A 55,017-nucleotide genomic window follows, 5' to 3' on the forward strand; every position below is an offset into this window, starting at 1 on the left:
GGCGCGCGACATGCACGGCGGCAACGGGATCTCCGAGGAGTTCCAGGTCATCCGCCACATGCTGAACCTGGAGACCGTGAACACCTACGAGGGCACCCACGACGTGCACGCCCTCATCCTCGGCCGAGCCCAGACCGGCCTGCAGGCGTTCTTCTGATCCGGCCCCGGGCCGGAGCCGGGCGGGCCACCTTGGCGGTGGCCCGTTTCGTTTGACGGTTCCGCCCCAAGCTGGCACAAATACCGCCAAGAATTCCGCGCCAATCGGGGGCCAACCCAAGAAACGGGCGAGCAGTGAGATGAGTTCCAGCGGGCCTTGCCGGCCAGGGGCGGTGCGATGCGCATAACCGCCGTGACCTGTGTGAAGAACGAGGGCCCCTTCCTGCTGGAATGGATCGCCTTCAACCGCATGATCGGGGTGAGCGATCACCTGTTCTATTCCAACGACTGCACGGACGGCACCGACGCGTTGCTGGATGCGCTGGCCGCGCGCGGGCTGGTCACGCATCTGCCCAACCCGGCGCAGGGGCGCAACTACCAGATGGAGGCGCTGAAGGACGCCGGCCGCCAGCCGCTGGTGCGCGAGTCCGACTGGGTCTGGATCGCCGATGTGGACGAGTTCCTGAACATCCGTGTGGGACAGGGCACCATCCCCGAGCTTATCGCGGCCTGCGGCAACCCGCAGGCGATTTCCGTGACCTTCCAGTTCTTCGCCAATGGCGGGGTCGAGGACTACGCCGACCGCCCGGTGATCGGACAGTTCACCCGCAGCCACAATCCCGACCTGTGGACCGACCAGACCGCGCAGGAGGTCAAGACCCTGACCCGCCGCGATTTCCCGCTGCACTATTACGGCGCGCACCGCCCCTTCTTCCGCGAGAGCCTGCCGCCCGAGCGGCAACCGGCCTGGACCGACGGGTCGGGCCGCGAGGTTCCGCCGAAGTTCAGGACCGCCGCCAACAAGCGCCGCCTGCGCAAGTTCCCGGCCGCCGGGGCGCGCCGGTTCGCGACGCTGAACCACTACGCGCTGCGCTCGCTCGACAGCTATCTCGTCAAGAACGACCGCGGCGACGTGAACCGCGAGAACCGCAGTTTCGACGACAGCTATTGGCGCGAGCGCAATGACGGCGCGTGGGAGGACCTCTCGATCCAGCGCCACCTGCCGGGGCTGGAGGCGGCGCTGGCCGCGCTGAAATCCGACCCCGAGATCGCGGCGCTGCACGCGGCCAGCGTCGCTGCCCACCGCGCCACCCTGGCGCGGTTGATGCAGGACCCCGACTACCGCGCCCTGCGCGACCGGCTGCGCGCCGCGCCGACGCTGCCCCCGCAGGAACTGAAGCTGCTGGAGATGATCGGGGGCGCGCATGGCTGAACTGAAGGTCGTCAATCTAGGCCTGCCGAAATCGGGCACCACGACCCTGGGCGAGGCGCTGCGCCGCGCCGGCCTGCGCGTGGCCGACTGGCGCATCCGGGCGGGCCAGAGCGCGGATAACCGCCTCAACCGCGCCTTCGTGGGCAAGCTGATGTATCAGGGCTATTTCGAAACCGGCGATCCGCTGTCCCTGATGCCCGAATTCGACGCCTTCACCGAGATCGACATCGTCCGCCAGGGCCTCAACCTCTGGCCGCAGACCGACTGGGGGCTGATCGCAGCGATCCGCGCGCATCACCCCGGGGCGCGCTTCATCCTCACCCACCGCGACCCGGCGAAGCTGAGCGACAGCATGGGGCGTTGGTCCAACCTCGGCAAGACGCGCCTGCCCGGCAACGCCATCCCCGGCCTGCCGCAAGGCTATGGCGCGACCGATGCCGAGCGCATCCGCTGGATCGAGGGGCATTACGCCTTCTGCCGCAGGGTGTTCGAGGGGGCCGCGGATTTCCTCGAATACGATGTCGCGGACGCGGAGGCGCCGGCGCGCATCGGCGATTTCCTCGGGATCGCCCTGCCGTGGTGGGGCGTGGCCAATGCCAACGCCAACCGCCCGGCCGAAGGGGGCGATTGCTGATGGAACTGATCGTGCATATCGGCCTGCCCTATTGCGGCGCGGAACGCCTCCAACAGGTGCTGGACGACAAGCGTGACCAGCTGGCGGGCAAGGGCGTGCTCTATCCCCGCGCGCCGGGGCGCCGGAACCACACCCGCCTCTACATGGCCGCGACCGACCCCGATCACGTCGATCCGCTGCGGCTGAACCGCGGCTTTGGCGATCCCGCGGATCAGGCCCGCCTGCGCGAGGACCTGATCCGCGATCTGCGGCGCGAGATCGACGGCGCGCAGCCGGAAAAGATCCTCCTGTCGGCCCATCAGCTCGCCACCGGCCTGCACCGCAGCTCCGAGCTGGAGCGGCTGAAGGCGATGCTCGACCCGCTGGCCGGCAAGATCACCCTCCTCGCCCATATCGACGAGCAGGCCCGGATGCTGGCCGCCCATTACACCGAGCAGGTCTGGTCCGGGCGCGGCCGCTCGCTGGAACATGAGCTGGCGCTGGCGGAGGAAGAGGACTGGTGGGGCAGCGCGCTGGAGGAATGGGACGAAATCGACCCCGCGCGCAACCGGATGCCCGAGGTTCAGGCGCCCCCCTTCTGGCTGGACTACGCGGCGCTGCAACGGCATTGGGAGGGGGTGTTCGGCGCGGGCAGCCTCACCTTCCGCCCCTATGACAAGGCGCTGTTCGACAGCGAGGCGCTGACCGCGGAACTCTCCGACGCCTTCGGCCTGCCGCGCAATATCGGCAAGGCGGCGGCGGCGCGGAAAACCCGCCCCATGCCGGCCGCCTGGCTGACCCGCGGGCGGCTGCTGAACGCGGATCTGGTCAAGCTTCTGGACACCGGGCGCGTCATCCCGCGCAAGCTGTGGCGGCAGCTGATCGCGGATGTGGCCGTGGACGGCCCGCCGCTGGAACCGGGTCGCCTCCACGCCATCTCGGAGCGTTTCGCAGCCGGGAACGCGCGCCTGATCAAGGCCCACCCGGCGCTGAGCGCGCGGGCCCTCGCCCCCGACGCGCCGCAAGACGACTGGGCCGAGGCCGACCCAAAATTCGGCTTCCGCGCGTCGCAATACCTCGCCGCCTTCCTGCCCCGGATCGAGCGGGCCACGCGCGAGGCGCAGGAGGCGGGCCGGGCCGATGCGCCCGCGGCCGACACCTCCGCGGGCCTCTCGCCGGTTGCCGAGAACCTGCTGCCGCCGCTGGCCAAGGCCAATTTCGCCCGGCTGCGCAGCAGCCCCTTCGCGCCGCATAACCGCCTCGGCGCGGCGGACGAGGAGACCCCCGCCCCGCCCTACACCCACGCGCCCGCCCGCGCCCTGCCCGCCGGCAGCAGCGGCAACGTCATCGTCGGCTGCATGAAGAACGAGGGCCCCTATATCCTCGAATGGGTCGCCTATCACCGCGCCGTGGGCATCGACAATTTCCTGATCTACACCAATGGCTGCGAGGACGGCACGGCCGAGCTCCTCGACCGGCTGCAGGAGATGGGCGTCCTCCAGCACCGCAACAACGACGACTGGAAGGGCAACTCGCCCCAGCAACACGCGCTGAACCGCGCGCTGAAGGAGGACGTGATCCGCAACGCCGAATGGATCGCCCATATCGACGTGGACGAGTTCATCAATGTGCGCTGCGGCAACGGCACGCTTTACGATTTCTTCGACCGGGTGCCGCAGGCCACCAACGTGGCGATGACCTGGCGGCTGTTCGGCCATAACGGCGTGCGCGAGATCAGCGACGATCTGGTGATCGAACAGTTCGACAGCTGCGCCCCGAAATTCTGCCCCAAGCCGCACACCGTCTGGGGCTTCAAGACCATGTTCCGCAACATCGGGGCCTACGGCAAGATGAGTTGCCACCGGCCGAACAAGCTGGACGAGGCCCTGCGCGACCGGGTGCAGTGGGTGAACGGCTCGGGACAACCGATGGGCGAGGAGGTGAAGGAAAACGGCTGGCGCAACTCGCAGCGCTCGATCGGCTACGACCTGATCCAGCTCAACCATTACGCGCTGCGCTCGGCCGAGAGCTTTCTCATCAAGCGCCAGCGCGGGCGGGCGCTGCATGTCGACCGCTCGATCGGGCTGAATTACTGGATCCGCATGGATTGGGGCGACCACAGGGACATCACGATCCAGCGCAACGTGCCGCGCACGCGCGCCGGGATGACGCGGCTGCTGGCCGACGACAGGCTGCGCGCGCTGCACGAAGGCGCGCTGTGCTGGCACCGCGACAAGGCCGCCAGCCTGCGCGCCAATCCCGAATTCCGCGATCTCTACGAACAGGCGCTGGCAGCCCGGCTGACCAGCACGGAACGGGTGGCCTACGCGCTGGCGCTGGACATGGAGAACTGAGCGATGAATACCCCGCAAGGCACGGATAACACGCCGAAATTCATCCGCTCCCGCGGGCTGAAATTCCCCTACGATCCGCGCGTGATCGACCGCAAGCGGCGCAAGCTGCTGCATGACGACGCCTATGAAAAGAAGGAATCCGAGGCCGTGCTGCGTCAGATCAGGCCGCAGGACACGGTGCTCGAACTGGGCGCGGGCATGGGCTACATGTCCACCCTGATGGCCAGGAAGCTGGGCGTGAGACATGTCCATGCCTTCGAGGCCAACCCGGCGATGATCCCCTATATCCGCGCGGTCCACGCCGCCAACGGGGTGGAGGACGTGACCGTGCACAACGCCCTGCTGGGGGCGGAGGAAGGCGAGGTCACCTTCTATGTGCGCGGCGATTTCGTGGCCTCCTCGATGGAGGACAACCTGGGCGAGAAACACGGCGGCGTCATCGCGCGCGAAACCGTGCCGGTGCGCCCCGTCGCGCAGGTGATGGACGAGATCAAGCCCACCGCGCTGGTCTGCGACATCGAGGGGGCGGAGGCCGACTTGCTGCCGCTGATGGACCTCGGCGCCATCCGCGTGGCGATCATCGAACTGCACCCGCAGGTCTTCGGCCAGGCCGGCACGGCGAAGGTCTTTGCCGCGATGGCGGCGGCGGGGCTGACCTATTTCCCGCGCGCCTCCAACGCCAAGGTCGTGACCTTCCGGCGGGACTGGTAGACATGCGCGCGCTGGCCGTCCTGACCGTCCGCAACGAGGGCGCCTTCCTGCTGGAATGGCTGGCCCATCACCGGGCCGTGGGATTCACCGATTTCCTCGTCTTTTCCAACGATTGCGACGACGGCACCGACGCCATCCTCGACCGCCTGCAACAGCTCGGCCAGCTGACCCATGTGCGCAACGACGGCCCGCATGAGGGCGGCGTGCAATGGGCGGCGCTGAAACGCGCCGACGGGCACGATCTGGTGCGGCAGGCCGACTGGATACTGCCGCTGGACGTGGACGAATTCGTCAATATCCATGTTGGCGACCATAGCCTTTCGGCGCTTTTCGACGCCCTGCCCGGGGCCACGGCGGTCACGCTGACATGGCGGCTGTTCGGCAATGGCGGCATCGTCCATTTCGAGGACCGCCCCATCTGCGACCAGTTCCTCCGCGCGGCGCCGGCGATCCTCTACTGGCCGTGGCGGGCGGCGATGTTCAAAACGCTCTACCGCAACGATGGGACCTACCGGAAACTCGGCGTGCACCGCCCGCGCAGCCCGGTGCCCGAGAGGCTGGAACAGGCGCGCTGGTTCGACGGCTCGGGCCGCGAACTGCCCGAGACGTTCCGCAAGACCCGGCTGTTCTCGAATTACGGGCAGGACAATTACCAGCTGGTGCAACTCAACCATTACCCGCTGGGCGCGATGGAGAGCTACATCCTCAAGGCAGACCGGGGCCGCGCCGTGCATGACGGGCATGATCTGGGCATGGATTACTGGGTCGAGCGGAACTACATTACCGACGAAGACCGCAGCATCGCGGCGCTGAAACCGGCGCGCGACGCGATCCTGGCGGAGTTGCGGAGCGACCCCGAACTCGACGCGCTGCACCGCCGCGCGGCGGGCTGGCGCAAGACCCGCTTCGCCGATTTGATGGAGCAGGAGCCGTTGCGCGCGCTCTTCGGCCGGCTGCTGGTCACACCGCCCTCGCGGCCCGTGCCCCTGAACGCGGCGCGGTTCCTGGCGGGGTTCGCCAACCGGGCGCGCAGGAATTCCGACTAGGAATTCCATCAAATTGCCCCCGGGCCCGTCCAATTTCCGCCGCAATGGGGCGGCAAGACTGTCGCGAAACACCCTGCGCGACGGGGCAAGGAAGGGGCAAGAACACGATGCACACCGGCAGTGGCACAGAGCACAGCGAAGAACACTCCGCATGGTATGCCCGGATGGCCGCCGTCGGCGACGAGCAGGGCCGCTTCGAACGTCTCGGCCCCGATCACGCGGCGCTGTTCATCGAGCAGGCGCCGACCCTGCTCGTCACTTTCGAAAGCGCTGACACGATCCGAAACACCCGGATGGACCAGATGCCGCTGGCCGCCACCCTGGTGGACGAGGCCGGCTGGTCGCAACTGACCCTCATGGCCGAGGGCGAGACTTGGTTCCGCGATCCGGCCGTCTATGCCTTCTTCGACCGGCTGGTCGACGAGGCGTTTTTCGAGGATTTCGACCGCGTGGTGTTCTACGGCGCGGATATGGGCGGCTATGCGGCGGCGGCCTTCTCGGTGGCGGCACCCGGCGCCACGGTGATCGCGCTGGCCCCGCAGGCCACGCTGGACCCGCGGGTGTGCGAATGGGACGATCGCTTCTTCGCCTATCGCCGGCTGAATTTCTCGGACCGCTACGGCTACGCCCCCGACATGATCGATGCGGCCGAGCGCGCCTATATCCTCTACGATCCGCAGAACCCGCTCGACGCGATGCACGCGGCGCTGTTCACCCGCGCCAACGCGGTCAAGCTGCGCTGCCGCCATTTCGGCGCGACGCTGGAGACCGACCTGCTGAACATGGGCGTTCTGACCGAGCTGATCGACGCCGCCTGCGAGGGCCAGATGTCGCCGCGGGTCTTCCACCAGCTTCTGCGCGCGCGCCGCGACTACCTGCCTTACCTGCGCCACCTGCTGGTGCATCTGGAGCGCTCGGAGCGGCCCTACCTCGCCGCCCTGCTGTGCCGCAGCGCGATCAAGCGCACCTCGCGCCCGCGCTTCCGCAAGCGGCTCGAAGAGCTGAAGGCGATGCTGGCCGAAGAGGGCCACGCCCTGCCGCCCGAACCGGCGCCAGAGCCGGCGGAAGTGGAGTAAGCCTCAGAGCCCGCCTTCGGCGATCAGGAAGGCGACGATCTCGTCCACGCCCTGCCCCGATTTCAGCGCCGCCATCACCACCGGCCGCGCCCCGCGCGCCGCGCGCGCGTCACGTTCCAGCAACGCGCGATCCACGCCCACATAGGGCGCGAGATCGGTCTTGTTGACCACCAGCAGGTCGCTGCGCGTCACCCCCGGCCCCTTCTTGCGCGGGATATCCTGCCCGGCCGCCGTGTCGATGACGTAGAGCGTCAGATCGGCCAGTTCCGGGCTGAAGGTGGCGGCCAGGTTGTCGCCGCCGGATTCGATGAAGATCACGTCGAGATCGGGGATGCGTTCGCGGAACGCCGCCACCTCGGCGAGGTTGATCGAGGCATCCTCGCGGATCGCGGTATGCGGGCAGCCGCCCGTTTCCACCCCCTTGATCCGTTCCAGCGGCAGCACCTGCGCGCGCATCAGGTATTCGGCATCCTCCGACGTGTAGATGTCGTTGGTGATGACCGCGATGGAATAGCGATCCGCCATCGCGCGGCACAGCTGTTCGGTCAGCGTGGTCTTGCCGGCGCCCACCGGGCCGCCGATGCCCACCCGCAGGGGGCCGTTCGGGCTGCTCATGTCCTGAAGATCCTCACGTCCAGGGTTTCGTGGCGCATCGCGGCGAGATCGGCGCCGAATGCGGCGCTGCCGATCTGGTCGAGCGGCGTGTCCACCGCCCGCGCGGCCACCGTTTCGATCACCTTGTGCAGGCGCGAAAGCACCTGCTGGCCCTCGTTCTGGCCCAGCGGCACGAAACGCACCGCGGCCGAGACGAGGTTGGAGGCGAAACCATGCAGGTAAAGCGCCGCCACCTGCCCGGGCGGCAGGCTCAGCCGCCGCGCGGCCACGCCCACCGCCACCGGCAGGGGCATCGGCGGCAGCGCCTCGCCGTAGAGCGCGTTCACCGTGGCGACGAAGGCCGCGCCCTGTTTGTCGGTCTCTTCCAGCCGCTCACGCGAGACGGCGAGCGCGCGGGCGGTGTCGGCGACCTCATCGCCCGCCAGCGCCCGGCACAGCAGCACCGCGTCCACCGCGCCGCTGCCCTGCTCCAGCACCAGCCGCAGCCAGCGCTCCAGCGTGGCCGCGTCGCGCACGTCGCCGTCGCAGATCGCCTGCTCCAGCCCGTGCGAATAGGCGAAGGCCCCCACCGGGAAGGCCGGCGAGAGCCATTGCGTCAGGGTCAGAAGGTCGGCCGCGCTCATGCCTCGTCGATCACGGACGGACCGCGCGGTTCTTCCTCGCCCTCGTCTTCGATATGCTTGTGGTCGGCGTGGTGATGCACATGGCCATGCACATGGCCGTGCTCGTGGCCCAGGGTGCGGCCGTGGCCATAGGCGCCGCCCTCTGGCGCGAAGGGGGCAGAGACCTCGGCCACGCCCGCGCCAAGCTGGCGCAGCATCTCGGCCATCACCGGGTCGCGCTGGATCAGCAGCCGGTCGTCCTCGATCTGGCAGGGGGCGTGGCGGTTGCCGATATGCCAGGCGAAGCGCACCAGGTCGCGCCCCGTGATCTCCAGCAGGTCGTCCTCGCCCGCCTCGACCTCGATCAGCCGGCCATCCTCCAGCTCCAAAGCCTCGCCACCCTTCAGCGAGACGGTCTCGGGCAGATCGGCGAGAAAGCTGTCGCCGCCCGCCGTTTTCAGGCGCTTGCGGCGCAGGAGCCGCTCGTCATAACTCAGGACGACGCGGTCGTGGGGCCTGCCGCCCCCGGTCGAGGGCAAAAGGCGCAGGGCTTTTCCAAGGTCGGCGGGCATGTCGGTTCTCTCCGCTCGGGGCACATGCTGCAAGCATAGCCGCGCCGTGCCCCGGGCGAAAGGGAATCACATGCCGTAGAGGTCTTTGAAGACGTGGTGCACGATATCTTCGCGCGCGATGCCCAGCTTGGCGAGCTGCTCATCGTTCATGGCCTGCAGGCGCTGGACGCGCTGAAGGCGGCTGTTGTTCTCCATCAGATACACCAGGAACCGGCCAATGGCGCGGAAAGGTGCGGAGAGACGGATCCCGAGGCTTGCTGCGGGGATATGAGTCGTTACGGCCATTTTGGAAACTCCTTTTGCTGGCGCAAAGCGTTTCCTCCCTGACACCGAAGATAGGTCAGCAATCCCGCCCTTTCCATTGCGTTTTTCGCAACCCCGCCCTGCGTTATCGCCGCGGCGCGGCATGACGGGCGGGGGTTGCGTCAGAACAGAAAATAGCGTTGCGCCATCGGCAGTTCGCTGGCCGGCGCGCAGGTCAGCAATTCGCCGTTGGCGCGCACCTCGTAGGTTTCGGGGTTCACCTCGATATGCGGCGTGGCGGCGTTCATCACCATGTCGGCCTTGCCGATGGCGCGGGTGTTCTCAACCGCCACCGTCCGCTTGGCCAGCCCCAGCGCGGCGCCCACTCCCCCGGCCTGGGCCGCGGCCGAGACGAACAGCACGGCCGAATTCTCCACCGCCCGGCCGAAGGCGCCGAACATGGGGCGCGAATAGACCGGCTGCGGCGTGGGAATCGAGGCGTTGGGGTCGCCCATCTGCGCCATGACGATCATGCCGCCGATCAGCACCATCTCGGGCTTCACCCCGAAAAACGCCGGGCGCCACAGCACCAGATCGGCGCGCTTGCCCGCCTCGACCGATCCGATCTCGCGGCTCATGCCGTGGGCGATGGCCGGGTTGATGGTGTATTTGGCGATGTAGCGCTTGACCCGGACGTTGTCGTTGTCGCCGGTCTCCTCGGCCAGGCGGCCGCGCTGCTGCTTCATCTTGTGGGCGGTCTGCCAGGTGCGGATCAGCACCTCGCCCACCCGGCCCATGGCCTGGCTGTCGCTGGCGATGATGGAAAACGCGCCCATGTCGTGCAGGATGTCCTCGGCCGCGATGGTCTCGCGCCGGATGCGGCTCTCGGCGAAGGCCACGTCCTCGGGGATCGCCTTGTCGAGGTGATGGCAGACCATGAGCATGTCCAGATGCTCCTCGATCGTGTTCACCGTGTAGGGCCGCGTCGGGTTGGTGGAACTGGGCAGGACGTGGGATTCGCCCACCACCTTGATGATGTCGGGGGCATGCCCGCCGCCCGCGCCCTCGGTGTGGAAGGCATGGATGGTGCGGCCCTTCATGGCGGCCACGGTGTTCTCGACGAAGCCGGATTCGTTCAGCGTGTCGGTGTGGATCATCACCTGCACATCCATGTCGTCGGCCACGCCCAGGCAGCAGTCGATCGCGCCGGGCGTGGTGCCCCAATCCTCATGCAGCTTCAGCGCGCAGGCCCCGGCCCGGACCTGCTCCTCCAGCGCGGCGGGGCGCGAGGCGTTGCCCTTGCCCGCGAAGGCGAGGTTCATCGGGAGGGCATCGGCCGCCTGCAGCATCCGCCCGATATGCCAAGGCCCCGGCGTGCAGGTGGTGGCGAGCGTGCCATGCGCGGGTCCGGTGCCGCCGCCCAGCATGGTGGTCACGCCGGAATGCAGCGCATCCTCGATCTGCTGCGGGCAGATGTAATGGATGTGGCTGTCGAAGCCGCCGGCGGTCAGGATGCGGCCTTCGCCCGCGATGACCTCGGTGCCGGGGCCGATGACGATATCGACGCCCGGCTGGGTGTCGGGGTTGCCCGCCTTGCCGATCCGCGCGATCCGCCCGTCGCGCAGCGCCACATCGGCCTTTACGATGCCGGTGACGTCGAGGATCAGCGCGTTGGTGATCACCGTGTCGGCGGCGCCGTCCGCCCGTGTCGCCTGGCTCTGCCCCATGCCGTCGCGTATCACCTTGCCACCGCCGAATTTTACCTCTTCCCCGTAACTTGTGAGGTCTTCTTCAACCTCTATGACAAGATCGGTATCGGCCAGGCGCACACGGTCCCCGGTGGTCGGGCCATACATGTCGGCATAGGTCGCGCGGGAGATGCGGGCGGGCATGGGTGATCAGTCCTCGGTCCTGAAAGGCTGGGCCGGTCTGGCCTGGGCGCGCCGGCGGCGCGGGGCGGGTTTGGCGGCACGCGCCGCGCCGGGCCTGGCCGCGGCTTTCGGGGCGGCATGCGGCGCCGAAAGCGCCTCGGTGTCCACCGCCGGCAGGAACGGGTTGAGCCGCAGAGCAGCGCCGAACCAGGCCGTGGCCATGGCCATCTGCATCTCGAACAGACGCGCCCAAACCTGAATCGGCATGGCGCCGGAGACGTCGCAAGGCGGGTGCTTCAGAGGGGTCGACATTTCGAATTTCCCTTTCATGATAATAACCTAAAGTTCACCCATAACCTTCTGGTTGAAGCCGTATATCCGCCGCATACCGGCAACGGGCACCAGGTCCACGTCCCGGCTCTGTCCGGGTTCGAACCGCACCGCGGTGCCTGCGGCGATGTCCAGCCGCATCCCGCGCGCGGCCTCGCGATCGAAATCGAGCGCCGCGTTGGTCTCGGCGAAATGATAATGGCTGCCGACCTGCACCGGCCGGTCGCCGGTGTTGGCGACGCGCAGCGTGATCGCCTCGCGGCCTGCGTTCAGCGTGATCTCGCCGGGACGGGGGAAGATTTCGCCGGGTATCATCGCTCTCTCCTCAGCGGATGGGGTGGTGCACGGTCACCAGCTTGGTGCCGTCGGGAAAGGTCGCCTCGACCTGCACCTCGTGGATCATCTCGGGTATGCCGGGCATGCATTGCGCGGCGCCGACCACATGGGCGGCGTCCTCCATCAGCGCGGCGACAGAGCGGCCGTCGCGCGCGCCCTCGACCACATAATCGGTGATCAGGGCGATCGCCTCGGGGTGGTTCAGCTTCACCCCCCGAGCCAGCCGGCCCCGCGCCACCATCGCGGCGAGGCTGACCAGCAGCTTGTCCTTTTCACGCGGCGTCAGGTTCATCGTCTCTCCTCAGATCTGCCAGACACGGGGCAAGGCCGCGCCCCTGAGCGCGGTCAGCGCGCGCGCCACGGCGCGTTTCAGCGGCAGCGCGTCGGCGGCGGCGAAACGCGCCACGCAGCGCCCGTCCCAGGCGGAGGCCGCCGAGACCACGCTCTCGCCGCCCAGCGCGCCGCGCAGGGGGCCCAGCGCGTCCTCCGCGCCCGGCGCCACCAGCGCCAGCGTGGCCAGCGCCCGCGCGCCGCCCAGCCCGGCCGGGTTGCCGGCCTGCGCCAGCGCCTCGGCGCTCAGGCGCAGCGGTTCGATCAGCACGGGGCACCCGTCGCGGCTGACCTCGCGCGTATCGTGCAGGCTGGCGCGGCTCAGCACCTCGCCCATCGCGGCCCGCCCCAGCACCACCATCTCCACCAGCAGGCAGGCGGCATCGCCCGCCAGCGTGAAGCGGCTGCGCCGCAACAGCGCCGAACCCTCGAACAGGATCGTCTCCTGCGGCAGCCAGTCCAGCCGCGCGCCGGGCGCGAGGTCGAAGCTGACCTCCACCTCGGCCACGCCCGAGGCGGCCGCGTAGGCGCGCTCGGCCGTCTGGGTGGTAGCCACGGCGCGTGCGCCCGCGTCCAGCGTCACGGCATAGCTCAGCCGGTCTCCCCCGGTCAGCCCGCCCGCGGTGTTCAGGAACACCACCTCCGGGCAGGCCCCGTGCACCCGCGGCAGGAAGGCCTTGGCCGAGCCCTGCTGGCGCAGCCGGACCAGCCGCGCGCCGCCCGGCGCCGCGGACAGCGCGACCCCCGCGTGGCCGCGCACGCGCTGCATTCCGGTCTGGGTCTCGGCTGCACTTGACATGGGCGCATCATGGCGGGCATCGCGCGCCAGGGGCAGCCCCGCGCGCGACGGGCGACGGACCGCCCCCGGTTTTCCGGCCGGATGCCCGAAAACCGGGCGGCATTGCCCAAATTCCGGGCACGGTCCGGCTGCGCTGCCCCGCCCTTCGCGCGACCGTGGCTACGCGCTTTGCCCACTGGAAACCGCGCGCGCAATTGTGTAACGGCTGAGCCATGACACAGAGCCTCACCCTCCGCCGCCCCGACGACTGGCACCTGCACCTGCGCGACGGCGCCATGCTGCAGGGCGTGCTGCCCGAAAGCGCCCGCCATTTCGCCCGCGCCATCATCATGCCCAACCTGGTGCCGCCGGTGGTCACCGCCGCCGACGCCGCCGCCTATCGCGACCGGATTCTCGCCGCCCTGCCCGAGGGCGCCGGTTTCACCCCGCTGATGACCCTCTACCTGACCGAGGAGACCGATCCCGAGGATCTCGCCGCGGCCCATGCCAGCGGACTGATCACCGCGGTCAAGCTCTACCCGGCGGGCGCCACCACCAACTCGGCCTCGGGGGTGCGCGATTTCGACAAGGTGCGCGGCGTGCTCGAGAAGATGGCCGAGATCGGTTGCCCGCTCTGCGTGCACGGCGAGGTGACCGACCCCGAGATCGACATCTTCGACCGCGAGGCGGTGTTCATCGACCGCGTGCTCGACCCGGTGCGCCGCGCCACCCCCGGCCTGCGCGTGGTGATGGAGCACCTGACCACCGCCGACGGCGTCGCCTATGTGCAGGCCCACGACCGGGATCTGGCGGCCACGATCACCACCCATCACCTGATCATCAACCGCAACCACATCCTGGTCGGCGGCATCAAGCCGCATTACTACTGCCTGCCGGTGGCCAAGCGCGAAAACCACCGCCTAGCGCTGGTCGGGGCCGCCACCGGCGGAGACGCGCGGTTCTTCCTCGGCACCGACAGCGCGCCGCACACGGACGCCAACAAGCAAAGCGCCTGCGGCTGCGCGGGCTGCTTCACCGCCACCAACACGATGAGCTGCCTGGCCGAGGTGTTCGAGCGCGAGGGCGCGCTGGACAGGCTGGAGGGCTTCGCCTCGCTCCACGGCCCGGCCTTCTACCGGCTGCCGCCAAACGAGGAACGGATCACGCTCGTCAAGGGCGCACCCGTCCACTACCCGGCCAAGATCCTGACCGGCGCGGGCCCCGTGACCCTGTTCGACCCCGGCTTTCCGCTGCATTGGCGGGTCGCCGAATGACGCCCCTTCTTCTTGGCGGAAATACTCCCGCCGGAGGCATGAAAGTTTCGGCCCCGCCGCGCGGGGCCGATGCCTCCGGCGGGGATATTTATTGCCAGAAGAAAACAGACGAAGGTTCCTGACATGATCCCCTCCTCCTTTCCCGACAAGGCCGAGATCGCCCGCCTGACCGCGCGCATGCTGCTGGAGATCAAAGCCGTGCATTTCAACGCGGCCGAGCCCTTCACCCTGGCCTCGGGCCTGCCCTCGCCGACCTATATCGACTGCCGCAAACTCATCAGCTTCCCGCGCATCCGCTCAACGCTCATGGATTTCATGGCCGTGACCGTGATGCGCGAGGCCGGCTTCGAGGCCTTCGACAACATCGCCGGCGGCGAGACCGCGGGCATCCCCTTCGCCGCCCTGGTGGCCGAGCGTCTGGGCCTGCCCATGACCTATGTGCGCAAGAAGCCCAAGGGCTACGGCCGCAATGCCCGCATCGAGGGCGCGATGCGCGAGGGCGAGCGCGTGCTGCTGGTCGAGGACCTGACCACCGACGGCGGTTCCAAGCTGAGCTTCGTCGACGCGATCCGCGAGACCGGGGCGAGCTGCGCGCACACCGCGGTGATTTTCTACTACGGCATCTTCCCGGAGACCGAGAAGACGCTGGGCGATCACGGCGTGGCGCTGCATTACCTATGCACCTGGTGGGACGTGCTGGAGGAGGCCCGCGCCTCGGGCGCGTTCGACGCCGGGACGCTGGCGGAGGTCGAATCGTTCCTCAACGCCCCGCGCGCCTGGCAAGAGGCCCGGACCGGGGGCTGAACCGCGCGGTTCGAAAAATCTGTATCGGAGGGTCAGCCCTGTTGCCGCAATTTGTGGCGACAGGCGCCCCCCATTCCGCTAGAATTTGCGGCGAGGCGGGTGTCCACAGGTTATCCACAGAAACATACCGTTTGAACTGTGGCGCCTGAAACCTGTAAGCCATCAGGCCAAAGACAGGGGCAGTCCATGAACGAAATCGCGGCCATCCGGCAGGGCCAGGAAAGCGGTGACAGCGGGACCCTCCCGCACAGTATCGAGGCCGAGCAGCAGCTTCTCGGCGCGATCCTGACCAACAACGATGTCTATGACAGGGTCGCCGCGGTCCTGCAGCCGCACCATTTCTACGAGCCGGTGCACGCGCGCATCTACGAGGTGGCGGCGCGGCGCATCCAGAAGAACGCGCTGGCCAGCCCCGTGACGCTGAAAGCCTTCCTCGAGGAGGACGAGGGGCTGAAGGAGCTGGGCGGGCCGGCCTATCTCGCACGCCTTGCGGGCGCCGCGATCTCGTCCTTCGCGGCGCGCGACTATGCCCAGATGATCTACGACTTCGCGATCCGGCGCGAGCTGATCGAGCTGGGCCACGACATCTCGGCCAAGGCCGCGCGCGTCGATGTGGACAGCGAGCCCAAGGAGCAGATCGTCGAGGCCGAGCAGAAGCTCTACAAGCTGGGCGAACAGGGGCAGAGCGAGACCGGCTTCCAGTCCTTCCTGCGGGCGGTGACGGATGCGGTCAACGTGGCCAACGCCGCCTATCAGCGCGGCGGCGGGATGGCGGGGATCTCAACCGGGCTGATCGACCTCGACAAGAAGCTCGGCGGCCTGCACCCCTCGGACCTGCTGATCCTCGCCGGGCGGCCCTCGATGGGCAAGACCTCGCTGGCGACCAACATCGCCTTCAATGTCGCCAAGGCCTACAAGCGCGGGCTCCGGCACGACGGGGTCGAGGGCGCGGTCGATGGCGGCGTGGTCGGCTTCTTCAGCCTCGAGATGAGCGCCGAGCAGCTGGCGGGCCGGATCCTGGCCGAAGCCTCGGAGATCTCGTCGCACAAGATCCGTCAGGGCGACATGACCGAGGGCGAGTTCCGCCGCTTCGTCGAGGCCGCCAAGCAGCTGGAATCCTGCCCGCTGTTCATCGACGACACCCCCGCCCTGCCGATCGCGCAGCTTGCCGCCCGCGCGCGGCGGCTGAAGCGCACGCACGGGCTGGACCTGCTGATCATCGACTACCTGCAGCTCTGCCGCGGCACCGGCAAGGGCGACAACCGGGTGAACGAGATCGCCGAAATCTCGATGGGGATGAAGGCCATCGCCAAGGAACTGAACATCCCCGTGATCGCGCTGTCGCAGCTCTCGCGCCAGGTCGAAAGCCGCGAGGACAAGCGCCCGCAGCTCAGCGACCTGCGGGAATCGGGCTCGATCGAACAGGACGCCGACGTGGTGCTCTTCGTCTATCGCGGCGAATATTACAAAGAGCGCGAGAAGCCCGGCGAGGACGATCTGGCCTCGATGGAGAAGTGGATGGCCGACATGGAGCGGCTGCACGGCAAGGCCGAGGTCATCATCGGCAAGCAGCGCCACGGCCCGATCGGCACGGTCGAGCTGAGCTTCGAGAGCCAGTTCACCCGCTTCGGTAACCTCGTCAAACCCTACCAGCAGGGCGCCGAGGAGTTCTGAGCCGGCGCCGCCCACGAGAGGTCTTAAGGATTGTCCACGCCTGTGCTATGATGTCGCAGGTGGAAAGGCCGGAGCAGCCGCGAGAAATGCCCGGCCGCCGCCGTCCGGAATCGGAGGCATCCCTATCGAGCGTCACGTTTCAGATAGGGGACAATCATGAAAGACTGGGCAATTCAGGGCGAGGAACTCGCCAACTGCAACTGCAATTTCGGCTGCCCGTGCCAGTTCGGCGTGTCGCCGACCGACGGCAGCTGCGAGGCCGCAGTCGTCTATGACATCCACAAGGGCCACCACGGCGACGTGAAGCTCGACGGGCTGCGCGCGGGGGCGACCTACAAATGGCCGGGCCCCATCCATGAGGGCAACGGCGAGATGCAGCTGGTCATTGACGCGCGCGCCGACGCCGCGCAGCGCGCCGCCCTAGAGGCCATCATGACCGGCGAGGACACCGAGGACATGGCGACGATGTGGTTCGTGTTTTCGGCCATGTCGCCCAACCGGCACCCGACGCTTTCGGCGCCGATCGAGCTGGCGATCGACCGCGAAGGGCGCTCCGGCCGCGCCAAGGTGGGCGGCATCTTCGAGATCAGCGCGGCGCCGATCCCGCACCCGGTGACGGGCGCGCCGCACCGCGTCGGCCTCAACCTGCCGAATGGGTTCGAGTTCACCGCCGCGGAGCTGGCCTCCGGCAGCACGAGAACCTCGGGCGGCGCGATCGCGCTGGCGAAGAACCGCGACAGCCACGCGCATTTCGCGGCCCTGCACCTGACCGGCGCAGGCGTCGTGCGCGCCTGAGCGGCCATGGCGCGGCAAATCGTAGCGGACGGTCCGGGCCGACTGGAGCGGCTCGTCCGCCGCGACCGGGCGATCGTCCTCCTGTCGGTCGCCGTGATCGTGCTGATCGCCGGGTGGTACACCGTTTCCGGGCAGGGCATGTCCATGTCCGCCCTGGACATGACCCGCATGGCGCGCCCGATCGGCGAGCCGATGACCATGGGCATGGCGCCCGCGTGGTCGCCGGGCCATGCCGTCCTGGTCTTCCTGATGTGGTGGATCATGATGATCGCCATGATGGCCCCCAGCGCGGCCCCGACCCTGCTGCTGTTCACGGCGCTGAAACGGCAGACCCTCGACGCGGACCGGGCGCCGGTCTACGGGCTGAGCTTCCTGGCGGGCTACCTGGCCTGCTGGGCCGGGTTCAGCCTGTGCGCCGCGGCGCTGCAATGGGGGCTGCAACCGCTGGGTCTGATCTCGGCCGCGATGATGACGGTCAGTTCGCGGGGGCTCGCCGCCGCTCTGCTGGTCGCGGCGGGGCTCTACCAGCTGACCCCGCTCAAGGCCGCCTGTCTGCGGCATTGCCGTTCCCCCGCGCATTTCCTGGCCGAACACCGCCGCCCCGGGCTGGCGGGCGCCTTCCGCATGGGGGCGCGGCACGGCGCCTATTGCCTGGGCTGCTGCTGGGCGCTGATGGCGCTGCTGTTCGTGGGCGGGATCATGAACCTGTGGTGGATCGCGGGGATCGCGGCTTTCGTCGCGCTGGAGAAGCTCGCCCCGCGGGGCGAGCGTTTCGCCAGGGTCAGCGGATTCGCGCTGACCGGCTCCGGCCTTCTGGTGGCGCTTTCCCTGCTCTGACAGCGCGGATGCGCGGCCCCGCCCGATAGCGCCGAGTGACGCCGCAGCTTTCCACTTGACCCCGCGCCCGCACATGTCAAAACCGCTTCATGGCTACTGGTTCTCTGACGATCGATCTCGACGCGCTGGTGCGCAACTGGAAGGCGCTGGACGCCAGATCCGACAGCGGCGTGGAAACCGCCGCGGTGGTGAAGGCCGACGGCTACGGGCTGGGCGCGGGGCGCGTGGCGCGGGCGCTGGCGCGCGCCGGCGCGCGGCGCTTTTTCGTGGCCGCCGCCGAGGAAGGCGCGGCGCTGCGCGAGGCGCTGGGGCGCGGCCCCGAGATCTGCGTCTTTTCCGGGCACATGGCCGGCGACACCGACATGATCGGCGATCTCGACCTGGTGCCGATGCTCAACTCGGTCGAGCAGCTGACCCGCCATTTCGAGGCGCTGCCGGGCCGTCCCTTCGGCATTCAGCTCGACACCGGCATGAACCGGCTGGGCATGGAGATGGCGGAATGGGCCGCGGTGGCCGAGATCGCGCTGGCCGCAGGCCCGACCCTGCTGATGAGCCACCTCGCCTGCGCCGATGAACGCGACCATCCCCAGAACGCCCAGCAGCTGGAGGCGTTCCGCGCCATGACCGACGGCACCGGCGTGCCGCGCTCGCTGTCGGCGACGGGCGGCGTGCTGCTGGGGCCGGAGTATCATTTCGAACTGACCCGCCCCGGCGTCGGCCTCTACGGCGGGCTGCCCTTCGACGAGGCCGCCCCGGTGGCGCATCTGGCGCTGCCGGTGATCCAGACCCGCGAGCTGGAGGCGGGCGAAAGCGTCGGCTACGGCGCGACATGGGTCGCCGAGGAGCCCTGCCGCATCGCCACCGTCGCCGGCGGCTACGCCGATGGTCTGATCCGCGCGATGGGCAACCGGGGCTACCTGTTCCACGACGGCGAGCCCTGCGCAATCGTCGGGCGCGTGTCGATGGACCTGATCACCGTGGACATCACGCATCTTTCCGAGACCCCCAAGGCGCTGGAGATCCTCGGCCAGGATCAAAGCGTCGACGACCTCGCCGATGCGGCGGGCACGATCGGCTACGAGGTCCTCACCTCGCTCGGCGGACGCTATGCGCGGCACTACAGCGGGGGGGCGGGCTGATGCTGCTCTCGCCGGTGGCCGGGCTCGGCCGCTCGACGCTGGCCCTTCTGGCGATGATCGGGCGGATGGGGCTGTTCTTCGCGCAGACGCTGGCCGCGGTGCTGCGCCCGCCCTTCTACCTGCGCGAATTCGGCCAGGCGCTGTGGGCGATCGGCTACAACAGCCTGCCGGTGGTGGGGATGACGGCGCTGTTCACCGGCGGCGCGCTGGCGCTGCAGATCTATGCCGGCGGCTCGCGCTTCAACGCCGAAGAGGTCGTGCCCTCGATCGTCGCCATCGGCATGGCGCGCGAGCTGGGCCCGGTGCTCGGCGGTCTGATGGTGGCCGCGCGGGTGGCCTCCTCGATCGCGGCCGAGATCGGCACCATGAAGGTGACCGAGCAGATCGACGCGCTGGTGACGCTCTCCACAGACCCGATGAAATACCTCACCGTGCCCCGCGTTCTGGCCGCCACGATCTCGGTGCCAGTGCTGGTCGCGGTGGGCGATTCCATCGGCATTTTCGGCGGCTATGTCGTCGGCACGGGGCGGCTGGGCTTCAACCCGGCGGCCTATCTCAAGAACACTGCCGATTTCCTCGAAATGTGGGACGTCACCTCGGGCCTGATCAAGGGCGCGGTCTTCGGCTTCCTGATCGCGCTGGTGGGCTGCTATTTCGGAATGAACTCGGGCCGCGGCGCGCAGGGCGTGGGCCGGGCCACCAAATCGGCGGTGGTCACCGCATCGGTGCTGATCTTCGCCGCCAACTACCTGCTGACGGAGCTGTTTTTCGCCGCATGATCGAACTGAGGGATGTTCACAAGGCGTTCGGCGCCAAGAAGGTGCTGCAGGGCGTCGACCTGACGGTGCCCACCGGCGAGAGCATGGTGATCATCGGCGGTTCGGGCACGGGCAAGTCGGTGCTGCTGAAATGCATCCTCGGGCTGGTCCGGCCCGACGCGGGCACCATCCTGCTGGACGGCAAGGACGTCACCACCGAGGAGCGCGACGACTTCCTCTCCCATTTCGGCATGCTGTTCCAGGGCGCGGCGCTGTTCGACAGCCTGACCGTCTGGCAGAACGTGGCCTTCCGCCTGCTGCGCGGCTCGCTGAAGCGGCCCAAGGACGAGGCGCGCGAAATCGCCATCGAGAAACTGCGCCGCGTGGGGCTGGGGCCGGACGTGGCCGACCTCTTCCCGGCCGAGCTGTCGGGCGGCATGCAGAAACGCGTCGGGCTGGCCCGCGCCATCGCCGCCGAGCCGCAGATCATCTTTTTCGACGAGCCCACCACCGGCCTCGACCCGATCATGGCGGGCGTGATCAACGAGCTGATCCGCGAGATCGTGGTGGAGATGGGCGCGACGGCTATGACCATCACCCACGACATGACCTCGGTCCGCGCCATCGCCGACGACGTGGCCATGCTGCATGACGGGGTGATCAAGTGGTCGGGACCGGTCGGCGAGATGGACAATTCGGGCGATCCCTATCTCGACCAGTTCATCAACGGCCGCGCCGAGGGACCGATCGAGGCGGTGCGGTGATGGCCGACTTCGACTTCACACCTTTGGGTGTTGCGGAGAAAGGGAACAGCTTTCTTGAAGTCGCGAAACGAACCTTCCGAGAGAACCGAAAGTCCGCTTTTCCGCACATAGTTGACTTGGGGGTTGAATCTGGCCCACTGACTTTCCTCGTCGACCACGCAACTGAGCTTTTTCTAAAGGCGATACTTCAAGCCAGCGGCAGATCAGAACGACGCCTGCGTCAATTCCGAGGGTTCGCCTACCTGGAGCCAGAACCCGAAAAGCCATCGAGACGCCCCAGGAGTTCTGGCCGGGCACACAACCTTGAATTCCTTTTCCGCCTATCAAGACGGGCAATCGGTGGCGAGGCATTCGACAGCGCTCTTGATGAAAGACTTGGGTCGCATCGCTATTTCCGGGAAGATCATGTCATCTTCACGGAGCCGGTGGAGCGCCCAAACCACGAGGACTACTTCCAACACCTTAGAATGCTAAATGCCAACTTTGATAGGCCATTCCCTGCTAGATACTTTCAGCGCGGCGTTAAGACTTTGCCGGATTCCGAACTGCTGTTGGTTGGCGCTGATTTCTTGAAGCTCACCTTCGACAGGAATTTTATCTCTGTGTGCAAGACACGTGGTCGAAAAGGTGATGAGTAGGAGAAGATGCTCCGTTATGCCAACCTCGCCCTCCTCGTCCTGTTCCCCGTCGCGTGGTTCGCGCCGCTCTTGCGTGCCGGCCTGCTGCCGCTGTTCGGGATGAGCGAGGTCAGCGTGATCTCGGGCCTGATCAGCCTGTGGGAGACCGACATCTTCCTCGCCCTGCTGGTCGCGCTCTTCGCCCTTGCCGCGCCCTACGCCAAGACCGTCGGCCTGGCGCTGATCCATTTCGGCCGCGCGCCGGACCGGCTGCTGCCCGCGATCCACGCGCTCAGCAAACTGGCGATGGCCGACATCTTTCTCATCGCGCTTTACGTCGTGATCGCCAAGGGCGTGGGCCTCGGCACCGTGGAGACCGCCTGGGGGCTCTACCTCTTCACTTTCTGCATCCTCGCCTCGCTGGGCCTTTCCATCGCCACCGAACGCTTGCGGCGGCGGGGCGTGGGAGGATAGACCGGGGCATGGCGAAACCCACCACCTCCTTCACCTGCGCCCAATGCGGGGCCGTTCATAAGAAATGGGCCGGGCGCTGCGATGCCTGCGGCGCGTGGAATTCCATTGCCGAGGAGGCGCCGCTATCGGCCGGGCCGGCCTCGAAATCGCTGGGCGCGCTGCGCGGGCGCACCCTGCCCCTGGGCGATCTTTCGACCGAGGAGGCGCCGCCGCCGCGCACCAGCTCGGGGCTGGAAGAACTCGACCGGGTGCTGGGCGGCGGGCTGGTGCCGGCCTCGGCGATCCTGGTGGGCGGCGATCCGGGCATCGGGAAATCGACGCTGCTGCTGCAGGCCGCGGCAGCCTTCGCCCGCTCGGGGCTGAAATGCGTCTATGTCTCGGGCGAGGAGGCCAGCGCCCAGGTGCGGATGCGCGCCCAGCGGCTGGACCTCGCCGACGCGCCGGTGAAGCTGGCGACCGAGACCAATCTGCGCGACATCCTGACCACGCTGGAGGCGGAGAAGCCCGACCTCGCGATCATCGACTCGATCCAGACCATGTGGGCCGACACCGTCGAAAGCGCGCCGGGCAGCGTGAGCCAGGTGCGCGCCGCGGCGCATGAGCTGACCACCTTCGCCAAGCGGCGCGGCACGGCGGTGATGCTGGTCGGCCACGTCACCAAGGAAGGCCAGATCGCCGGCCCCCGCGTGGTCGAGCACATGGTCGACACGGTGCTCTATTTCGAGGGAGAGCGCGGCCACCAGTTCCGCATCCTGCGCGCGGTCAAGAACCGCTTCGGCCCGGCCGACGAGATCGGCGTGTTCGAGATGACCGGCATGGGGCTGAGCCAGGTCACCAACCCCTCCGCGCTGTTCCTGTCGGAGCGCGACAAGCCGGTCGCCGGCGCCGCCGTCTTCGCCGGGATCGAGGGCACCCGGCCGGTGCTGACCGAAGTGCAGGCGCTGGTCGCGCCCTCGCCGCTGGGCACGCCTCGGCGCACCGTGGTGGGGCTGGACGCGGGGCGGCTCTCGACCACGCTGGCGGTGCTGGAGTCGCGCTGCGGCATCCCCTTCGCGGGGCTCGACGTTTTCCTCAACGTGGCCGGCGGCATGAAGGTTACCGAACCGGCCGCCGACCTTGCCGTGGCGGCCGCCCTTCTGTCGGCGCGCGAGGACGTGGCCCTGCCCGCCGACACCGTGCTTTTCGGAGAAATCAGCCTTTCCGGGGCCTTGCGCCCGGTCAGCCAAACCGAAAACAGGTTGAAAGAGGCGCAAAAACTTGGTTTCTCACAGGCAATCGCCCCGGCGCGCAGCAAGCTTGGCGGGGTGCCAGCCGGGTTGAAGGTGCGTTCGATGCCTGACCTGACCGCATTTGTTGGAGAGATGTTCGGGGCTGGTTGAGCGCCGGAGGAGCGAGGGCATGGACGGATTCACCATCATCGACGCGGTCGTGGCCGCGGTCATCATCCTTTCGGCCGTTCTGGCCTATTCCCGCGGCCTGATGCGCGAGGCGATGGCGATCGTCGGCTGGGTCGCCGCCGCCGTGCTCGCCTTCCTCTTCGCGCCGCAGGCCGAACCGCTGGTCAAACAGATCCCCGTGGTGGGCGATTTCCTGGGCGACAGCTGCGAGATCTCGATCATCGCGGCCTTCGCCGCGGTCTTCGCGCTGGCGCTGGTGGTGGTGTCGATCTTCACCCCGCTGTTCTCCACGCTGGTGCAGCGCTCGGCGCTGGGCGGGCTGGATCAGGGCCTGGGCTTTCTCTTCGGCGTCCTGCGCGGGCTGGTCCTGGTGGCGGTGTCCTTCTTCGTCTACGAGACAGTGATGACCACCGAAGAGGTGCCGATCGTGGACAACAGCCGCTCGGCCGCCGTTTTCGCCACCTTCACCGCCCGCATCCAGGAAAACAGCCCCGAACAGGCGCTGGGCTGGCTGACCGGCAAATACGAGGAACTGGTCGGTGACTGCGGCGCGGCGGAGTGACACGCCGCATTGCCGAAAAAGATTTGTGATCCTTTCGTGACACCGACCGCGAGAGCCACTAAGTAGGGGCCAACCCCTCACCACGGATTAGGAGCCTTGCCGAATGCGCGAGATGCCCCCCAGCCACCCCTTCGATGACGACAAGCTGAAAGAGGAATGCGGCGTCTTCGGCGTTGTCGGCCTGGCCGAAGCGGCGAATTTCGTCGCCCTCGGCCTGCATGCCCTGCAGCACCGCGGCCAGGAGGCGGGCGGCATCGTCTCCTACGACCCCGGCACCGGCTTCAACTCGGCCCGCCGCTTCGGCTATGTGCGCGACAATTTCACCAAGGCCAGCCTGATGGAGACCCTGCCCGGCGAGCTGGCCATCGGCCATGTGCGCTACTCTACCGCCGGCTCCAAGGGCCAGACCGCGATCCGCGACGTTCAGCCCTTCTTCGGCGAATTCTCCATGGGCGGCGCGGCGATCGCCCATAACGGCAACATCACCAACGCCATTGCCCTGCGCCGCGAGTTGATCGAGCGCGGCTCGATCTTCCAGTCCTCCTCGGACAGCGAATGCATCATCCACCTCATGGCGCGCTCGCTTCAGCGCAACATCGTGGAGCGGATGAAGGACGCGCTGCGCCGGGTCGAGGGGGCGTTCTCGGTCGTGGCCATGACCCGGACCAAGCTGATCGGCGTGCGCGACCCGCTGGGCGTGCGCCCGCTGGTGCTGGGCAAGATCGGCGACGGCTGGGTCCTCAGCTCGGAAACCTGCGCGCTGGACATCATCGGCGCCGAGTTCATCCGCGAGATCGCGCCGGGCGAGATGGTGGTGATCACCCAGAAGGACGGCGTCGAAAGCTTCCACCCGTTCGAGAAATCGCCCTCCAAGTTCTGCATCTTCGAGCATGTCTATTTCTCGCGCCCCGACAGCATCCTCGGCGGCCGCTCGGTCTACGAGACGCGCGAGAACATCGGGCGCGAACTGGCCAAGGAAGCCCCGGTCGAGGCCGACGTGGTCTGCCCGGTGCCCGACAGCGGCACCCCCGCCGCCATCGGTTATTCGCTGGAATCGGGCATCCCCTACGCCATGGGGATCATCCGCAACCAGTATATGGGCCGGACCTTCATCGAGCCGACCGAGCAGATCCGCAACATGGGCGTGCGGCTGAAGCTGAACGTCAACCGCGCGCTGATCCGCGGCAAGCGGGTGATCCTGGTCGACGACTCGGTCGTGCGCGGCACCACCTCGCGCAAGATCAAGGAGATGATCCTCGACGCCGGCGCCAAGGAGGTGCATTTCCGCATCGCCTCCCCGCCCACGGCCTGGCCCTGCTTCTACGGGGTGGACACGCCCAAGCGCGAGAAGCTGCTGGCCGCGACCATGAACGTGGACGAGATGCGCGAATATCTCGGCGTGGACAGCCTGCGCTTCATCTCGCTCGACGGGCTCTACCGCGCGGTGGGCGAGGCGCAGGGACGCAACGCGTCCTGCCCGCAATATTGCGACGCCTGCTTCTCGGGCGAATACCCGGTGGCCCCCTCGGACATGATCGAGAAAGGGTTCCAGGTGAAGGCGGCCGAATAGGCCGCCCCCCTGCCCCCACCCCAGCGCACAGGAAACACCGATGACCGACCGTATCGCCCTCATCACCGGCGCCTCGCGCGGCCTGGGCGCCGCCCTCGCCGAGGCGCTGGCGCCCGATTACCATGTGATCGCAGTGGCCCGCACCACCGGCGCGCTGGAGGAACTCGACGACCGCATCCAGGCCAGGGGCGGCAACGCCACGCTGGCGCCGATGGACGTCACCGAGGCCGCGGCGATGCAGCACCTGTGCCGCTCGATCCATGAGCGCTGGGGCAAGCTGGACCTCTGGGTGCACACCGCGATCCATGTCCCGCCGCTGACCCCCGCCGACCATCTCGACGAGAAGGACTGGCAGAAGGTGGTGGCGACCGGCATCACCGCCACCGGGCGGCTGATCCCCTATGTCTCGCCGCTGCTGCAGGCCGCCGAGGGCGGCGTGGCGGTGCATGTGGACGACCCCGCGCAGGGCAAGTTCCTGGGCGCCTATGCCGCAGCCAAGGCAGCGCAGCGCGCGCTGTTCGGCGCCTGGGCGGCGGAGACGGAAAAGACCCAGCGCCCGCGCGTGATCTCCTTCACCCCCAACCCGATGCCCACCGCGACCCGCGCCCGCTTCTACCCCGGCGAGGACCGCAGCGCGCTGAGCGCCCCGTCGGCCGAGGCCGCGCGCCTGATCGCCGCCCTGCCCTGAGGCCCGGGCGGCGCGCCGCGCGCGCCCTTTCACACCGCTTGCCGCCTCGCCCTGCCTGCCCTATTGAGGGGAAAAGCAATACGGGCGGGGCTTCATGCGCATTCTGATCACCAATGACGACGGCATCAACGCACCGGGACTGGAGGTGTTGCACGCCATCGCATCGGAGATCGCCGGGCCGAAGGGAGAGGTCTGGACCGTCGCCCCCGCCTTCGAGCAATCGGGGGTGGCGCACAAGATTTCCTACACCCACCCGATGATGATCGCCCAGCTCGGCGAGCGCCGCTTCGCCGCCGAGGGCTCGCCGGCCGATTGCGTGCTGGCCGGCATCCACGACGTGATGCGCGACACGCCGCCCGACCTGGTGCTCTCGGGCGTGAACCGGGGCAACAACGCGGGCGAGAACGCGCTTTACTCCGGCACGCTGGGCGGCGCGATCGAGGCCGCCCTTCAGGGTTTGCCCGCGATCGCCCTGTCGCAATATCTCGGCCCCGAGAATTTCGCCAAACCCCACCAGTTCGAGGCCGCGGCCCAGCATGGCGTGGCCACGGTGCGCACCCTGCTGGAGCGCGGGCTGTGGGATCGCGGCAACGATTACCGGCTGTTCTACAACGTCAATTTCCCGCCCCTGCGCGGCGCCGATGTCCGGGGCATGCGCGTCAGCCCGCAGGGCTACCGCCGCGACGCCTTTTTCGGGGTCGAACCGCACACCTCGCCCTCGGGACGCAAGTTCCTGTGGATCAAGGGCGGCGCGCAGCACACGCCGACCGCGCCGGGGACGGATGTGGCCGACAACCTCGAAGGCTATATCTCGGTCACGCCGATGCGCGCCGACCTGACCGCCCATGACGCCATCGCCCATCTGAAAGAGCAGCTGGAATGACCTCTCCCGCCGAGCGCAAAATGCAGTTCCTGTTCGCGCTCCGCTCCAAGGGAGTGACCGACGTCCGCGTCCTGACGGCGATGGAGCGCATCGACCGCGGCGATTTCGTCCGCGGCCTGTTCAGCACCCGCGCCTATGAGGACATGCCGCTGCCGATCTCCTGCGGCCAGACCATCAGCCAGCCCTCGGTGGTGGCGCTGATGACCCAGGCGCTGAACGTGCAGCCGCGCGACAAGGTGCTGGAGGTCGGCACCGGCTCGGGCTACCAGGCGGCGATCCTCAGCCAGCTCGCGCGGCGGGTCTACACGGTCGAACGTTACCGCCGGCTGGTGCGCGACGCGCAGAAGACCTTCGAGAAGCTGGGCCTGACCAATGTCACCGCCATCGCCGGCGACGGCTCGCACGGGCTGCCCGAGCAGGCGCCCTTCGACCGGATCATAGTGACCGCCGCCGCCGAGGATCCGCCCGGGCCGCTCTTGGCGCAACTGCGCGAGGGCGGTATCATGGTCGTGCCCGTGGGCCAGTCGGATGCGGTGCAGAGCCTGATCAAGGTCACCCGCACGCCCGATGGATTCGAGTATCAGGAGCTCCGCCAGGTGCGCTTCGTGCCGCTTCTGGAAGGGCTCGGACAGGAGTAGACATGGGACGCGCCCGGCCAACAAGGGCCCCCCGCCAAGAGGACAGAGCAATGCCATCCCTCCGCCCCCTGCTGACCGCCACGGCCCTTGTGGCCCTGGCCGGCTGCCAGACGACCGGCTTCGATTTCGACCTGCGCAACAACGAGGCCGACACCACGGCCGCGGTGATCCGCCAGACCGCGCCGCGCCCCGAGCCCGATGACCGCGGGGTGATCTCCTATCCCAACTACCAGGTGGTGGTGGCGAGGCGCGGCGACACGGTGGCGGCGCTGGCCGCCCGCGTCGGCATCAGCGCCGAGGCGCTGAGCGCCCATAACGGCATCGCCCCTGACGTGGAACTGCGCCCCGGCGAGATCCTGGCGCTGCCCGGCCGCGTGGCCGAACCCTCGCCGCAGACCGGCTCGCCCACGACCGGGCCGATCCGCTCTGCCGAGCAGATCGACATCACCACCATCGCCGGCGACGCGATCGAGCGCGCCGGGCCGCAGACGACGGTCACGCCGCGCAGCGGCGGCCCCAAGCTCGCGCTCGGCGAGGAGCCGGTGAAGCACAAGGTCGAGCGCGGCGAGACCGCCTATTCCATCGCCCGCCTCTACAACGTCTCGGTGCGCGCGCTGGCCGACTGGAACGGGCTCGGCACCGATCTCGGGGTGCGCGAGGGGCAGTATCTGCTGATCCCGGTGGCCGCCTCCGCGCCACCGCCCGCGCCCCGGCCCGCCACCGCGACGACCGCGCCGGGACAGGGCACGCCCACGCCGACGCCGCCCTCCGCCGCCAAGCCCCTGCCGCGCGACAGCGCCCCCGCGGCCGAGGTGCTGGAAAGCAGCACCCCGCCCTCGCCCGCGCTGGCGGAAGACAAGACCAGCCAGGCCCGCATGGCGCTGCCCGCCAAGGGCAAGATCATCCGCGGCTACGAGAAGAAGAAGAACGACGGCATCGACATCGCCGCCGCCGCCGGCAGCGAGGTGGTCGCCGCCGATTCCGGCACCGTGGCCGCCATCACCCGCGACACCGACCAGGTGCCGATCCTGGTGCTGCGCCACGACGACAACCTGCTGACGGTCTATGCCAATATCGAGGGGATCACCGTCAAGAAGGGCGACAGGGTCGCCCGCGGCCAGCAGGTCGCCGTGGTGCGGGCGGGCGATCCGGCCTTCCTGCATTTCGAGGTGCGCCGAGGCTTCGAAAGCGTGGACCCCATGCCCTTCCTGAACTGAGGGGGGCACACGTCGGCGCGGAGGCGGTTTTCTGCGAAAAACCGGGGCGAATTTTCAATGAAAATTCGCGCCTCCGGCGGGGATATTTTGGGCCAGAAGAAGCAGGCGGGGCGCGCTAGAGGCGCACGCCCCTGCGCCCGGCGAGGTCGGTGAAATACTGCCATGCCACCCGCCCCGAGCGCGAGCCGCGCGTCGCCTGCCACTCGATCGCCTCGGCGCGCAGGGTCGCGTCGTCGATCTCCACGCCGTGGGCGGTGCAGTAGCCGCGGATCATGGACAGGAACTCGTCCTGGCTGCAGGGGTGGAAGCCGAGCCACAGGCCGAAGCGGTCGGAGAGCGAGACCTTTTCCTCCACCGCCTCGGAGGGGTTGATGGCCGAGCTGCGCTCGTTCTCGATCATGTCGCGCGGCATCAGGTGGCGACGGTTCGAGGTGGCGTAGAAGACCACATTCTCGGGGCGGCCCTCGATGCCGCCGTCCAGCACCGCCTTGAGCGATTTGTAATGCTGGTCGTCATGGCTGAACGACAGGTCATCGCAAAACAGGATGAAGCGCGCGGGGGATTCGCGCAGCAGCGTCAGCAGGCGCGCGATCGACGGCAGATCCTCGCGCTGGACCTCGACGATCTTGAGGTCCAGCCTCTGGGCGCGGACCGCGGCGTGCACGGCCTTGACCAGGCTCGACTTGCCCATCCCGCGCGAGCCCCACAGCAGCGCGTTGTTCGCGGGCATGCCGCGGGCGAATTGCAGCGTGTTATCGAGCAGGATGTCGCGCGCCCGGTCGATGCCCAGCAGCAGCGACAGGTCGACCCGGTTGACCTTGTCGACCGGGGCGAGGCGGTCGGGGGCGACATGCCAGACGAAGGCCTCGGCCGCGTCGAAATCGGGCGCGGCGGCGGGCGCGGGGTGCATCCGCTCCAGCGCCTCGGCGATGCGGGTCAGGGTCGCGACGTCAGTCATTTACGGGGGGCCTCGTCTTCGGTGTCGTCCTCGTCGAATTCGCGGAAGATCTCGTCCTCTTCCTCGTCGTCGTCGACCCAGAGACCCTGCGCGCGCAGATCCGCCTCACGCCGGGTCTCGACGCGGGCCACCAGGAAGATCGAGATCTCGTAGAGACCGTAGACCACGGTGAAGAGGATGATCTGGGTGGTGACATCGGGCGGCGTGACGAGGGCGGAGACGGTCAGGATGCCGACCACCGCGTATTTCCGCGTCGAGCGCAGACCGGCGGCCGAGGCCAGCCCGGCCTTGCCCATCAGGGTCAGCAGCACCGGCAGCTGGAAGCACAGGCCGAAGGCCACGATCATCTTCAGCGTGATGTCGAGGGTTTCGTTGACCTTGCCGTTGAACACGATGTCGATGCCGCGGTCGGGCTCGGGCACCGCGCCCGGCTCGGCCGTGCCGGCCACGAAGGCCGCGACCATCGAGGGCAGATCGGCGAAGCCCAGGAAGAAGGCCATCGCCAACGGCACCACCACATACTGGGCGAAGGCCGCGCCCAGCAGGAACAGCACCGGCGAGGAGATCAGGAACGGCAGGAAGGCATTCTTTTCCGACTTGTAGAGCCCCGGCGCCACGAAGCGCCACAGCTGGTATCCGATCACCGGGAAGGACAGCGCCAGACCGCCGACCATCGAGATCCGGATCAGGGTGAAGAAATATTCCTGCGGCGCGGTGTATTGCATCACCGGGTTGGGATTGCCCAGATCGCGCATCGTGTTCTCGATCGGGATCAGCAGGAAATCGAGGATCTGCCCGCCGAAGGAAAAGCAGATCACCATGCCCACAACGAAGGCCAGCACCGCCCGGATCAGCCGGGTGCGCAGCTCGGCCAGATGTTCGATCAGCGGGGCCGTGCTGTCGTCGATCTCGTCGGTATTGCTCATGCGTCGGACTTTCCGGTGCTGTCGCCCTCGGCGGCCGGCGCCTCGGCGGCGGCCTTCGCGGCGGCCTCTTCGGCGGCGCGCCGCGCGGTCGCCTTCTCGGCGGCGGCGGTGCGGATCTTTTCGGCCTGCTCGGCGCGTTCCGCGCTCAGCTTGCCGGTCTCCGAGCCTTCCGGCGCGGGTTTGGCGGCCTTGTCCGAGGACACCTTGGGCTGCCATTTCTCAAACTTGTCGGCGGCGTCGTTCAGCGCGTCCAGCCCCATCTTGCGCGGGTTGGTTGCGTCCCTGAGATCCTTGGCCACGTCCTTGACGCCGGCCTGGTCGGCGGCGTCGTCCATGGCGCGCTGAAACTCGCGCGCCATGTTGCGCGCCTTGGCGGTGAACCGGCCCAGCGTGCGGAACATGCCGGGCAGGTCCTTGGGGCCGATCACGATCAGCGCCACGATGCCGATGACCAAAAGTTCGGTCCAGCCGAGATCAAACATGTGCGAGCCGCCTTGAGAGGCGGACAGGGCGCAGGGTTACGCCTTGTCCTTTTCCGTTTCTTCCACCTCGGGGGTGACGTCCTTGGCGTTTTCCAGGCTCTTCGTCGCCTCTTCGGTTTCTTCTTTCACGCCTTTCTTGAAGGCGGTGATCCCCTTGCCGACCTCGCCCATCAGCGACGAGATCTTGCCGCGCCCGAAAAGCACGAGCACGACGACGGCAATCAGAAGCAGGCCGGGAAGGCCGATATTGTTCAGCATGGTCTTCTCCCTTGGGCATCCCTGACCGGCGCCCGTTTCGAATTCTGTGCAACACATTTATTGACTATGACGGGGAGTTCAAAGCCCCATTCCGCCGCAGCCTCGGTATTTCTGCCACAAAAAGTGGTTTGCCCCATCCCGCGCACCAGTGGTTGGGCCTTTTGAAGGGGAGATCAGGGTCCTAGACTCGGCCGCGCGGCGCGCCCGATTCATTGAAAGGACCCATTGCGATGCACAGCGAAGACCTCAACGGCAAGACCCTGGAACACTGGACGACCGACGACGTGCAGGCCGCGCTCGAAAGGCACGATATTATCCTGATCGACGTGCGCACCCCGCAGGAATACATGTTCGAGCATATCCACGGCGCGCTGCTGGCGCCGATGGCCGAGTTCGACCCTGCCTTCATGCCGCCCGAGGGCGGCCGGCGCATCGTGTTCCATTGCGGCTCGGCCGCCCGCTCGCGGCGGGTGGCGGAGATGTATCTGGCCGCGGGCCATGACCGGGCCGCGCATCTCGAAGGCGGCTTCGGCGCATGGAAGACCGCGCACAAGCCCTATATCGGCACCAACATGGCCACCGGCGCGCCGCAGGCGGTGCCCGGCGCGAGCTGAGCCCGGGGCGGCGGGGGCCCCGGTCAGGCGGCCCCGGTCCTGGAGGGGAAGACGAAGCAGCGGTCGCGGCGGAACATCAGCCACATCGGCGTGCCGGGTTTCGGCAGGAACACCGCCGGGACCGTCGCCTTGAGGATCGAGCCGTCGAAATCCATGCGGAATTCCACCAGGCTTTCCTTGCCCATGTAGCGGGCGCGCTCGACCAGGCCGCGCGCGGGCATGCCGTCGGCCGGCGTCGGATGCGGGCCGCGGCCGTTGCGGTCGAGGTCGATCTTCAGGTGCTGGGGGCGGATCACGATGTCCACCTCGGTGCCGTCGGGCACGCCCGGTGCCAGGAACTGGCCAAAGGGGGTCTCCGTCAGCGCGCCCTGAACCTTGCCCCGGATCACGTTGATATCACTGAAAAAGGCCGCTGCGGCCTTGTCCACCGGCTTGTTGTAGAGGTTGTAAGGCGCACCCTGTTGCACGATCCGGCCGGCCCGCATCAGCGCGATCTCGTCGGCCATGCGCATCGCCTCGTCGGGCTCGTGCGTGACCAGCAGGACGGCGGCGCCCTCCTCCTTCAGCACGCTCAGGGTCTGGTCGCGGATCTCGTCGCGCAGGCGGTTGTCGAGGCCGGAGAAGGGCTCGTCCATCAGCATGATCTTGGGCCGCGGCGCCAGCGCGCGCGCCAGCGCCACGCGCTGCTGCTCGCCGCCGGACAGGTTGTGCGGGAACTCGTCGATATAGCGCAGCAGGTCGACGCGGCCCAGCAGTTCCTCGACCCGGGCGCGTTTCTCGGCGCGCGGGCCGGTCAGGCCGAAGGCCACGTTGTCGGCCACCGACAGATGCGGGAACAGCGCGAAATCCTGGAACATCAGCCCGACCGAGCGGCGCTCCGGCGGGACGCGGTAGATGGTGTCACAGACCAGTTCGCCATCGACGAAGATCTTGCCGCTGTCCTGCATCTCGACGCCCGCGATGATGCGCAGCGTCGTGGATTTGCCGCAGCCCGAGGGGCCCAGCAGGCAGGTCACCTGCCCCGGCATCACCGTCAGCGAGACGTTGTCCACCACCGGGCGGCCGCCGAAGGCCTTGATGATGTTCTGGATTTCAAGCCGGGGGGTTGTGCCGCTCACACCTGCCTCATCGAAAATCCCGATGAAAAACATCGGGTTTCGGGGCGGAATATCAATCCCCGCCCCGTTCCGCAACCCTTTGACGGATCACAAGGTGGCGTTCACCGCGCCGCCGTCCAGCAGGATGTTCTGCCCGACGATAAAGCCGGCATGCTGAGAGCACAGGAAGGCGCACATCGCGCCGAACTCGGCCCGCGTGCCGTAGCGGCGGGCGGGGATGGTCGCCTCGCGCTGCGCGCGCGCCTCGTCGATGGTAATGCCCTGCTGCTGCGCGACGCCGGTGTCCAGCGACACCGCGCGGTCGGTGGCATGGATGCCCGGCAGCATGTTGTTGATGGTCACGCCGTGCGGCGCCACCTGCCGCGCGGTGCCCGCGACATAGCCGGTCAGCCCCGCGCGGGCCGAGTTCGACAGCCCCAGAACCGCGATCGGCGCCTTGACCGACTGGCTGGTGATGTTGACCACCCGGCCCCAGCCCTTTTCCATCATGCCCGGCACCAGCGCCTTCATCAGCGCGATCGGGGCCAGCATGTTGGCGTCCAGCGCCTTGATGAAATCCTCGCGTTCCCAATCGGTCCACATGCCCGGCGGCGGGCCGCCGGCATTGGTCACCAGGATGTCGATGCCGCGGGCGGCATCAAGCACCTTGGCGCGGCCCTCCTCGGTGGTGATGTCGGCCGCCACCGCCACCACCTCGACGCCGAAGCGGGCGCGGATGTCGACCGCCGCCTTTTCCAGCGCCTCGGCGCCGCGCGCGTTCATCACCAGGTTGACGCCGGCCTCCGCCAGCGCCTCGGCGCAGCCCAGGCCCAGCCCCTTGGACGAGGCGCAGACCAGCGCGCGTTTGCCCGAAATCCCCAGATCCATGATCATTCTCTCCCTTTTCAAAACAGCGCGACGCGCCTTTCCCCTGCGATAGCACCGTGCCGCGCGGGGTGCAAAGCGGTCTGTTGCGGCGCCGTCCGCGTCCCCGGGCCCGCCCGGAAGCGCCCCCGCCGCCCCCGCGCTGCGTCGCATTTGAGGAAAATGTCACGAAATTGCCTTGATTTACAGGCTGGTTTTGCCACAGCTCCGCAGCAGGTATCGGGCGTGGCCGCCCGTCGCAACGGATACGGCTGCGCGCCGAAGGAAAACCGATTGTAGGAAATACTGTCGCCATGAGTTCACCCGCCCGCGGGGATCTGTCCCCCAGCTACGCCTGCCACGTCTTCCCGGCCGATGAGTTCGAGGTCGTCTCGGGCGCCAACCTGGGCGATCCGCTGATGCCGCTGGACGAGCTCTGCCCCGGCGACGTCTATGAATTCCTGCCCGGCGCCGAGGCGCTGGAGCTGGCGATCCACGACGGCGCGGCGGCTCGGGCGGGCTCGGGCCAATTCCTGCAACCCGGCGCGCGCGGGCAGAGCGTGGCGACGGGGTCGGAAATCGGCCGCCCCGGCGAATCGCTGCGGCTGGAGGGGCGGCTGACCTTCATGCGCCCCGACGGCGACACGGTGGATCTGCTGCTCATCGCGCTGACCGGGGCGGGCGGCGGCGCGGCCCAACTGGTCTTCGTGCCGATGGCCCCGATCGAAGCCAGGCAGAGCTACACGCTGGTCAAGGCCGACCCGGAGCCGGGCGAGGTGCGGCTGACCGACATCACCTCGGTCGCCTTCACCCGCGGCACGATGATCACGCTCGGCGACGGGCGGCAATGCCCGGTCGAGGATCTGCGCCCCGGCGACCGGGTGCTGACGCGCGACCACGGCGCCCAGCCCCTGCGCTGGGTGGGGCATCGCACGGTGCGGGCGGTCGGACCCTTCGCCCCGGTGGTGATCACCAAGGGCACCTATGCCAATCAAAGCGACCTGATCGTCAGCCAGCACCAGCGTCTGTTCCTCTACCAGCGCGGCGCGCAGCGGCTGACCGAAACGGCGGAGCTGTTCGTCAAGGCGCTGCACCTGGTCGATGGCGAGGCGGTCTTCCTCCGCGCCGGCGGCTTCGTTGAATATTTCCACCTCGTCTTCGACCGGCACGAGATCATCTATGCCGAGTGCATCCCCACCGAAAGCCTGCTGATCAACGAGCGCACCCTCGGCCAGCTGCCCGAGGAGGTGCTGCGCGAGGTCGAAACCCACCTGCCCGGCCTGTCGCACCGCCCCCATTTCGGCACCGAAGCCGAGGGCCGGCTGCTGCGGAAACTGGGCCCGACGGCGCTGGCCAAGGCGACCAACCGCGACTGACCCGCGCGCGGCCGACGCGTCGGCAAACCCCGTGTAATCGCGTGATTTTCCCGCACGCGTCGCGGAAAAATTCCATTGGCGAACGCCCTGCCCGCCCCTAGCATGGGGGCAATCATACAGGGAGAACGCCGAACATGCTGCAACACCTGCTTGTCGCCACCGACCTTTCGCCCCGCGCCGACCGCTCCGTCGCCCGCGCCTTCGATCTGGCCGGACGGCTGGGGGCGCGGCTGACCCTGCTCACCGTGATCGACGAGGCGCTGCCCGGCGATCTCGCCCGGCAGATGCAGGGCGGCGCCGAGGCCCGGCTGGACCAGTTCGCGGCGAGCCACAGGGGCGCGCAGGACGTCCGCTACGAGGCGCGCGCGGTGATCGGCGACCCGGTGGGCGCGATCTCGGCCATGGCCGCGACCGAGCAGGTCGATCTGCTGGTGTTGGGCATCCACCGCCCCCGGCCCTTCCTCGACATCCTGCGCGAAACCACGATGGAGCGCATCGTGCGCCTGCAGGACTGCCCGGTGCTGCTGGTCACCGACCCGGTCGATCACCCCTACAGCACAGTTCTGGCGGCGGTGGATTTCGCGCCCGCCTCGACCCATGCGCTGAGCCTCGCGGCCGAACTCGCCCCGGAGGCGGCGCTGCACGGTGTGCACGCGGTGCATGTTCCCTACAAGGGCTATTCCCCGGCCGCGGGCGTCGTCGGCACCGCCGCCCCCTTCCTGCGCGAGGCGCGCGACAGCTACAACCTGTGGCGCGACCAGACCACCCTTCCCGAGCGCCTCGGCGAGGTCGAGTTCATCGAGGGCGCCGCGGTCAGCGTCGTGACCACGCGCGCCGCCAACCTGGGCTGCGACCTGCTGTGCCTCGGCGCGCATGGCCGTGTCGGCAGCGCGCCCGCCTTCCTTGGCAGCCTCGCCAACGACCTGATCCGCACCCCGCCCTGCGACCTGCTGATCGCGCGCTAGGGAGATTGCGCCCGGTCCTCCGCTTGCCTATATGGCCTGCATGTTTGACGCCCCTGCCAACCGCCCCGACCTGCCGCCCGAGATTGCCCGGCGCCGCACCTTCGCCATCATCTCGCATCCCGATGCGGGCAAGACCACGCTGACCGAAAAGTTCCTGCTTTTCGGCGGTGCGATCCAGATGGCCGGACAGGTGCGCGCCAAGGGCGAGGCGCGGCGCACGCGCTCCGACTTCATGCAGATGGAGAAGGATCGCGGCATCTCGGTCTCGGCCTCGGCGATGTCCTTCGACTACCGGCAATTCCGCTTCAACCTGGTGGACACGCCCGGTCACTCGGATTTCTCCGAGGACACCTACCGCACGCTGACGGCGGTGGACGCGGCGGTGATGGTGATCGACGGCGCCAAGGGCGTGGAAAGCCAGACCCGCAAGCTGTTCGAGGTCTGCCGCCTGCGCGACCTGCCGATCCTGACCTTCTGTAACAAGATGGACCGCGAAAGCCGCGACACCTTCGAGATCATCGACGAGATCCAGGAGAACCTGGCCATCGACGTGACCCCGGCAAGCTGGCCCATCGGCGTCGGGCGCGAGTTCATCGGCGCCTATGACATGCTGCACGACCGGCTGGAACTGATGGACCGCGCCGACCGCAACGTGGTCGCCGAGAGCATCTCGATCGAGGGGCTCGACGATCCGCGCCTGGAACAGCACGTCCCCGCCCACCTGCTCGCGCAGCTGCGCGAAGAGGTGGAGATGGCGCGCGAGCTGCTGCCCGCGCTCGATCCCCAGGCGGTGCTGGAGGGGCACATGACCCCCATCTGGTTCGGCTCCGCCATCAACTCCTTCGGGGTGAAGGAGCTGATGGACGGCATCGGCGCCTATGGCCCCGAGCCGCAGGTGCAGGCCGCCGAACCCCGGCAGATCGCACCGGAGGAGGACAAGGTCACCGGCTTCGTCTTCAAGGTCCAGGCCAACATGGACCCCAAGCACCGCGACCGGATCGCCTTCGTCCGCCTCGCCTCGGGCCATTTCCGGCGCGGGATGAAACTGACCCATGTGCGCTCGAAAAAGCCGATGACGGTGTCCAGCCCGATGCTGTTCCTCGCTTCCGACCGGGAACTGGCCGAAGAGGCCTGGGCCGGCGACATCATCGGCATCCCCAACCACGGCCAGCTGCGCATCGGCGACACGCTGACCGAGGGCGAGAACCTGCGCGTCACCGGCATCCCCTCCTTCGCGCCGGAACTGCTGCAGGCCTGCCGCGCCGGCGACCCGATGAAGGCCAAGCACCTGGACAAGGCGCTGATGCAATTCGCCGAGGAAGGCGCCGCCAAGGTGTTCAAGCCGATGATCGGCTCGGGATTCGTGGTGGGGGTCGTGGGGCAACTCCAGTTCGAGGTGCTGGCCAGCCGGATCGAGCAGGAATACGGCCTGCCGGTGCGCTTCGAGCCGACACAGTTCACCTCGGCGCGCTGGATCACCGGGCCGAAGGACGCGGTGGAGGCCTTCGTGAACAAGAACAAGGGTCACATCTCCTACGACAATGACGGCGATCTGGTCTACATGACCCGCCTGCAATGGGACATCGACCGGGTGGTGCGCGACCATCCCGAGTTGACGCTCAGCGCCACCAAGGAAATGCAGGTGGCATGATGACCGGCGCCGACGGCCACGACCACCTGTCCGGTCTGCTGGACGAGCTGGAGGCGCTGATCGACGGGCGCGACGAGGTGAGCCTCGGCGCGATCATCGACCAGCTCGGCGCGCGCGGCTTCGGCCCGCTTCTGGTCGCGCTGTCGGCCTTTCTGATTCTGCCGGTCGGCATGATCCCTGGCATGCCCGGGCTGGTGGCGATCGTTCTGGTGCTGGTCGGGCTGCAAATGCTGATTGGACACAAACGGCTCTGGGCCCCGGAGGCGCTGCGCGGACGACTGATCTCGACCGGGCCGCTGCGCGCCTCGATCAACCGCGCCCGCCCGGTGGCGCGGCGGCTGCGGCCGATCCTCATGCCGCGCCTCGGCGGGCTGGTGGACAACGGGCTGACGCTGACCGCGGCGGCGGCGATCTTCATCGTCACGGGGGTGGTGATCTTCCTCATCGGCTTCATCCCCGGCCTGCCCTTCGTGCTGTCGCTCCATGTGCTGCTGATCGGCCTGGGGATGAGCGCGCGCGACGGGCTGGTGACGCTTCTGGGTTTCCTCGTCTTCGCGCCGGGCATCTGGCTGATGGGGAAATTCCTGTTCTGACCCCGCCCGCGGCGGCTTTCTTGACCAAAGCGCGCGCTTGGCGTATGGAGCATTGGCAGATGCAGACCGACAATTCGGTCGGTCGGGCCGCGCGGGGATGCGGCCGTACCACTCGCCGCTAATCCGAAGGACCTACATGACAAAATTCGCCGACTTGGGGCTCGACCCCAAAGTGTTATCCGCAGTTGAAGACGCGGGCTATGAGACCCCCACCCCGATCCAGGCCGGCGCCATCCCGCCCGCGCTGGAGGGGCGTGACGTGCTGGGCATCGCCCAGACCGGCACCGGCAAGACCGCCAGTTTCACCCTGCCGATGATCACGATGCTGGCCAAGGGCCGGGCCCGGGCGCGCATGCCGCGCAGCCTGGTCCTGGCGCCGACGCGGGAACTCGCCGCGCAGGTGGCGGAGAACTTCGACGTCTACGCCAAGAACACCCGCCTGACCAAGGCGCTGCTGATCGGCGGGGTGTCGTTCAAGGAACAGGACGCGCTGATCGACAAGGGCGTCGACGTTCTGATCGCGACGCCGGGCCGGCTGCTCGACCATTTCGAGCGCGGCAAGCTGCTGCTCACCGGCGTGCAGATCATGGTGGTGGACGAGGCCGACCGGATGCTCGACATGGGCTTCATCCCGGATATCGAGCGGATCTTCCAGCTGACGCCCTTCACCCGCCAGACGCTGTTCTTCTCGGCCACCATGGCCCCCGAGATCGAGCGCATCACCAACACCTTCCTGCACAACCCGGTCAAGATCGAGGTCGCCCGCGCCGCGACCACCGGCGAGAACATCGCGCAGGGCGTGGTGATGTTCAAAGCCTCGCGCAAGGACCGCCAGGCCAAGGAAAAGCGCGAGGTCCTGCGCGCCCTGATCGACCAGGAAGGCGACGCGCTGACCAATGCGATCATCTTCTGCAACCGCAAGACCGAGGTCGATGTCGTCGCCAAGTCGCTGAGCAAGCACGGCTATGACGCGGCCCCGATCCACGGCGATCTGGACCAGTCGCAGCGCACGCGGACGCTGGATTCGTTCCGAGAGGGCAAGCTGCGCTTCCTCTGCGCCTCGGACGTGGCGGCGCGCGGCCTCGACGTGCCCTCGGTCAGCCACGTCTTCAACTACGACGTGCCCAGCCATGCCGAGGATTACGTCCACCGCATCGGACGCACCGGCCGCGCCGGGCGCAGCGGCAAGGCGCTGATGATCTGCGTGCCGCATGACGAGAAATACCTCGACGCGATCGAGGCGCTGGTCGAGAAACAGATCCCGCGCCTCGAAAACCCGCTGAAGGGTCCAGCGGCCGAAAAGCCCGCGACGCCCGAAAAGCCCGCGGCCCCCGAAAAGCCCGCGGCGCCCGCGCCCAGGGCCGCCGCCCCGAAACCCGCCGCCCCGAAACCCGCCGAGGAGAAGCCCGAACCCGCACCGCGCAAGCCCGCGGCGAAGGGGCGCGAGAAGCCCGCGCCGCGCGGCAAGGGCGAGCGGCGGCGCGACGAGCCGGTGGTCGGCATGGGCGATCACGTCCCCGCCTTCCTGTTGCGCTCCTTCAAGCCGGAAAAAGAAGCCTCCTGAGGCGACAAGAAAACAGGGGCCGCGAGGCCCCTGTTTTCTTGTGCGTCCCGGCGCGGTTCGCGCCTCAGCTCAGGCGGCTGATCACCACGATCACCTCGGGCTTCTTGCCGATCTCGTCCATCGCGGTCTTGCGCGCGACCCGGCGCAGCGCGTCCGTCAGCGTGTCGTCGTCGCGCAGGGTCTTGGCGTCGGCGCGGTTGACGAACTGGGTCAGGTCCTCTTCCAGAACCTCGGCCAGCGGCGCCTTCGAGCGGCCGGTCTCCGGCAGGCCCATCAGCTCGGCCCAGGGCTCGCCCAGCGGCTCTCCGTCCTCATCTATGATCTGGGTGACCACCACCAGCCCGTTCAGCGCCAGGCGGATGCGGTCACGCACCACGCCGTCCAGCGCGCCGATCTGCACCGCGCCGTCGAGATAGGTGCGCCCGGTCTCGACATGATCGGTCACCTTGGGCACGCCGCCGGTCAGATCCACCATCGTGCCGTTGGGCGCGATCAGGCCGGGAATATCGCTTTCGGCGGCCAGCGCCACATGGGCGCGCAGGTGGCGGTGCTCGCCATGCATGGGGATCACCATCTGCGGGCGCAGGATCTGGTGCAGCCGCTTCAGGTCGGGCCGGTTGGCGTGGCCCGAAACATGGTAGAGATCGGCCGCATCGTCGATCACCTCGACGCCCTTCTCGGAAAAGGCGTTGACGATCCGCAGTACGCCGCGCTCGTTGCCCGGGATGGTCTTGGAGGAAAACAGGAAGCTGTCGCCCTCCTTCAGTTCCATCCCCATGTATTTGCCCCGCGCCAGCTGGGCCGAGGCCGCCCGGCGTTCGCCCTGGCTGCCGGTGACGATCAGCATCAGGTTCTCGCGCGGGATGTCCTTGGCGTCCTCGGGGCTGACGGTTTTCGGGAAGTCACGCAGAACGCCGCTTTCGACGCCGGCCTCGATCATCCGGCGCATGGCGCGGCCCAGCAGCACGATGGAGCGGCCGGCACGGTGGCCAGCCTCGGCCAGCGTCTTCACCCGCGCGATGTTGGAGGCGAAGGTAGTCGCCACCATCATCCCCTTCGACCGCTCCACCAGCTGGTGGATCGCGGGGCCGACCGTGGCCTCGGAACGCCCCGGGTTGGGCGAGAACACGTTGGTCGAGTCGGAGACCAGCACCTTGACCCCCTCGTCCCCGATCTGCTGCCACAGCGCGGGATCGAAGGGCTCGCCCACCACCGGGCTTTCATCCAGCTTGAAATCGCCGGTGTGCACGATACGCCCCGCCGGCGTGTCGATCACCAGCGCCGAGCTTTCCGGAATCGAATGCGACACCGGCACGAAGGAGACCGTGAACGGTCCCGCCTTTACCGTTTCGGGGAAGGGCAGCACCACCTTCAGCGCATCCGGGTCGGCGCCCTGCTCCTCCATCTTGCGCGCGGCTATGTTGCCGGTGAAGGCGCGGGCGTAGACCGGCGCCTTGAGACGGTGCCACAGGTGCCCCAGCGCGCCGACGTGATCCTCATGCGCGTGGGTGATGAAGATCGCCTCCAGCCGGTCGGCGCGCGCCTCCAGCCATTCGATATCCGCGAAGATCAGGTCGACGCCTGGCGTGCCGTCCATGTCGGGAAAGGTGACGCCGAGGTCGATCAGGATGTAACGCTCGTTCTCTGCCGGGCCGTAGCCGTAGACATAGGCGTTCATCCCGATCTCGCCGGCGCCGCCGAGGGGAAGGTAAATCAGGCGGTTCTTCTTGCTCATATTGCCCCGTGGGTCTTGTTGTATGCGTGGATCACGGTCAGGCCGTGCATGGTGAGGTCATCTTCGATTGTGTCGAACAGCACATCGCCCTGCGCGAAGAGAGGCGCAAGCCCCCCGGTGCCGATAATCCGCATCGGGCGCTCATATTCTGCCCGAATGCGGTCGCAAATGCCGCTCACGAGGCCGACATAGCCCCAGAATACACCCGATTGCATGCAGGCCACAGTATTTGTTCCGATCACCTTCTGCGGTTTGGTCACGTCCACATGCGGCAGCGCCGCGGCCGCCTGGTGCAGCGCCTCGAGGCTGAGGTTGACCCCCGGCGCGATCACCCCGCCGACATAGGCGCCATCCTCGGCCACCACGTCGAAGGTGGTCGCCGTGCCGAAATCGACCACGATCAGGTCGCCGCCGTGCCGGTCGAAGGCGGCCGCGGTGTTGACCAGGCGGTCCGGGCCCACCTGCGTGCCCATGTCCACCCGGGGGGCATGCGGCAGCAGGCAGTCGGGCCGGCCCACCACCAGCGGGCGGCAGTTGAAATAGCGGTCCGACAGGACGCGCAGGTTGAACACCACCCGCGGCACGGTGGAGGAGATGATCACCTCGTCGATCTTCGCCTCGATCCGGTGATGCGCCAGCAGCGTCGAGAACCAGACGAAATACTGGTCCGCCGTGCGCTGATGCTCGGTCGAGGTGCGCAGGGTGCACAGGAACCGCTCGCCATCCCAGATCGAGAAGACGGTGTTGGTGTTGCCGCAGTCGATGGCCAGAAGCATGACCCGCTCCTTCGCTCAGAAGAACACTTCCGCCGCGGCGATGGCCCGGCGGGATTTCGCCGTAGATAGAACGAGGTTGCCGCCCGCGTCCACCGTTTCGAAGGTTCCGGTGATCTCCTCGGAGGCGGTGCGGGCGGTGATCACCTCGCCCAGCCGCGCGGCGCGCGCCAGCCACGCCTCCCGGATCGGGGCGAAGCCATAGGTGGTCAGCTGCGCCTCGTAGCGGGCATAGGCGGGGGCCAGCAGCAACAGGAATTCCTCAGGGGTGACCCGCGCGCCGGTCTCCGACAGCAGGCTGACGGGCGGCAGCGCCTGCGCCTCCACCGCCTCGCGCGGGGGGGCGGCCACCAGGTTCACGCCGATGCCGATGGCCAGGTGGCCGATCCCCTGCCCCCGACCGAGGCTTTCCAGCAGGATGCCCGCCACCTTGCCGCCGTTCAGCAGCACGTCGTTGGGCCATTTCAGCGCGAAGGGCTCTGCCCGCCCCGTGGCGGCGACGAAGGCATCGAACAGCGCCAGCGCCGCGACGAAGCTGCGCAGCGCGACCAGCGCCGGCGGCTCGGCCGGGCGCAACAGCAGGGTGGCGGCGAAATTTCCCGGCGGGCTGGTCCAGGCGCGCCCGCGCCGGCCCTTGCCGGCGGTCTGGCGGTCGGTGGTGATCCAGGTCGGGCCGGGCAGCTCGGCCAGGCGTCGGGCGGCCTCGGCCTGGGTGCTGTCGACCTCCGCCAGGTGCAGCCGGGCGTAGCCGCCCGGCCAGGGCTCAGTTGACAAGGGTCTGGGCCGCGACCGCGGCTAGCCCTTCAACCCCGAAGAGGTTGATCACGCCCACCAGCATGATCGCGGCCGAGGCCATCAGCAGGCCCCACAGGACCGGGCTCATCGTGCCGTCGAGCGCACCGTCGCGGTCCTCGCCGAAATACATGTAGAAGACGATCCGCAGGTAGTAGAAGGCGCTGATCACCGAGGCCACGACACCCGCGATGGCGAGCCACGCCATGTCGGCATCGACGGCCGCCTTCAGCGCGTAGAACTTGCCGAAGAAGCCCACCAGCGGCGGCACGCCCGCCAGGCTGAACATCAGCACCAGCACCGCCAGCGCCTTCAGCGGCTCGGCCCTGGAATACATGTTCAGCGCACCGATATCGGTGACCGGCTGGCCGTCTTTCTCCATCGACAGGATGAAGGCGAAGGTGCCCACGTTCATGGTGACGTAGATCGCCATGTAGATCAGCATCGCCTGCACGCCGCCCGCGGTGCCCGCGGCCAGCGCCATCAGGGCAAAGCCCATATGGGTGATCGAGGAATAGGCCATCAGCCGCTTGATGTTGCGCTGGCCGATCGCGGCCACCGCGCCGAGGAACATCGACAGCACCGCCAGCAATGCGATCACCTGCCCCCAGTCCTGCGTGGCGCCGCCGAAGGCGTCATGCATGACGCGGGCAAAGAGGCCCATCGCCGCCATCTTGGGCGCGGTGGCGAAGAAGGCGGTGACCGGCGTCGGCGAGCCTTCGTAGACGTCGGGCGTCCACATGTGGAACGGCACCGCCGAGACCTTGAACGCCAGGCCGGTGATCATGAACACAAGACCGAACAGCAGCCCCAGCGACAGCCCCTCCGTGCCCGCCGCCGCGATGATGCCCGAGAACAGCGTGGTGCCGGCATAGCCATAGGTCAGCGACGCGCCATAGAGCAGCATGCCCGAACTGAGCGCGCCGAGGACGAAATATTTCAGGCCCGCCTCGGTCGATTTCACGCTGTCGCGGCGCAGGGAGGCCACGACGTAGAGCGCGAGCGACTGTAGCTCCAGCCCCATGTAGAGCGACATCAGGTCGCCCGCCGAGACCATCATCATCATGCCCACGACCGAGAGCACCACCAGCACCGGGTACTCGAAGCGCAGCAGGTCGCGGCGCGCCATGTAATCCTTGCCCATGACCAGAACCGCCGCCGCCGAGAGCAGGATCACCACCTTGGCGAAGCGCGCGAAGCTGTCGTTGACGAAGGCGCCGTTGAACGCGGTGCGGGTGTCCGTCCCCGAGAACCCGATCCAGAAGGCCGCGGCCAGCAGCGCGCCGGCGCTCGCCCAGACCACGAGGCCCGCGGTCTTGTCCTTGCCGGTGTAGACCGCGAAGATCAGCGCCAGCATGGCATAGACCGCCAGGACGATCTCGGGCAGGACGGTGGAGATATCGGCAGAGATCATCGCTCTCCCCTTTTAGTGTTGTGCCAGCGTGGCGGCCGCCGCGCTGTGCTGCGCGGCCGTCTGGGTGGTGGAAATCAGGTGCTCGACCGAGGGGCCGATGATGTCGGTGACCAGGCTGGGATAGACGCCCAGCAGCAGGGTCATCGCCACCAGAGGCGCAAAGATCGCGCGCTCCCGCGTGGTCATGTCGGAGATCGAGCGCAGGGATTCCTTGATCAGGTCGCCGAACACGACCCGGCGATAGAGCCACAGCGCGTAGGCCGCCGACAGGATCACGCCGGTCGTGGCCACCGCCGCCACCCAGGTGTTGGCCTGGAACACGCCCACCAGCGTCAGGAATTCCCCGATGAAGCCCGAGGTGCCGGGCAGGCCGACATTGGCCATGGTGAACAGCATGAAGATCAGCGCATAGGCCGGCATCCGGTTCACCAGCCCGCCATAGGCTTCGATCTCGCGGGTGTGCATGCGGTCATAGATGACGCCCACGCAGAGGAACAGCGCGCCCGAGACGAAGCCGTGGCTCAGCATCTGGAAGATGGCGCCGTCGATGCCCTGCTGGTTCGCGGCGAAGATGCCCATGGTGACGTAGCCCATGTGCGCGACCGAGGAATAGGCGATCAGCTTCTTCATGTCGCTCTGCGCCAGCGCCACCAGCGAGGTGTAGACGATGGCGATGGCCGACATCCACAGCACCAGCGGCGCCAGCAGGTCCGAGGCCACCGGGAACATCGGCAGGCTGAAGCGCAGGAAGCCGTAGCCGCCCATCTTCAGCAGGATCGCGGCCAGCACGACCGAGCCGGCGGTCGGCGCCTGAACGTGGGCGTCGGGCAGCCAGGTGTGCACCGGCCACATCGGCATCTTCACCGCGAAGGAGGCGAAGAAGGCCAGCCACAGCAGCGTCTGCATGCCCCCCGCGATCTGCCAGCCGAGCACGCTGACCGGCCCCGCGCTGAATTCGTGGTTCAAGAGCGCCACCATGTCGGTGGTGCCCGCGTCCATGTACATGGCGATCATCGCGACCAGCATCAGCACCGAGCCGAGGAAGGTGTAGAGGAAGAACTTGAACGCCGCGTAGATGCGGTTCTTGCCGCCCCAGATGCCGATGATCAGGAACATCGGGATCAGGCCGGCCTCGAAGAACAGGTAGAACAGCACCAGGTCCAGCGCGGTGAACACGCCGATCATCAGCGTCTCAAGCAGCAGGAAGGCGATCATGTATTCCTTGACCCGCAGCTTCACGTCCCAGCAGGCGGCGATGGTCAGCGGCATCAGGAAGGTGGTCAGCATCACGAACAGCACCGAGATGCCGTCGACACCCATCTTGTATTCCAGCCCCATGAGCCACGACCGCTCTTCCACGAACTGGAAGCCGGTGTCGGACGGATCGAACCCCGCGATCAGGAAGATCGACACCAGGAAGGTGGCCGAGGTGGTGATCAGCGCCACCCACTTGGCATTGGCCTGCGCCGCCGCGTCGTCGCCGCGCAGGAAGACAGCCAGCACCAGCGCCCCGATCAGCGGCATGAAGGTGATGATGGACAGGAGGTTCTCCATTATTCAGCTCCTCCGCTGATCGTCATCCAGGTGATGAGAAGCACGATGCCCAGCACCATCGCGAAGGCATAGTGGAACAGGTAGCCCGACTGCGCGCGCCCGGCGAGGCGGGTGAAGAAGGGGATGATCCCCATGGCCACGCCGTTGATCGACCCGTCGATCACATCGCCGTCGCCGCGCCGCCACAGGAAGCTGCCCAGCCGCTTGGCGGGATTGACGAAGATCGCGTCGTAGATCTCGTCGAAATACCACTTGTTCAGCAGGAAGCGGTGCAGGATCGGCTGGCTCTCGGCCAGGCGTTTCGGCAGCGCCGGGTTCACGATGTAGAACAGGTAGGCGACAGCCAGCCCGATCAGCATGGCGATGAATGGCGAGACCTTGACCCAGGCCGGCGCGTGGTGCGCGTCGTCCATCACATGGTTGTCGGGGCCCATGAAGATCGCGCCGACCGGCGCCGTGGCGACGGCGCCGTGGTCTTCCGCGGCGGGCGCGGCGTGCCCCTCGGCCGCGGGCGCGGCCGCGCCGTGCCCGGCATCGGCGGCAACCTCGTGCGACGGGATGCCGAAGAACTTGTTCACCTGCGCGTGGTCGCCGAAGAAGCTGCCATACCAGACCATCCCGGCAAAGACCGCGCCCAGCCCCAGCACGCCCAGCGGGATCAGCATGACCATCGGGCTTTCATGCGCGTGGTCATGGGTGTGCCTGTCGCCGCGCGGCTTGCCGAAGAAGGTCAGGAAGATCAGCCGCCAGCTGTAGAAGCTGGTCATGCCCGCCGCGACCACCAGCAGCCAGAAGGCGTAGGCCGTGCCGCCAGCGAAGGCGCTCTCGATGATGGCGTCCTTGGACAGGAAGCCCGCGAAGCCGATCGAGGTCAGCGGGATGCCCACCCCGGTGATCGCCAGCGTGCCCACCATCATCGCGGCGAAGGTATAGGGGATCTTGCCCCGCAGCCCGCCGTAATTGCGCATGTCCTGTTCGTGGTGCATCGCGTGGATGACCGAGCCCGCGCCGAGGAACAGCATCGCCTTGAAGAAGGCATGCGTCAGCAGGTGGAACATCGCCGCCGAATAGACGCCGACGCCCGCGGCCACGAACATGTAGCCCAGCTGCGAACACGTCGAATAGGCGATCACGCGCTTGATGTCGTTCTGAACCAGGCCCACCGAGGCCGCGAAGAAGGCGGTGGTGGCGCCGAGGAAGACGATGAAGCCCGCGGCCTCGGGCGCGTATTCGTAGAGCGGCGACATGCGGCAGACCAGGAACACGCCCGCGGTCACCATGGTCGCGGCGTGGATCAGCGCCGACACCGGGGTCGGGCCCTCCATCGCGTCGGGCAGCCAGGTGTGCAGGATCAGCTGCGCCGATTTGCCCATCGCGCCGATGAACAGCAGGAAGCCGATCAGGTTCGCCGCATTCCAGTCGGTCCAGAGGAAGCTCAGCCGGGTCTCGGCCAGTTCGGGGGCGGCGGCGAACACGTCGTCGAACAGCACGCTGTCGGTCAGCAGGTAAAGCGCCATGATCCCGAGCGCGAAACCGAAATCGCCCACGCGGTTGACGATGAACGCCTTCATCGCGGCGGCGTTGGCGCTGGGTTTCTTCCAGTAGAAGCCGATCAGCAGGTAGGAGGCGACGCCCACGCCCTCCCAGCCGAAGAACATCTGCACGAGGTTGTCCGAGGTCACCAGCGCCAGCATGGCGAAGGTGAAGAAAGACAGGTAGGCGAAGAAGCGCGGCTTGTAGGTCTCGCCCTCGCCCCATTGCGGGTCATGGGCCATGTAGCCGAAGCTGTAGAGATGCACGAGCGACGACACCGTGGTCACCACGATCAGCATGATCGCGGTCATCCGGTCGAGGCGAATGGCCCAGTCCACCGACAGCGAGCCGCTTTCGATGAAGCGCAGGATCGGGATCTGGGTCATCTGGCCGTCATGGCCGAGGAACACGATCCAGCTCAGCGCGGCGGCCAGGAACAGCAGGCCCGTGGCCACCCACATCGCCGGCTTCTCGCCGATGATCCGCCAGCCGAAGCCGCAGATCAGCGCGCCCACCAGCGGGGCAAAGAGGATGATGCTTGCCATTGTCCCTTACCCCTTCATCACGTTGACGTCTTCGACCGCGATGGTGCCGCGGTTGCGGAAGAAGCAGACCAGGATCGCCAGGCCGATCGCGGCCTCGGCGGCGGCGACTGTCAGCACGAAGAGGGTAAAGACCTGCCCCGTCAGATCGCCCAGGTAAGCCGAGAAGGCGACGAGGTTGATGTTCACCGCCAGCAGCATCAACTCGATCGACATCAGGATGATGATGACGTTCTTCCGGTTCAGGAAGATGCCGAAAATCCCGATGACGAACAGCGCCGCGGCCACCGTCAGGTAATGTTCCAGTCCAATCATGTCGTCCCTCCGGGCGCAGCTGCCCGTCCTTGTCGTTTTCGCATCGCGGCTCCGGGCGGGTCCCGGGGCCGGAATTCCTGTGGCCGGGCGGCGGTTAGAGCCCCTGCCCCGGCTTCACGTCCTTCAGCTCCATCGCCTTGGCCGGGTCGCGATACATCTGCGCCAGCACGTCCTGGCGCTTGACGTTCGGGCGGTGGCGCAGGGTCAGCACGATCGCGCCGATCATGGCCACCAGCAGGATCAGCCCCGCCGCCTGGAACAGGTAGATGTAGTCATCGTAGATCAGCAGCCCGAGCGCGCGGGTGTTGTGCACCTCGCCCGCCTCGGGGCGGGCCAGCATCTCGACCCCCTCGGCCGTGGCCCAGGTGCCGAAGACCATGCCCAGCTCCAGCAGCAGGATCACCCCGATCAGGCCGGCCAACGGCACATAGCGCGCCATCTCGGCCTTCAGCTCGGCGAAGTCGATGTCGAGCATCATCACCACGAACAGGAACAACACCGCGACCGCGCCGACGTAGACGATGACCAAGAGCATCGCCACGAACTCGGCCCCGAGCAGCACGAACATCCCCGCCGAGGACAGGAAGGCCAGGATCAGCCACAGCACCGAATGCACCGGGTTGCGCGAGATCACGACGAACAGGCCGGCCGTCACGACCACGATGGCGAAGGCGTAAAATGCGATATCCGCGACAGTCATTCGCTGTCCTCCTCGCTTTCCTTGAATACCTCTTGCGCCAGCTTGAGGGCGCGGGTCATGGCCGGGATGCCGCCCAGCATGGCCATCTGATAGATCACCTCGGCAACCTCCTGCTGGCTGGCGCCGGCCTCGATCGCGTGGCGCACGGTGATCTTGAACTGCACCTCTGCCTGCGCGCCCAGCACCGTCAGCCCCGCCAGAACGACCAGCAGCCGCGTCTTGGCGTCGAGGCCCTCCTTGTTGAAGGCGTTGCCCCACATCATGTCCATGAAGTCCTTGGGCATGGTCGGCATGAGCTTGTCGAAGCCCTGCACCTGGAAGCTCTCCAGCGCAGGGTTGAAGGCGCGGGCCATGGCGTGGCTCTGCTCCATCATCTGCTCAAGGAGTTTCTGGAAATCGGTCATCTGTAGGGCGCGTCCAGTTCCAGGTTGCGGGCGATCTCGGCCTCCCAGCGGGCGCCGTTCTCAAGGAGCTTCTCCTTGGTGTAGAACAGCTCTTCGCGGGTCTCGGTCGAGAATTCGAAATTCGGCCCCTCGACGATGGCGTCCACCGGGCAGGCCTCCTGGCAGAAGCCGCAGTAGATGCATTTCGTCATGTCGATGTCGTAGCGCGTGGTGCGGCGCGAGCCGTCCTCGCGCGGTTCGGCGTCGATGGTGATGGCCTGGGCCGGACAGATCGCCTCGCACAGCTTGCAGGCGATGCAGCGCTCCTCGCCGTTGGGGTAGCGGCGCAGCGCATGCTCGCCGCGGAAGCGCGGGCTGAGCGGGCCCTTTTCATGCGGGTAGTTCAGCGTGGCCTTGGGCGCGAAGAAATATTTCAGCCCCAGCTTCATGCCGGCAAAGAAATCGGCCAGCAGGAAGTATTTCCCGGCGCGGTTCCAGTCGATTGCAGTCATGTCAGCCTCCGATTGCCCAGCGGGCATAGGCCCCGCCGAAAAGTTCGAATTGCGCGAAGAAGGCCACCAGCACCACCCAGATCAGCGACATCGGCAGGAACACCTTCCAGCCCAGCCGCATCAGCTGGTCGTAGCGGTAGCGCGGCGTGATCGCCTTCACCATCGCGAAGAGGAAGAAGAAGAACGACATCTTGCCCACCATCCACAGCACGCCGTCGGGCAGGCCGGGGATCGGCGACAGCCAGCCGCCGAAGAACAGCAGGCTGATCAGCGCGCACATCAGGAAGATGGCAATGTATTCGCCCGCCATGAACAGCAGGAAGGGCGTCGCCGAATATTCCACCTGGTAGCCCGCCACCAACTCCGATTCCGCCTCGGGCAGGTCGAAGGGCGGGCGGTTGGTCTCGGCCAGAGCCGAGATGAAGAACAGGAACACCATCGGCAGATGCGGCAGCCAGTACCAGTTGAACAGCCCATAGGCGCCGTCCTGCGCGTGCACGATGTCGCTGAAGTTCAGCGAGCCGGTCGAGAGGATCACGCCGATGATGATCAGCCCGATCGACACCTCGTAGGAGATCATCTGCGCCGCCGAGCGCAAGCTGCCCAGGAACGGGTATTTCGAGTTCGACGCCCAGCCGCCCATGATCACGCCGTAGACCTCGAGCGACGAGATCGCCATGACATAGAGGATGGCCACGTTCAGATCGGCCAGCACCCAGCCGTCCGCGAAGGGGATCACCGCCCAGGCGATCATCGCCAGCGTGAACGAGATCATCGGCGCCAGCAGGAACACCGTCTTGTCGGCGCCGGCGGGGATGACGACCTCCTTGACCACATATTTCAGCGCGTCGGCCACCGATTGCAGCAACCCGAAGGCGCCGACCACGTTGGGGCCCTTTCGCATCTGAACGGCGGCCCAGATCTTGCGGTCGCCATAGACGAGGAACAGGAGCGAGATCATCACGAACCCGATGACCAGCAGGCTTTGTGCCGCGATCAGCACGAATGTTCCGAAGCCAGTATTTAGAAAATCAGCCATAATGCCCCATACCCTCAGACCGTCGGTATCCCTTCTTCGGCGCAGTGAGCGACCACCACTTCGGCGTCGATCGTCTGCAGGCCGCGTGGCAGCGCCGGCGAGATGGTGTAAACAGCATCCGCCCGCCAAAGGCCACCCTCTTCCGCGACATTTGTTCGCACATGGCGCGCGAAGCCGTAGCCCCGGATCAGCGCGTATTGCGCGGCCGCGCATTCAGCATAATCCGCCACGTCCTCCACGCCCCGCGCGCCTTCCATCTCCACCACGAAGCCGACGAGGTCATCCTCCAGCAGCCGCGTGTCCACCCCCCGATAGGCGGGCTTGAACGGCGCCTGCTCCACCGCCTCGCCGTTGGGCGCGCAGCCCGCCAGCCCCGCCGTCAGGGCGGGGGCCAGCGCGAGGGAGATGCGGAGCGGCGCCATGCGTTGTTACTCCGCCGCCATGCGGCCCGACTGGCGGGCCTGTTGGTTGGCGCTGAGCTCGGCCATCAGGCTTGAGGCCCGCGCGATCGGGTTGGTGAGGTAGAAATCGCTCACCGCGTTGCGGAACGTCGCCTGGCCCAGCTTTTTCGGCGCAAGCGGCGCCCATGCGTTTTCCGGCACCGCGTCGATCTCGGCCAGGTGCGGCACCTCTTCGACCAGCGCGCGGCGCAGCTGCGCGAGGCTGTCATAGGGCAGCGTGGCGCCCAGCTCGGCCGACAGCGCACGCAGGATCGCCCAGTTCTCCTTGGCCTCGCCCGGCGGGAAGGCGGCGCGCAGCGCCAGCTGCGGACGGCCCTCGGTGTTGACGAACAGGCCCTGTTCCTCGGTATAGGCGGCGCCCGGCAGGATGATGTCGGCGCGATGCGCGCCGCGGTCGCCGTGGCTGCCCTGGTAGATCACGAAGGCGCCCTCGCCGATCTCCAGCTCGTCCGCGCCGAGGTTGTAGATCACCTCCGCCCCGTCGAGCGCCTTGTCGAGGCCGCCCTCGGTCACCGCGCCCACATCCATCGCGCCGACGCGGGCGGCGGCGGTGTGCAGCACCATCAGCTTCGATTTGGTCGCCTCTGCCAGCTTCATCGCGGCGGCCAGAACCGCCTCGCCGTCGGCCTCGCGGATCGCACCCTGGCCGACGATCACCAGCGACGGCTGATCCAGAACCGCGCCGAAATCGTGGCCCAGAAGCCCCTCCAGCGCGGCCCGGTCGGTGCCGACATGGGTGTAGTCATAGGTCAGGTCCACCGCCTCGCCGACGAGGCCGACATTGGCGCCCTGCGCCCAGGCCCGGCGGATGCGCGCGTTCAGCACCGGCGCCTCGTCGCGCGGATTGGTGCCGATCAGCTGAATGTATTTGGCGCTGTCGATATCCTCGATCGTGGCGGTGCCGACATAGGCCGAGCGGTTGCCCGCGGGCAGCCTGGCGCCGTCCGTGCGGCATTCGATCGCCCCGCCCAGCCCCTCGACCAGTTGCCTGAGGGCGAAAACCGCCTCGACCGGGGCCAGATCGCCGACCAGCGCGGCGACCTTCTTGCCCTTCATCGCGGCGGCGGCGGCGGCCAGCGCCTCGACCCAGGTGGCTTTGCGCAGCTTGCCGTTCTCGCGCAGATAGGGCGTGTCCAGACGCTGCCGGCGCAGCCCGTCCCAGACGAAGCGCGACTTGTCGGAGATCCATTCCTCGTTCACGCCGTCATGGTTGCGCGGCAGGATACGCTTGACCTCGCGGCCCTTGGTGTCGACCCGGATGTTCGACCCCAGCGCGTCCATCACGTCGATGGTCTCGGTCTTGGTCAGTTCCCAGGGCCGCGCGGTGAAGGCGTAGGGCTTGGAGGTCAGCGCGCCCACCGGGCACAGATCTATGATGTTGCCCTGCAGGTTCGATTGCAGCGTCTGGCCGAGATAGGACGTGATCTCGGCATCCTCGCCGCGCCCGGTCTGGCCCATCTGGGTGATGCCCGCGACCTCGGTGGTGAAGCGCACGCAGCGGGTGCAGGAGATGCAGCGGGTCATGGTGGTGGCCACCAGCGGCCCGAGATCGAGATCCTCCGAGGCGCGCTTGGGCTCGCGGTAGCGCGAGAAATCCACGCCATAGGCCATCGCCTGGTCCTGCAGGTCGCATTCGCCGCCCTGGTCGCAGATCGGGCAATCCAGCGGGTGGTTGATGAGCAGGAACTCCATCACCCCCTCGCGGGCCTTCTTGACCATGGGCGAGTTGGTCTTCACCTCGGGCGGAGCGCCTTCGGGCCCCGGGCGCAGGTCGCGCACCTGCATCGCGCAGGACGCCGCCGGCTTCGGCGGGCCGCCGACCACCTCGACCAGGCACATGCGGCAGTTGCCCGCGATCGACAGCCGTTCGTGGTAGCAGAAGCGCGGCACCTCGATGCCGGCCTGTTCGCAGGCCTGCAGCAGCGTCATGGCCGGATCGACCTCGATCTCGCGGCCGTCGATGATTATCTTGCGGAGCTCAGTCATTCGCGTCCCCTGCGTTTCCCCAGACGCGCCGCCGGGCGGCGCGCCGTGTTGTCCTCATTGCGCCTGCAGAAGCGAGCCGGTCAGGCTGCCCGCGGCAATTTCCCTCTCGCCCAGAGCGCAGTAGCTGCCGGCGTCGCCCGCGACCACGCCATTGGCGGCGAGATAGGCGTCGCGCCGGGCGCGCATCGCCTTGCGCTCGGGCTTGGAGTCGAGCAGCGCCTCGATCTCCTCCTCGGTGTAGCCCTTGTCGAGCGCGTAGCGCTCCAGCGCCTTGGCCTCGCTCCAGACCTTGAACAGGCGGGGCGAGATCGTGGGGCAGTTCTTGCGGATCTCGTCGCCGATGGCCGCGGCCAGCAGCGAGTTCATGATGTGCTCATCCTGGTTGATCGGCGGCAGGGCCTGGGCCGTGGCCTGCGCCATGGAGCCCGCGGCCAGCGCCGCCATGATCCCCGATCTGATGCGCCTGCCCCACATCGCCGTCTACTCCGCCGCCATGGCGCCCATGCGCCCGGATTTCTGCGCCTTGATGCGGTCCTCGATTTCCTCGCGGAAATTGCGGATCAGGCCCTGGATAGGCCAGGCCGCCGCGTCGCCGAGCGCGCAGATGGTGTGGCCCTCGACCTGCTTGGTCACGCTGAACAGCATGTCGATTTCCTCGATCTCGGCCTCGCCGCGCACCAGCCGGTCCATCACCCGCATCATCCAGCCGGTGCCCTCGCGGCACGGCGTGCACTGGCCACAGCTTTCGTGCTTGTAGAATTTCGACAGCCGCCAGATCGCCTTGATGATGTCGGTGGACTTGTCCATCACGATCACCGCCGCGGTGCCCAGACCCGAGCCCAGCTCGCCGCGCAGGTAGTCGAAATCCATGATCGCGTCGCGCATGTTCTCGCCGCGCACGCAAGGCACGGAGGAGCCGCCGGGGATCACCGCCAGCAGGTTGTCCCAGCCGCCGCGGATGCCGCCGCAATGTTTCTCGATCAGCTCCTCGAA

At 67.8% G+C, this 55,017-nt stretch carries 60 protein-coding genes (1 of these 60 only partly in view); 30 read left to right on the forward strand and 30 right to left on the reverse strand.

Features of this window, described 5'->3' with window-relative positions; translation table 11 throughout:
• The 7 genes from KCI33_RS12895 to KCI33_RS12925 all read left to right on the forward strand — a co-directional run.
• Positions 1-157: acyl-CoA dehydrogenase family protein (locus KCI33_RS12895; protein ID WP_282960731.1), on the forward strand; the 157-nt coding region annotated here is incomplete at its 5' end.
• A gap of 177 nt (positions 158-334) precedes the next feature.
• Positions 335-1,369 carry a glycosyltransferase family 2 protein gene (locus KCI33_RS12900; RefSeq protein ID WP_212525211.1) on the forward strand — a complete coding sequence of 345 codons (1,035 nt, stop codon included), beginning with the start codon at positions 335-337 and terminating at the stop codon, positions 1,367-1,369.
• Positions 1,362-2,003: a sulfotransferase gene (locus KCI33_RS12905; RefSeq protein WP_212525212.1), complete on the forward strand. Its 642-nt coding sequence runs from the start codon at positions 1,362-1,364 to the stop codon at positions 2,001-2,003. Before KCI33_RS12900 ends, KCI33_RS12905 begins: the two co-directional genes overlap by 8 nt.
• Positions 2,003-4,336, forward strand: a complete 2,334-nt coding sequence (locus KCI33_RS12910; RefSeq protein ID WP_212525213.1) for a glycosyltransferase family 2 protein — start codon at positions 2,003-2,005, stop codon at positions 4,334-4,336. Before KCI33_RS12905 ends, KCI33_RS12910 begins: the two co-directional genes overlap by 1 nt.
• Before the next feature lie 3 nt (positions 4,337-4,339).
• Positions 4,340-5,047: an FkbM family methyltransferase gene (locus tag KCI33_RS12915; RefSeq protein ID WP_212525214.1), complete on the forward strand. Its 708-nt coding sequence runs from the start codon at positions 4,340-4,342 to the stop codon at positions 5,045-5,047.
• Positions 5,048-5,049: 2 nt separating this feature from the next.
• The gene (locus tag KCI33_RS12920) at positions 5,050-6,093 is read left to right on the forward strand and encodes a glycosyltransferase family 2 protein (RefSeq protein WP_212525215.1); all 1,044 of its coding nucleotides are present in this window, start codon (positions 5,050-5,052) and stop codon (positions 6,091-6,093) included.
• Positions 6,094-6,200: 107 nt separating this feature from the next.
• Entirely contained in the window at positions 6,201-7,169 is a 969-nt protein-coding gene (locus KCI33_RS12925) for a phosphoadenosine phosphosulfate reductase (RefSeq protein ID WP_212525216.1), read from the forward strand.
• A gap of 3 nt (positions 7,170-7,172) precedes the next feature.
• Here the strand turns inward: KCI33_RS12925 and ureG are convergent, their stop codons facing one another.
• The 9 genes from ureG to KCI33_RS12970 form a co-directional block, all read right to left on the reverse strand.
• Positions 7,173-7,784 carry an urease accessory protein UreG gene (ureG, locus tag KCI33_RS12930; RefSeq protein ID WP_212525217.1) on the reverse strand — a complete coding sequence of 204 codons (612 nt, stop codon included), beginning with the start codon at positions 7,782-7,784 and terminating at the stop codon, positions 7,173-7,175.
• Positions 7,781-8,407 (reverse strand): urease accessory protein UreF, encoded by a 627-nt coding sequence (locus KCI33_RS12935; protein WP_212525218.1) that lies wholly within the window; start codon positions 8,405-8,407, stop codon positions 7,781-7,783. The genes ureG and KCI33_RS12935 overlap by 4 nt, the downstream gene beginning before the upstream one ends.
• The gene (locus KCI33_RS12940; protein ID WP_212525219.1) at positions 8,404-8,958 is read right to left on the reverse strand and encodes an urease accessory protein UreE; all 555 of its coding nucleotides are present in this window, start codon (positions 8,956-8,958) and stop codon (positions 8,404-8,406) included. Before KCI33_RS12940 ends, KCI33_RS12935 begins: the two co-directional genes overlap by 4 nt.
• Positions 8,959-9,024: 66 nt before the next feature.
• Positions 9,025-9,243, reverse strand: coding sequence for a hypothetical protein (locus tag KCI33_RS12945; RefSeq protein WP_212525220.1), 219 nt, complete (start codon positions 9,241-9,243; stop codon positions 9,025-9,027).
• Positions 9,244-9,383: 140 nt separating this feature from the next.
• Positions 9,384-11,093: an urease subunit alpha gene (ureC, locus tag KCI33_RS12950; RefSeq protein ID WP_212525221.1), complete on the reverse strand. Its 1,710-nt coding sequence runs from the start codon at positions 11,091-11,093 to the stop codon at positions 9,384-9,386.
• A gap of 6 nt (positions 11,094-11,099) precedes the next feature.
• The gene (locus tag KCI33_RS12955; RefSeq protein WP_212525222.1) at positions 11,100-11,384 is read right to left on the reverse strand and encodes a hypothetical protein; all 285 of its coding nucleotides are present in this window, start codon (positions 11,382-11,384) and stop codon (positions 11,100-11,102) included.
• Positions 11,385-11,411: 27 nt separating this feature from the next.
• Entirely contained in the window at positions 11,412-11,717 is a 306-nt protein-coding gene (locus tag KCI33_RS12960; protein ID WP_212525223.1) for an urease subunit beta, read from the reverse strand.
• Between the two features lie 10 nt (positions 11,718-11,727).
• A complete protein-coding gene (locus KCI33_RS12965) occupies positions 11,728-12,030 on the reverse strand; it encodes an urease subunit gamma (protein ID WP_212525224.1) in 303 nt (100 codons plus the stop codon).
• A 9-nt stretch (positions 12,031-12,039) separates the two neighbouring features.
• Positions 12,040-12,867, reverse strand: coding sequence for an urease accessory protein UreD (locus KCI33_RS12970; protein WP_212525225.1), 828 nt, complete (start codon positions 12,865-12,867; stop codon positions 12,040-12,042).
• Between the two features lie 212 nt (positions 12,868-13,079).
• Between KCI33_RS12970 and pyrC the strand changes: the two genes are divergently transcribed.
• The 17 genes from pyrC to KCI33_RS13055 all read left to right on the forward strand — a co-directional run bounded on the left by pyrC (position 13,080) and on the right by KCI33_RS13055 (position 28,937).
• Positions 13,080-14,120 (forward strand): dihydroorotase, encoded by a 1,041-nt coding sequence (gene pyrC, locus KCI33_RS12975; protein WP_212525226.1) that lies wholly within the window; start codon positions 13,080-13,082, stop codon positions 14,118-14,120.
• Between the two features lie 123 nt (positions 14,121-14,243).
• Positions 14,244-14,924, forward strand: coding sequence for an orotate phosphoribosyltransferase (locus tag KCI33_RS12980; protein ID WP_212525227.1), 681 nt, complete (start codon positions 14,244-14,246; stop codon positions 14,922-14,924).
• A gap of 186 nt (positions 14,925-15,110) precedes the next feature.
• Positions 15,111-16,598: a replicative DNA helicase gene (locus tag KCI33_RS12985; protein WP_212525228.1), complete on the forward strand. Its 1,488-nt coding sequence runs from the start codon at positions 15,111-15,113 to the stop codon at positions 16,596-16,598.
• A 156-nt stretch (positions 16,599-16,754) separates the two neighbouring features.
• Positions 16,755-17,393 (forward strand): DUF1326 domain-containing protein, encoded by a 639-nt coding sequence (locus tag KCI33_RS12990; protein WP_212525229.1) that lies wholly within the window; start codon positions 16,755-16,757, stop codon positions 17,391-17,393.
• A gap of 6 nt (positions 17,394-17,399) precedes the next feature.
• Complete coding sequence (locus KCI33_RS12995) at positions 17,400-18,230, forward strand: DUF2182 domain-containing protein (RefSeq protein ID WP_212525230.1); 831 nt, start codon at positions 17,400-17,402, stop codon at positions 18,228-18,230.
• Between the two features lie 89 nt (positions 18,231-18,319).
• Positions 18,320-19,369, forward strand: coding sequence for an alanine racemase (alr, locus tag KCI33_RS13000; protein WP_212525231.1), 1,050 nt, complete (start codon positions 18,320-18,322; stop codon positions 19,367-19,369).
• Entirely contained in the window at positions 19,366-20,148 is a 783-nt protein-coding gene (locus KCI33_RS13005; protein WP_249139057.1) for an ABC transporter permease, read from the forward strand. Before alr ends, KCI33_RS13005 begins: the two co-directional genes overlap by 4 nt.
• Positions 20,145-20,891 (forward strand): ATP-binding cassette domain-containing protein, encoded by a 747-nt coding sequence (locus KCI33_RS13010; RefSeq protein WP_212525233.1) that lies wholly within the window; start codon positions 20,145-20,147, stop codon positions 20,889-20,891. Before KCI33_RS13005 ends, KCI33_RS13010 begins: the two co-directional genes overlap by 4 nt.
• Positions 20,891-21,529 (forward strand): hypothetical protein, encoded by a 639-nt coding sequence (locus tag KCI33_RS13015; RefSeq protein ID WP_212525234.1) that lies wholly within the window; start codon positions 20,891-20,893, stop codon positions 21,527-21,529. Before KCI33_RS13010 ends, KCI33_RS13015 begins: the two co-directional genes overlap by 1 nt.
• A 6-nt stretch (positions 21,530-21,535) precedes the next feature.
• Complete coding sequence (locus KCI33_RS13020) at positions 21,536-21,982, forward strand: paraquat-inducible protein A (RefSeq protein ID WP_212525235.1); 447 nt, start codon at positions 21,536-21,538, stop codon at positions 21,980-21,982.
• 8 nt (positions 21,983-21,990) lie between these two features.
• On the forward strand, positions 21,991-23,361 hold the full coding sequence (gene radA / locus KCI33_RS13025) for a DNA repair protein RadA (protein WP_212525236.1): 1,371 nt from the start codon (positions 21,991-21,993) through the stop codon (positions 23,359-23,361).
• Positions 23,362-23,380: 19 nt separating this feature from the next.
• Positions 23,381-23,941 (forward strand): CvpA family protein, encoded by a 561-nt coding sequence (locus KCI33_RS13030; RefSeq protein WP_212525237.1) that lies wholly within the window; start codon positions 23,381-23,383, stop codon positions 23,939-23,941.
• Between the two features lie 112 nt (positions 23,942-24,053).
• On the forward strand, positions 24,054-25,511 hold the full coding sequence (gene purF / locus KCI33_RS13035) for an amidophosphoribosyltransferase (RefSeq protein WP_212525300.1): 1,458 nt from the start codon (positions 24,054-24,056) through the stop codon (positions 25,509-25,511).
• A gap of 40 nt (positions 25,512-25,551) precedes the next feature.
• Positions 25,552-26,199, forward strand: coding sequence for an SDR family NAD(P)-dependent oxidoreductase (locus KCI33_RS13040; RefSeq protein ID WP_212525238.1), 648 nt, complete (start codon positions 25,552-25,554; stop codon positions 26,197-26,199).
• 94 nt (positions 26,200-26,293) lie between these two features.
• The gene (surE, locus tag KCI33_RS13045) at positions 26,294-27,082 is read left to right on the forward strand and encodes a 5'/3'-nucleotidase SurE (protein ID WP_212525239.1); all 789 of its coding nucleotides are present in this window, start codon (positions 26,294-26,296) and stop codon (positions 27,080-27,082) included.
• The gene (locus KCI33_RS13050; RefSeq protein ID WP_212525240.1) at positions 27,079-27,720 is read left to right on the forward strand and encodes a protein-L-isoaspartate(D-aspartate) O-methyltransferase; all 642 of its coding nucleotides are present in this window, start codon (positions 27,079-27,081) and stop codon (positions 27,718-27,720) included. The genes surE and KCI33_RS13050 overlap by 4 nt, the downstream gene beginning before the upstream one ends.
• Before the next feature lie 50 nt (positions 27,721-27,770).
• Positions 27,771-28,937, forward strand: coding sequence for a LysM peptidoglycan-binding domain-containing protein (locus KCI33_RS13055; protein WP_212525241.1), 1,167 nt, complete (start codon positions 27,771-27,773; stop codon positions 28,935-28,937).
• A 115-nt stretch (positions 28,938-29,052) separates the two neighbouring features.
• Here KCI33_RS13055 and KCI33_RS13060 read toward each other — a convergent pair whose 3' ends face one another.
• Genes KCI33_RS13060 through tatA form a run of 4 tightly spaced genes read right to left on the reverse strand, consistent with a single transcriptional unit; the run spans position 29,053 to position 31,561 of the window.
• Complete coding sequence (locus KCI33_RS13060; protein ID WP_212525242.1) at positions 29,053-29,895, reverse strand: ATP-binding protein; 843 nt, start codon at positions 29,893-29,895, stop codon at positions 29,053-29,055.
• Positions 29,892-30,821 carry a twin-arginine translocase subunit TatC gene (gene tatC / locus KCI33_RS13065; protein WP_212525243.1) on the reverse strand — a complete coding sequence of 310 codons (930 nt, stop codon included), beginning with the start codon at positions 30,819-30,821 and terminating at the stop codon, positions 29,892-29,894. The genes KCI33_RS13060 and tatC overlap by 4 nt, the downstream gene beginning before the upstream one ends.
• Positions 30,818-31,303, reverse strand: coding sequence for a Sec-independent protein translocase protein TatB (gene tatB, locus KCI33_RS13070; protein WP_212525244.1), 486 nt, complete (start codon positions 31,301-31,303; stop codon positions 30,818-30,820). The genes tatC and tatB overlap by 4 nt, the downstream gene beginning before the upstream one ends.
• Positions 31,304-31,339: 36 nt before the next feature.
• Complete coding sequence (gene tatA, locus KCI33_RS13075) at positions 31,340-31,561, reverse strand: twin-arginine translocase TatA/TatE family subunit (RefSeq protein WP_212525245.1); 222 nt, start codon at positions 31,559-31,561, stop codon at positions 31,340-31,342.
• A 230-nt stretch (positions 31,562-31,791) separates the two neighbouring features.
• Between tatA and KCI33_RS13080 the strand changes: the two genes are divergently transcribed.
• Positions 31,792-32,175 (forward strand): rhodanese-like domain-containing protein, encoded by a 384-nt coding sequence (locus KCI33_RS13080; protein WP_212525246.1) that lies wholly within the window; start codon positions 31,792-31,794, stop codon positions 32,173-32,175.
• A gap of 23 nt (positions 32,176-32,198) precedes the next feature.
• On the opposite strand, the gene KCI33_RS13085 is transcribed toward KCI33_RS13080, so the two are convergent.
• On the reverse strand, positions 32,199-33,293 hold the full coding sequence (locus KCI33_RS13085) for an ABC transporter ATP-binding protein (RefSeq protein ID WP_349252209.1): 1,095 nt from the start codon (positions 33,291-33,293) through the stop codon (positions 32,199-32,201).
• Between the two features lie 87 nt (positions 33,294-33,380).
• Positions 33,381-34,160 (reverse strand): SDR family oxidoreductase, encoded by a 780-nt coding sequence (locus KCI33_RS13090; RefSeq protein WP_212525248.1) that lies wholly within the window; start codon positions 34,158-34,160, stop codon positions 33,381-33,383.
• Between the two features lie 290 nt (positions 34,161-34,450).
• Here KCI33_RS13090 and KCI33_RS13095 point away from each other — a divergent pair, with 290 nt between their 5' ends.
• The 5 genes from KCI33_RS13095 to KCI33_RS13115 all read left to right on the forward strand — a co-directional run bounded on the left by KCI33_RS13095 (position 34,451) and on the right by KCI33_RS13115 (position 40,285).
• Positions 34,451-35,512: a Hint domain-containing protein gene (locus KCI33_RS13095; protein WP_212525249.1), complete on the forward strand. Its 1,062-nt coding sequence runs from the start codon at positions 34,451-34,453 to the stop codon at positions 35,510-35,512.
• A gap of 134 nt (positions 35,513-35,646) precedes the next feature.
• Entirely contained in the window at positions 35,647-36,477 is an 831-nt protein-coding gene (locus KCI33_RS13100) for a universal stress protein (protein WP_212525250.1), read from the forward strand.
• A gap of 40 nt (positions 36,478-36,517) precedes the next feature.
• On the forward strand, positions 36,518-38,128 hold the full coding sequence (locus KCI33_RS13105) for a peptide chain release factor 3 (RefSeq protein ID WP_212525251.1): 1,611 nt from the start codon (positions 36,518-36,520) through the stop codon (positions 38,126-38,128).
• Positions 38,125-38,721, forward strand: a complete 597-nt coding sequence (locus KCI33_RS13110; protein ID WP_212525252.1) for an exopolysaccharide biosynthesis protein — start codon at positions 38,125-38,127, stop codon at positions 38,719-38,721. The genes KCI33_RS13105 and KCI33_RS13110 overlap by 4 nt, the downstream gene beginning before the upstream one ends.
• Before the next feature lie 136 nt (positions 38,722-38,857).
• Positions 38,858-40,285 carry a DEAD/DEAH box helicase gene (locus tag KCI33_RS13115; RefSeq protein WP_212525253.1) on the forward strand — a complete coding sequence of 476 codons (1,428 nt, stop codon included), beginning with the start codon at positions 38,858-38,860 and terminating at the stop codon, positions 40,283-40,285.
• A 64-nt stretch (positions 40,286-40,349) separates the two neighbouring features.
• Here KCI33_RS13115 and KCI33_RS13120 read toward each other — a convergent pair whose 3' ends face one another.
• From KCI33_RS13120 to nuoF, 15 genes are all read right to left on the reverse strand, one after another.
• Entirely contained in the window at positions 40,350-42,020 is a 1,671-nt protein-coding gene (locus KCI33_RS13120; protein ID WP_212525254.1) for a ribonuclease J, read from the reverse strand.
• Positions 42,017-42,796 carry a type III pantothenate kinase gene (locus KCI33_RS13125; protein WP_212525255.1) on the reverse strand — a complete coding sequence of 260 codons (780 nt, stop codon included), beginning with the start codon at positions 42,794-42,796 and terminating at the stop codon, positions 42,017-42,019. Before KCI33_RS13125 ends, KCI33_RS13120 begins: the two co-directional genes overlap by 4 nt.
• Before the next feature lie 15 nt (positions 42,797-42,811).
• A complete protein-coding gene (locus KCI33_RS13130; RefSeq protein WP_212525256.1) occupies positions 42,812-43,567 on the reverse strand; it encodes a biotin--[acetyl-CoA-carboxylase] ligase in 756 nt (251 codons plus the stop codon).
• The gene (gene nuoN / locus KCI33_RS13135; protein WP_212525257.1) at positions 43,557-44,999 is read right to left on the reverse strand and encodes an NADH-quinone oxidoreductase subunit NuoN; all 1,443 of its coding nucleotides are present in this window, start codon (positions 44,997-44,999) and stop codon (positions 43,557-43,559) included. The genes KCI33_RS13130 and nuoN overlap by 11 nt, the downstream gene beginning before the upstream one ends.
• A gap of 12 nt (positions 45,000-45,011) precedes the next feature.
• Positions 45,012-46,553 carry an NADH-quinone oxidoreductase subunit M gene (locus KCI33_RS13140; protein WP_212525258.1) on the reverse strand — a complete coding sequence of 514 codons (1,542 nt, stop codon included), beginning with the start codon at positions 46,551-46,553 and terminating at the stop codon, positions 45,012-45,014.
• Positions 46,553-48,631, reverse strand: a complete 2,079-nt coding sequence (gene nuoL / locus KCI33_RS13145; protein ID WP_212525259.1) for an NADH-quinone oxidoreductase subunit L — start codon at positions 48,629-48,631, stop codon at positions 46,553-46,555. Before nuoL ends, KCI33_RS13140 begins: the two co-directional genes overlap by 1 nt.
• 6 nt (positions 48,632-48,637) lie before the next feature.
• On the reverse strand, positions 48,638-48,943 hold the full coding sequence (nuoK, locus tag KCI33_RS13150; protein ID WP_212525260.1) for an NADH-quinone oxidoreductase subunit NuoK: 306 nt from the start codon (positions 48,941-48,943) through the stop codon (positions 48,638-48,640).
• 94 nt (positions 48,944-49,037) lie between these two features.
• Positions 49,038-49,643, reverse strand: coding sequence for an NADH-quinone oxidoreductase subunit J (locus KCI33_RS13155; protein ID WP_212525261.1), 606 nt, complete (start codon positions 49,641-49,643; stop codon positions 49,038-49,040).
• Positions 49,640-50,047, reverse strand: a complete 408-nt coding sequence (locus KCI33_RS13160; protein ID WP_212525262.1) for a carboxymuconolactone decarboxylase family protein — start codon at positions 50,045-50,047, stop codon at positions 49,640-49,642. The genes KCI33_RS13155 and KCI33_RS13160 overlap by 4 nt, the downstream gene beginning before the upstream one ends.
• Complete coding sequence (gene nuoI, locus KCI33_RS13165; protein WP_212525263.1) at positions 50,044-50,538, reverse strand: NADH-quinone oxidoreductase subunit NuoI; 495 nt, start codon at positions 50,536-50,538, stop codon at positions 50,044-50,046. Before nuoI ends, KCI33_RS13160 begins: the two co-directional genes overlap by 4 nt.
• A 1-nt stretch (position 50,539) precedes the next feature.
• Positions 50,540-51,577 (reverse strand): NADH-quinone oxidoreductase subunit NuoH, encoded by a 1,038-nt coding sequence (gene nuoH, locus KCI33_RS13170; RefSeq protein WP_212525264.1) that lies wholly within the window; start codon positions 51,575-51,577, stop codon positions 50,540-50,542.
• Positions 51,578-51,591: 14 nt separating this feature from the next.
• Positions 51,592-51,999: a hypothetical protein gene (locus KCI33_RS13175; RefSeq protein WP_212525265.1), complete on the reverse strand. Its 408-nt coding sequence runs from the start codon at positions 51,997-51,999 to the stop codon at positions 51,592-51,594.
• Between the two features lie 6 nt (positions 52,000-52,005).
• Positions 52,006-54,024, reverse strand: coding sequence for an NADH-quinone oxidoreductase subunit NuoG (gene nuoG / locus KCI33_RS13180; RefSeq protein ID WP_212525266.1), 2,019 nt, complete (start codon positions 54,022-54,024; stop codon positions 52,006-52,008).
• 54 nt (positions 54,025-54,078) lie between these two features.
• Positions 54,079-54,498: a DUF5333 domain-containing protein gene (locus KCI33_RS13185; RefSeq protein WP_212525267.1), complete on the reverse strand. Its 420-nt coding sequence runs from the start codon at positions 54,496-54,498 to the stop codon at positions 54,079-54,081.
• 6 nt (positions 54,499-54,504) lie between these two features.
• Positions 54,505-55,017: the final stretch of an NADH-quinone oxidoreductase subunit NuoF gene (gene nuoF, locus KCI33_RS13190; protein WP_212525268.1), read on the reverse strand. The gene runs 786 nt beyond the window's last position; the window shows 513 of its 1,299 coding nt (coding positions 787-1,299); its start codon lies beyond the right edge, outside the window; it ends in the stop codon at positions 54,505-54,507.

This window comes from Actibacterium sp. MT2.3-13A (genome assembly GCF_018139985.1).
Lineage (GTDB): Bacteria > Pseudomonadota > Alphaproteobacteria > Rhodobacterales > Rhodobacteraceae > JAGSOU01.

Bases quoted from the DNA above. Each gene is read 5' to 3' on its own strand.
- KCI33_RS12900 (WP_212525211.1), top strand. From the start codon at position 335: ATGCGCATAACCGCCGTGACCTGTGTGAAGAACGAGGGCCCCTTCCTG.
- KCI33_RS12905 (WP_212525212.1), top strand. From the start codon at position 1,362: ATGGCTGAACTGAAGGTCGTCAATCTAGGCCTGCCGAAATCGGGCACC.
- KCI33_RS12910 (WP_212525213.1), top strand. From the start codon at position 2,003: ATGGAACTGATCGTGCATATCGGCCTGCCCTATTGCGGCGCGGAACGC.
- KCI33_RS12915 (WP_212525214.1), top strand. From the start codon at position 4,340: ATGAATACCCCGCAAGGCACGGATAACACGCCGAAATTCATCCGCTCC.
- KCI33_RS12920 (WP_212525215.1), top strand. From the start codon at position 5,050: ATGCGCGCGCTGGCCGTCCTGACCGTCCGCAACGAGGGCGCCTTCCTG.
- KCI33_RS12925 (WP_212525216.1), top strand. From the start codon at position 6,201: ATGCACACCGGCAGTGGCACAGAGCACAGCGAAGAACACTCCGCATGG.
- ureG (WP_212525217.1), bottom strand. From the start codon at position 7,784: ATGAGCAGCCCGAACGGCCCCCTGCGGGTGGGCATCGGCGGCCCGGTG.
- KCI33_RS12935 (WP_212525218.1), bottom strand. From the start codon at position 8,407: ATGAGCGCGGCCGACCTTCTGACCCTGACGCAATGGCTCTCGCCGGCC.
- KCI33_RS12940 (WP_212525219.1), bottom strand. From the start codon at position 8,958: ATGCCCGCCGACCTTGGAAAAGCCCTGCGCCTTTTGCCCTCGACCGGG.
- KCI33_RS12945 (WP_212525220.1), bottom strand. From the start codon at position 9,243: ATGGCCGTAACGACTCATATCCCCGCAGCAAGCCTCGGGATCCGTCTC.
- ureC (WP_212525221.1), bottom strand. From the start codon at position 11,093: ATGCCCGCCCGCATCTCCCGCGCGACCTATGCCGACATGTATGGCCCG.
- KCI33_RS12955 (WP_212525222.1), bottom strand. From the start codon at position 11,384: ATGTCGACCCCTCTGAAGCACCCGCCTTGCGACGTCTCCGGCGCCATG.
- KCI33_RS12960 (WP_212525223.1), bottom strand. From the start codon at position 11,717: ATGATACCCGGCGAAATCTTCCCCCGTCCCGGCGAGATCACGCTGAAC.
- KCI33_RS12965 (WP_212525224.1), bottom strand. From the start codon at position 12,030: ATGAACCTGACGCCGCGTGAAAAGGACAAGCTGCTGGTCAGCCTCGCC.
- KCI33_RS12970 (WP_212525225.1), bottom strand. From the start codon at position 12,867: ATGTCAAGTGCAGCCGAGACCCAGACCGGAATGCAGCGCGTGCGCGGC.
- pyrC (WP_212525226.1), top strand. From the start codon at position 13,080: ATGACACAGAGCCTCACCCTCCGCCGCCCCGACGACTGGCACCTGCAC.
- KCI33_RS12980 (WP_212525227.1), top strand. From the start codon at position 14,244: ATGATCCCCTCCTCCTTTCCCGACAAGGCCGAGATCGCCCGCCTGACC.
- KCI33_RS12985 (WP_212525228.1), top strand. From the start codon at position 15,111: ATGAACGAAATCGCGGCCATCCGGCAGGGCCAGGAAAGCGGTGACAGC.
- KCI33_RS12990 (WP_212525229.1), top strand. From the start codon at position 16,755: ATGAAAGACTGGGCAATTCAGGGCGAGGAACTCGCCAACTGCAACTGC.
- KCI33_RS12995 (WP_212525230.1), top strand. From the start codon at position 17,400: ATGGCGCGGCAAATCGTAGCGGACGGTCCGGGCCGACTGGAGCGGCTC.
- alr (WP_212525231.1), top strand. From the start codon at position 18,320: ATGGCTACTGGTTCTCTGACGATCGATCTCGACGCGCTGGTGCGCAAC.
- KCI33_RS13010 (WP_212525233.1), top strand. From the start codon at position 20,145: ATGATCGAACTGAGGGATGTTCACAAGGCGTTCGGCGCCAAGAAGGTG.
- KCI33_RS13015 (WP_212525234.1), top strand. From the start codon at position 20,891: ATGGCCGACTTCGACTTCACACCTTTGGGTGTTGCGGAGAAAGGGAAC.
- KCI33_RS13020 (WP_212525235.1), top strand. From the start codon at position 21,536: ATGCTCCGTTATGCCAACCTCGCCCTCCTCGTCCTGTTCCCCGTCGCG.
- radA (WP_212525236.1), top strand. From the start codon at position 21,991: ATGGCGAAACCCACCACCTCCTTCACCTGCGCCCAATGCGGGGCCGTT.
- KCI33_RS13030 (WP_212525237.1), top strand. From the start codon at position 23,381: ATGGACGGATTCACCATCATCGACGCGGTCGTGGCCGCGGTCATCATC.
- purF (WP_212525300.1), top strand. From the start codon at position 24,054: ATGCCCCCCAGCCACCCCTTCGATGACGACAAGCTGAAAGAGGAATGC.
- KCI33_RS13040 (WP_212525238.1), top strand. From the start codon at position 25,552: ATGACCGACCGTATCGCCCTCATCACCGGCGCCTCGCGCGGCCTGGGC.
- surE (WP_212525239.1), top strand. From the start codon at position 26,294: ATGCGCATTCTGATCACCAATGACGACGGCATCAACGCACCGGGACTG.
- KCI33_RS13050 (WP_212525240.1), top strand. From the start codon at position 27,079: ATGACCTCTCCCGCCGAGCGCAAAATGCAGTTCCTGTTCGCGCTCCGC.
- KCI33_RS13055 (WP_212525241.1), top strand. From the start codon at position 27,771: ATGCCATCCCTCCGCCCCCTGCTGACCGCCACGGCCCTTGTGGCCCTG.
- KCI33_RS13060 (WP_212525242.1), bottom strand. From the start codon at position 29,895: ATGACTGACGTCGCGACCCTGACCCGCATCGCCGAGGCGCTGGAGCGG.
- tatC (WP_212525243.1), bottom strand. From the start codon at position 30,821: ATGAGCAATACCGACGAGATCGACGACAGCACGGCCCCGCTGATCGAA.
- tatB (WP_212525244.1), bottom strand. From the start codon at position 31,303: ATGTTTGATCTCGGCTGGACCGAACTTTTGGTCATCGGCATCGTGGCG.
- tatA (WP_212525245.1), bottom strand. From the start codon at position 31,561: ATGCTGAACAATATCGGCCTTCCCGGCCTGCTTCTGATTGCCGTCGTC.
- KCI33_RS13080 (WP_212525246.1), top strand. From the start codon at position 31,792: ATGCACAGCGAAGACCTCAACGGCAAGACCCTGGAACACTGGACGACC.
- KCI33_RS13090 (WP_212525248.1), bottom strand. From the start codon at position 34,160: ATGGATCTGGGGATTTCGGGCAAACGCGCGCTGGTCTGCGCCTCGTCC.
- KCI33_RS13095 (WP_212525249.1), top strand. From the start codon at position 34,451: ATGAGTTCACCCGCCCGCGGGGATCTGTCCCCCAGCTACGCCTGCCAC.
- KCI33_RS13100 (WP_212525250.1), top strand. From the start codon at position 35,647: ATGCTGCAACACCTGCTTGTCGCCACCGACCTTTCGCCCCGCGCCGAC.
- KCI33_RS13105 (WP_212525251.1), top strand. From the start codon at position 36,518: ATGTTTGACGCCCCTGCCAACCGCCCCGACCTGCCGCCCGAGATTGCC.
- KCI33_RS13110 (WP_212525252.1), top strand. From the start codon at position 38,125: ATGATGACCGGCGCCGACGGCCACGACCACCTGTCCGGTCTGCTGGAC.
- KCI33_RS13115 (WP_212525253.1), top strand. From the start codon at position 38,858: ATGACAAAATTCGCCGACTTGGGGCTCGACCCCAAAGTGTTATCCGCA.
- KCI33_RS13120 (WP_212525254.1), bottom strand. From the start codon at position 42,020: ATGAGCAAGAAGAACCGCCTGATTTACCTTCCCCTCGGCGGCGCCGGC.
- KCI33_RS13125 (WP_212525255.1), bottom strand. From the start codon at position 42,796: ATGCTTCTGGCCATCGACTGCGGCAACACCAACACCGTCTTCTCGATC.
- nuoN (WP_212525257.1), bottom strand. From the start codon at position 44,999: ATGATCTCTGCCGATATCTCCACCGTCCTGCCCGAGATCGTCCTGGCG.
- KCI33_RS13140 (WP_212525258.1), bottom strand. From the start codon at position 46,553: ATGGAGAACCTCCTGTCCATCATCACCTTCATGCCGCTGATCGGGGCG.
- nuoL (WP_212525259.1), bottom strand. From the start codon at position 48,631: ATGGCAAGCATCATCCTCTTTGCCCCGCTGGTGGGCGCGCTGATCTGC.
- nuoK (WP_212525260.1), bottom strand. From the start codon at position 48,943: ATGATTGGACTGGAACATTACCTGACGGTGGCCGCGGCGCTGTTCGTC.
- KCI33_RS13155 (WP_212525261.1), bottom strand. From the start codon at position 49,643: ATGACTGTCGCGGATATCGCATTTTACGCCTTCGCCATCGTGGTCGTG.
- KCI33_RS13160 (WP_212525262.1), bottom strand. From the start codon at position 50,047: ATGACCGATTTCCAGAAACTCCTTGAGCAGATGATGGAGCAGAGCCAC.
- nuoI (WP_212525263.1), bottom strand. From the start codon at position 50,538: ATGACTGCAATCGACTGGAACCGCGCCGGGAAATACTTCCTGCTGGCC.
- nuoH (WP_212525264.1), bottom strand. From the start codon at position 51,577: ATGGCTGATTTTCTAAATACTGGCTTCGGAACATTCGTGCTGATCGCG.
- KCI33_RS13175 (WP_212525265.1), bottom strand. From the start codon at position 51,999: ATGGCGCCGCTCCGCATCTCCCTCGCGCTGGCCCCCGCCCTGACGGCG.
- nuoG (WP_212525266.1), bottom strand. From the start codon at position 54,024: ATGACTGAGCTCCGCAAGATAATCATCGACGGCCGCGAGATCGAGGTC.
- KCI33_RS13185 (WP_212525267.1), bottom strand. From the start codon at position 54,498: ATGTGGGGCAGGCGCATCAGATCGGGGATCATGGCGGCGCTGGCCGCG.